This window comes from Kitasatospora sp. NBC_00039 (assembly GCF_045160625.1).
Taxonomy (GTDB): Bacteria; Actinomycetota; Actinomycetes; order Streptomycetales; family Streptomycetaceae; genus Kitasatospora.
This window is the reverse complement of the sequence record NZ_CP108289.1, coordinates 5,936,052-5,993,722: the sequence shown is the minus strand read 5'-3', so window position 1 is coordinate 5,993,722 and position 57,671 is coordinate 5,936,052. Positions and strand designations below refer to the sequence as shown.

Sequence of the window (57,671 nt, the reverse complement as noted above, 5' to 3'; positions counted from 1 at the left end):
CCCCGGTCGCGTACTGCTGCGGCTGCTCGTAGGGCTGGTAGGCCTGCTGGTACTGGTCCTGGCCCTGCCCCGGGTAGGGCGCGTACTGGTCCTGCCCGTACGGCTGCTGCACCGGCTGCCCGTACTGGTCGTACTGGTCGTACTGCTGCGCGTGCTGCTGTTCGTAACCGCCACCCTGTACCGGCTGCCCGTACGGCTGGTAGGCCTGCTGGTACTGGTCCTGGCCCTGCCCCGGGTAGGGCGCGTACTGGTCCTGCCCGTACGGCTGCTGCACCGGCTGCCCGTACTGGTCGTACTGGTCGTACTGCTGCCCGTGCTGCTGTTCGTAACCGCCACCCTGCACCGGCTGCCCGTACTGGTCGTACTGCTGCCCGTGCTGCGGGTACTGCCCGGTGGACCAGTCGTCCTGCGGTCCCCTGCGATCGCTCATCGGTCGGCCCCTCCGGGGATCAGGTCCCGTGCGGCGCGTAGAGCGCCCGCTTGTCGATGTAGCGGACCACGCCGTCCGGGACGAGGTACCAGACCGGCTCGCCCTTGGCGACCCGGTTGCGGCAGTCCGTGGAGGAGATGGCCAGCGCCGGGACCTCCACCAGGGAGACCCCGCCCACCGGAAGCCCGGCGTCCGAAAGAGTGTGCCCCGGCCGGGTGCAGCCGATGAAGTGGGCGAGCGAGAAAAGCTCCTCCGAGTCCCGCCAGGAGAGGATCTGGGCGAGCGCGTCGGCGCCGGTGATGAAGAACAGGTCGGCGTCCGGGTGCATGGCGCGCAGGTCGCGCAGGGTGTCGACGGTGAACGTCGGGCCCTCGCGGTCGATGTCGATCCGGCTGACCGAGAACTGCGGGTTCTCCGCGGTGGCGATGACCGTCATCAGGTAGCGGTCCTCGGCCGGGGTGACGTGCCGGTCGGTCTTCTGCCACGGCTGCCCGGTCGGAACGAAGATCACCTCGTCCAGGTGGAACGCGCTCGCCACCTCACTGGCGGCGACCAGGTGCCCGTGGTGGATCGGGTCGAAGGTGCCGCCCATCACGCCGAGGCGCTTCTTCACCGGTGCCGGTCCGCCGGGATTCCCGGCCTGCTCTCCCATGGCGTCACACCATACGCGACGCCCGTTACGGTGCGGGAACGCCCGGGTGCGAGCGCCCTGGAGATGCGTGAGGGAGCGGCCGGCACGCCTGCCGGACGCTCCCCGAGCGGCCCCGAATCGAGGGCCCGCGGCCCCGGACCGAGGCCGGGCGGTCCCGGAGCGCGGCTCAGCGGTCCCGGTTGAAGCGGGTGGTCACGTAGAGCAGCAGCAGCAGGATGAACAGCGCGGCGCCACCCGTCAGATACGGGTTGAGGCTCTCGTGGTTGCCCCCCTCGCCCTCGGAGGCGAGCAGGTTCAGGACGGGAAGTGCGGCGGCAGTGCTCATGGTCGGCGGACCTTCTCGGCTCGGATGACGGACCAGGGGGGTGTGCGGGCCGGTGAGGGCCCACCCGTCATCGTACGGGGGCCTGCAAGGCAACCGCTCGGCGGCCCACCGCGTCTGATCCGGTGTGAGCCGGGCCCCGGCGGCGAGGCGGGCGCCGGACGCCCGGAGAGCGCGCGGAGCGCGGGGAGGATGCCCGGTGGGGTGCTCAGTTGTTGCGGCCGGCCCGCAGCAGGATCCAGGCCAGCAGGCCGACACCGACGAACGAGGCCACCACGATGACCCGCAGGAAGAGTCCCGGGCCGTTCTCCGTGGAGATCGGGCCGGCCAGGCTGACAAGGGCGTCGGTGGACATCTGCGGGCTCCTCGGACTGCTCGGTACCGCGGCCAGGTCTGGTCTCGGCTCTCCAGGGCATTCAGGGTAAACCGGCCTCACACCCGCGCCGCCCACCGCCCCCTCGGGCCCCGGCCGCGCCGCTCCGGGCCACGTAGGGTGAGCGCGGGGACGAGTACGCAACCACGGACGTTGCACAGACAGTCGTTGCAGGCGAAGACCAGCGGGGGCCGGCCAGCGGCCGGGGCCGCCGTTCGACCAGGAGGTACTCACACCAATGACCGACATCACCGCGAAGACCCCCAGCCGGCGCCGCCAGCGCTTCCCGGAGATCTCCACCAGGGCCTGGGAGCACCCGGCGGACCGCTCCGCCCTGGTCGCGCTGCGCAAGCTGACCGGCTTCGACGACGTGCTGAAGAGGCTCGCCGGCCTGGTCTCCGAGCGCGCGATCCGGCTGATGTTCCTGGCCACCGCCGTGAAGACGTCCGAGCGGCAGTTCCCCGAGCTGTACGGGATGGTGCGCGACGCCGCCTACGTGCTGGACCTCGAGAAGGTCCCGGACCTCTACGTCAGCCAGGACCCGACGGTCAACGCGTACTGCATCGGGATCGACACCCCGATCATCGTGGTCACCAGCGGCCTGGTGGAGCTGCTGGACGAGGAGGAGCTGCGCTCCGTCATCGGCCACGAGGTCGGCCACGCGATGTCCGGCCACGCGGTCTACCGGACGATGCTGCTGATCCTCACCAACATCGCCGCGCGGATCGCCTGGGTGCCGCTCGGCAACCTGGCGATCATGGCGATCGTCACCGCACTCAAGGAGTGGTTCCGCAAGGCCGAGCTCTCCAGCGACCGCGCCGGGCTGCTCGCCGGGCAGGACCTCCAGGCGTCCATGCGGGCCCTGATGAAGCTGGCCGGCGGCCACAACCTGGCCGAGATGAACGTCGACGCCTTCCTGGAGCAGGCCGAGGAGTACGAGAAGGCCGGGGACCTGCGCGACGGCGTGCTCAAGCTGCTCCAGGTGCTGCCGCAGAGCCACCCGTTCGCCGTGGTGCGGGTCGCCAAGCTGAAGAAGTGGGCGGAGAGCGACGAGTACCGCTCGATCCTGGCCGGTGCCTACCCGCGCCGCACCGACGACGCCGACACCTCGGTCGGCGAGCAGTGGAAGGCCGCCGCCGACCACTACAGCAGCTCGGTGAAGGAGAGCAAGGACCCGCTGATGGGCCTGATCCGCGACGTCGCCGGCGGCGCGGCCACGGTCGGCGGCAAGCTCCGCGACACCTTCGCCGGCGCCGCGCGCGGCACCAACTCCGCGCCCCGCGACGGGCAGGACGGCCGCGACCAGGGCTGACGCCGCTCCGCCCGACGGCTCCCGGCTCCCCGCCGGGGGCCGTCGGCGCGTCCGGGCGCGGAACGGGACCGTTCAGCCGCCCGCCAGCACGCCGCAGACCTGCCAGGCCGGCCGGGCGTGGTTGCCCGGGTCGATCGCCGTCGGGCTGGGCGCCGGGGTGCCGTCCGGCCTGGCCAGCACCGGCTGGACGAAGGCCGCCAGCGAGCCGGTGCACGGCACCGGTCCGGCCTGCAGCACCGAGTCCACCAGCCGCAGCTGGGCGGAGGCCAGGTCGATCCGGTCGAACTGGAAGGTCAGCTGCCGCCGCACGGTCTCCAGCGTCACCGGGGCGCCGCTCGGCGCCCCGGCCGGCTTCAGGGCGTAGACGAAGGTGTGGTCGGTGGTGATCTGCAGCGTCCCGCTGTCCGCCTCGTCGATCCGCATCGCGCCCGCCACCTTCACGGTGTCGGCCGCCAGCGCGACCTGCGCCGGGTCGAAGCGGACCACCCAGCCGGTCAGCGCGTGGTGCCGGTCGTCGACCGGCCGGGCCACGCTGGTGTCGAACTGGGACTGCTCGCCGGGCGTGACGAAGACCCGCACGTCGGCGGTGGCCCCCTGGACCAGCGCCACCGGCGCCAGCGAGGAGGCGACCAGGTAGCGCTGCACGGTGTCGAGCGCCTTGGTCACCTCGACCCTGCTGAAGTGCTCGGTGGCCGCCCCCGTGGGCGTCCCGAGACCGAGCGCGCCGTCACCGTAGCCGGCCGGGAGCCCGGCGAACGGAGAGGCCGGGTCGGCGACCGGCCGGACCGTCGAAGCCGGGCTCAACGCCACCAGGCTGACGGTCAGTTGGCTGCCCTCGGGCCGCGAGGCCTGCCGGTTCGGCGCGCTGATGCCGAAGTAGACGGCGGCGGAGAAGGCCACCAGGATCAACAGCAGCAGCGCGAGCGCCTGCCGCGGCACGGTGCCCAGCGGCCCGAGCCGCACGCGCGGGCGGGTGGCCCGGCCGAAGGACCCGGCCAGCCGCTCCCGGGCGGACAGCTCCTGGATGCGGGCAGCCCGGACGAACGATTCGTCGAACACGACGGACCGGTACTCGTCCTCGTTTCCGGAACCACCGTCGGGCGCACCCTCCGGAGGCTCTCGCGGGTCACCCATGACACCAGGGTAAGACGCATCCGCACCCCGCCACGAGGGTCCCCGCGCACATTCCCGGGAACGGTCCGCGACCGCCCGCCCCGGGGCGCACCACCCCCAGAGATCAGCCCGCCGGAGCGGTGACCACGAGCGACGGCTCGGCCGGCGAGGACGCCGGGTCGGCCCCCACGCTGCTGCTGCCGGACTCGGGCCGCCGGGGCGTACCGCTGCCGGCCCCGCCCACGCCCTGGTAGACCGCCGCGACCGCCACCGCGACCAGGCTCACGCCCATGATCACGGCGAGCACCCAGGCCACCGGCCGGTGCCAGCGCTGCTGGGCGACGTAGCGCCCGCTCGGCGCCCGCACCGGGTCGTAGCCGCCCGCCCGGCCCCACCGGCGGGTCCGGCGCCCGGCCGCCCGGCCGGGGCCCGACCACGGGTCTGGGTAGAGGCGGTCGTCGTCGAGCCCGGTCGGGTACGGGCGCAGCTCCAGCGGGAGCCCGTCACCGACCGGGACGTCATAGCCCCAGCCCGCTGTCGCCGTGTCCGGCTCGAACCGGGCCTCGGCGGCGGCGAGCTGCCGCTCCTTGGCCGTCGGCTCGTGCACGGCGGCGGAGCGGACGAAGGCCTCATCGAAGACCACGGTGGCGAACTCGTCGTCCGCACCACCGTGGTCGGCGCCGTCGGGGTACGGCAAGCCCCCCACATCCTCAGCCACGGATTCAGCGTATTACCGGGCGGGCGTTTTGTCTGTGGCTCCTCGCAGTTGGTCCGTCGCACGTGTGACGGAGCCCGTCGCGAAGGGGCTCAGCCGGCGTCGGCCGCGCCGCCGACGGTCTGCGTCGCCTCGCCCCGGACATGGCCGTCACCAGTGACGATGTACTTGGTGCTGGTCAGCTCGGGCAGTCCCATGGGGCCGCGCGCGTGCAGCTTCTGGGTGGAGATGCCGATCTCGGCGCCGAAGCCGAACTCACCGCCGTCGGTGAACCGGGTCGAGGCGTTGACGGCCACCGTGGTGGCGTCGACCAGCTGGGTGAAGCGTCGGGCGGCGGCCTGCGAGGTGGTGACGATCGCCTCGGTGTGGCCCGAGGACCAGCGGCGGATGTGCGCGACGGCGGCGTCCAGCGAGGGCACCACGGCGGCGGCGAGGTCGTAGGAGAGGTACTCCGTCTCCCAGTCCTCCTCGGTGGCCGGCACCACGGTGGCGGGCGAGCCCTCGGCGGCCTTGAGCACCGCGTCGTCGCCGTGCACCGTCACCCCGGCCCCGGCCAGCGCGGCGAGCGCGAGCGGCAGGAAGGTGTCGGCGATGTCCTGGTGGACCAGCAGGGTCTCGGCGGAGTTGCAGACGCTGACCCGCTGGGCCTTGGAGTTCAGCAGGATGCCGACGGCCATCGCCGGGTCGGCCTGCGCGTCCACGTAGACGTGGCAGTTGCCGGTGCCGGTCTCGATCACGGGGACGGTCGAGCCCTCGACCACGGTGCGGATCAGCGAGGCGCCGCCGCGCGGGATCAGCACGTCCACCAGCCCGCGGGCGCGCATCAGCTCCTGCACGGAGTCCCGGCTCTCGCCGGGGACGAGCTGGATCGCGTCGGCGGGCAGGCCGGCCGAGGCCACGGCGTCGCGCAGCACGGCGATCAGCGCGGTGTTGGAGCGGTACGCGGAGGCCGAGCCGCGCAGCAGCACCGCGTTGCCGGACTTCAGGCAGAGGGCGGCGGCGTCCACGGTGACGTTCGGGCGGGCCTCGTAGATGATGCCGACGACGCCGAGCGGCACCCGGACCTGCCGGACGTCCAGACCGTTGGGCAGCGTGTAGCCGCGGACCACCTCGCCGACCGGGTCGGGCAGCCCGGCCACGTCGCGGACGTCGGACGCGATCGCGGCGATCCGCTCGTCGGTGAGGGTCAGCCGGTCGATCACCGACTCGGCGGTGCCGGCCTCGCGGGCCCGCGCGACGTCCTCGGCGTTGGCCGCGGTGATCTCGGCGCTGCGGGCCACCAGGGCGTCCGCGACCGCCAGCAGCGCGGCGTCCTTCGCCCGCCGCGGCAGCGGGGCGAGCGCGGCGGCGGCTTCCCGGGCTCGGCGCGCTACGGCGAGGACGGGGCTGTCGGCGGTGGCGAGGTCGCTGGTCATGCGCCAAGGGTAGCGACTCCGCAACCGCCGCCCTCCGGGCATTTCGCCCGGTGAGACGGAGGCCGGACGGGCCGGCGGGTCGGGGCCCGGAGGTCAGTACGGGTGGACGCCGCCCAGGTGCGGCGGCGGATCGCCGAAGCCCTCGGCGACCCGCTTGTGGTACGTCGCCCGGTCGACCACCTCCAGGCCGACGATCTCCCACGGCGGCAGCTTCGCCGTCGCCTTGTGCTCGCCCCACAGCCGCAGGGCTATCGCCGCCGCGTCGTGGAGGTCGCGGGCCTGCTCCCAGTAGCGGATCTCCGCGTGGTCGGCGGCGTAGCGGGCGGTCAGGAAGAACGAGTGGTCGTGCGCCAGCCGCTCCAGCCCGGCCCGCAGCTCGGAGAGCGGGGTGACCTGCCCGGAGACGCTCAGCACCACGTGCCAGAGCCGGGCCTGCTCGGGCACGGTGGGCGGCTCTGTCTCTCCCCGCCGGTCCGGCCGGGCGCCGCGTACCGCGCCGGGCCCGTGCGGTGGCGGACCGGCCGGCTCGGCGGCGTCGTCGCTCCCGCGTCCGCCGTCGATACCGGTCAGCCGCCGGCCCGCCGTTCCTCCGGTCAGCGCTGCCTCGCGCCTGCGTTCCACCGGCGGCCTCCTGTTCGGCGATGTCGTGTCGTCGTACCCGCCGGCCCCGGCCCGGCGCGTACGGCTGAGCCCCTCCTCGCCCGCGGCCTGGCGTGCACCCCGTGCGGAGCCGCCCGTGCCGCCCGCGGCCCGGTCAGCCGCGCAGGACGACCAGGTCGTCGCGGTGGACGACCTCCCGCTCGTACGCGGCGCCGAACTCCTGGGCCAGGTCGCGGGTGGACCGGCCGAGCAGGCGGGGCAACTCCCTCGCATCAAAGTTGACCAGTCCGCGCGCCACGATGTGGCCGTTTTCGGCAAGAAGGTCCACCGGATCGCCCGCGGCGAACTCGCCGTCGACCTTGGTGACCCCGGCCGGCAGCAGCGAGGCGCCCCCGGAGACGACCGCCTCGACCGCGCCGTCGTCCAGGTGCAGGGAGCCGCGCGGGCTGCTGGCGTGGGCCAGCCAGAGCAGCCGGTCGGAGGAGCGGCTGCCGGTGCGCAGGAACAGCGTGCCGGTGGGCCGGCCGGCCAGTGCGTCGGCGGCCTGGCTGGCGGCGGTGAGCACCACGGGGATGCCCGCGCCGGTGGCGATCCGGGCCGCCTCGACCTTGGTGACCATCCCGCCGGTGCCGACGCCGGCCTTGCCCGCGCTGCCGATCTCGATGCCGTCCAGGTCGTGCGGGCCGGTCACCTCGGAGATCCGGCTGGTGCCCGGGCGGCTCGGGTCGCCGTCGTAGAGGCCGTCCACGTCGGAGAGCAGCACCAGCAGGTCGGCCCGGACGAGGTGGGCGACCAGGGCGGCCAGCCGGTCGTTGTCCCCGAACTTGATTTCGGCGGTGGCGACGGTGTCGTTCTCGTTGACGATCGGCATGGCGCCCATCGCCAGCAGCTGGTCGAGCGTCCGGTAGGCGTTGCGGTAGTGGGCGCGGCGGCTGGCGTCCTCGGCGGTGAGCAGCACCTGGCCGACGCGGATGCCGTACCGGGCGAAGGAGGCGGTGTACCGGGCGACCAGCAGGCCCTGGCCGACGCTGGCGGCGGCCTGCTGGCGGGCGAGGTCCTTGGGCCGCCTGTCGAGGCCGAGCGGGGCGAGGCCGGCGGCGATGGCGCCGGAGGAGACCAGCACCACCTCGGGGGCGTCCGGGCGGCTGCGGATCTTGGCGAGGGCGTCGACCAGGGCGTCGACCCGGTCGGCGTCCAGGCCGCCGGCCGCCGTGGTGAGTGAGGAGGAGCCGACCTTGACGACGATCCGCCGGGCGGTCAGCACCTCCTCCCGCAGTGAGTCGTCGCTCATCTCGCTGTACGCCCTTCCGGTGTGGTGCGGGTACGACGGGCCGGAGCCCTGCCGTTATCCGCAATCTACGCGATCGGCGCACTCCGCCCGCCGGGCATTTCACCGGCTGGACCCGGCCCGGTCACGGCCTCGCCACAGAGCGTCCGGCAATCCGGCCGACTGGTATGGTCCCTGACCGAAAGCCAGATCGGGGGACGGCTTCTTGCCCGCTGTACCCATGTCTCCAATCATTCGTGGATCGGGCACCGCCGCATGGGCAGGCCGGGAACGGTTCGCGGGCGCGTGCCCAGGAGTTAGCGCACAGATGCGTTCGAACAGCATGAAGCTCACCGTCGCCGTCCTGGCGGCGGCCACCGCACTCTCGCTCGCCGCCTGCGGCCCGGACAACTCCGACGCCGCCGGCGGCGCTGCGGCCGCCACCACGCCGGCCGGTGCCGCGGCGGCCGGCGGGGCCACCGCCGGCGGGGCCGCCACCGGCGGGGCCGGCGGTACGGCCACCTCCCCTGCCGCTGCGGGCGGTGCGGCCGGTGCCGCCGGCGGGGCGACCACCGCTCCGTCCGCGGGTGCGACCGGCGCCGCGGGTGGTGCCGCCGCGGGTGGCGCGGCTGCCGGCGGCGCCGCCGGCCTGCCGAAGGCCGCCACCGCGGTCAAGGTCGGCCAGCCGGCCACCGTCGAGTACATCGACAAGACGTTCGACATGAACAACAAGCTGGAGATCACCGTCACCGGCTACGAGACGGGTTCCATCGAGGACCTCAAGGCCGCCGGCGTCAGCACCGCGGGCCTGGAGGGCCGCACCCTCGTGTACGTCAGCTACACCATCAAGAACCTCGGCGACAAGAAGCTCTCCTTCAGCGCGCCGAACTCCAAGTTCCTGGTGTTCGACCAGGAGGGCAAGCAGGGCTCCTTCGCGGGGAACTCCGCGAAGCCGCTCCCCAAGTGCGCCGCCCCCACGTTCCAGGGCGCGGGCAAGGGCATGGAGGTCAAGGGCTGTGACGTCGTGAGCCTCCCCGGCAAGGCGCCGGCCGCCCTGGTCGCCTACACGGACAACGCCGACCGGACCAAGTACCAGGCCTCCTGGTCGAAGTAACGTTTCGTCACACCGGGAACACGCCGCGGCCCCCGCCACCTCGGAAGGTGGCGGGGGCCGCGGCGTTCAGGCTCATTCGTCCTCGTCGTCGCCCTCGATGGCGGCCTGGCGGCCGCTGGAGAGCGCCTCGAAGTTGAGGAACTCGGTCTCGGCCGCGTCCCGGCCCTTCTGCTTCTCGCGGCGGCGGTCGACCGCCGGGCGCGGGTTCTCGAAGCGGTGGTCCTCACCACGGCGACCGAGCATCTCCGCACCGGCGGCCATGGTCGGCTCCCAGTCGAAGACGACGGCGTTCTCGTCCGGGCCGATGATGACGGTGTCGCCCTCGTGGGCGCCGACCTTCCAGAGCTTGTCCTCGACGCCGAGGCGGGCCAGCCGGTCGGCGAGGTAGCCGACGGCCTCGTCGTTGGAGAAGTCGGTCTGGCGGACCCAGCGCTCCGGCTTGGTGCCGCGGATGCGGAAGGCGCCGTCCTCCTCGGTGATGGTGAAGCCCTCGTCGTCCACGGCCTTGGGCCGCAGCACGATCCGGGTCGACTCCTCGACCGGCTTGGCGGCCCGCGCCTCGGCGACGATCTGTGCCATCGCGAAGCTCAGCTCGCGCAGGCCCTTGCGGGAGGCGGCGGAGACCTCGAAGACGCGGTAGCCGCGCTCCTCCAGCGAGGCGCGGGTGAGGTCGGCGATGTCCTGGCCGTCCGGCACGTCGATCTTGTTGAGCGCGACGAGGCGCGGGCGGTCGTCCAGGCCGCCGTACTCGGACAGCTCGGCCTCGATGGTCTCCAGGTCGGTCAGCGGGTCGCGGCCGGGCTCCAGGGTGGCGCAGTCCAGCACGTGCACCAGCGCCGAGCAGCGCTCGACGTGCCGCAGGAACTCCAGGCCGAGGCCGCGGCCCTGGCTGGCGCCCGGGATCAGGCCGGGGACGTCGGCGACGGTGTAGACGGTGTCGCCGGCGGTGACCACGCCCAGGTTCGGGATCAGGGTGGTGAACGGGTAGTCCGCGATCTTCGGCTTGGCCGCGGAGAGCACCGAGATCAGCGAGGACTTGCCCGCGCTCGGGTAGCCCACGAGGGCCACGTCGGCGACGGACTTGAGCTCCATGACGATGTCGCGGGCCTCGCCGGGCTCGCCGAGCAGCGCGAAGCCGGGCGCCTTGCGGCGGGCCGAGGCCAGCGCCGCGTTGCCCAGGCCGCCGCGGCCGCCGGCGGCGGCGACGAAGCTGGTGCCGTGGCCGACCAGGTCGGCGAGCACGTTGCCCTGCTTGTCCATCACCACGGTGCCGTCCGGCACCGGCAGCACGAGGTCCTGGCCGTCGGCGCCGGTGCGGTTGCCACCCGCGCCCGGCTTGCCGTTGGTCGCCTTGCGCTTGGGCGAGTGGTGGTACTCCAGCAGCGTCGTCACCTGGGCGTCCACGGTGAGGATGACGCTGCCGCCCTCCCCGCCGTTGCCGCCGTCCGGCCCCCCGAGCGGCTTGAACTTCTCCCGGTGCACGGAGGCGCAGCCGTGGCCCCCGTTACCCGCGGCGACGTACAGCTCGACGCGGTCCACGAAGGTGGTCATGGGTGTGCCTCCAGTGCGAAGAAAGTGTTGACCTGCTGTAAAGCAAGAAGGGTGGACCGGATCATTCCGGCCCACCCTTCATTGTGAGTCTTGTCGGACTCAGGCCTCGACGGCCACGATGTTGACGACCTTGCGGCCGCGACGGGTACCGAACTGCACGGCACCGGCGGTCAGCGCGAACAGGGTGTCGTCGCCGCCACGGCCGACGTTGGCGCCCGGGTGGAAGTGGGTGCCACGCTGGCGGACGATGATCTCGCCGGCGTTCACGGTCTGACCGCCGAAGCGCTTGACGCCGAGGCGCTGGGCGTTCGAGTCACGGCCGTTACGGGTAGAGCTTGCGCCCTTCTTGTGTGCCATCTCGCTATCCCCTTACTTGCTGACGGAGTCGATGCTCGTGATCCGCACAGCGGTGTGCTGCTGGCGGTGACCCTGGCGACGACGGTAGCCGGTCTTGTTCTTGTAGCGCAGGATGACGATCTTGTCGCCCTTGGTCTGGTCGACCACCTCGGCGTGAGCCTTCACGCCGGCCAGCACCCACGGGTCGGAGGTGACAGCGTCACCGTCGACGACCAGGATGGCGGAGAGCTCCACCGAGTCACCCGGCTTGGCCTCGATACGGTCGATCTCCAGCACGTCGCCGACGGCGACCTTGTGCTGGCGGCCGCCTGCGCGAACGATCGCGTACATGCGGTACCCACTTTCCTAACTCGGTCGGAGCTCCTGATGCCAGCCACCTGGGTACGGACACAGGGGCCTCTCCCCGGCATCTCTGACGAGGGCCCGGGAGGTGATGTGCTCGGGAGCAAGGCGTAGACACGCCGAGGGTCAAGAATACGGACCGGCCGCCGCAGGGGCAAACCGGACCGTACGGGACCGGGGGCGGGCGGTCGCCCGCCCCCGGTCCGCGGGCACTACTCGGCTGCCGAATCACCCTCGGCGGCCGCGGCCTTCTTGGCCGCCGCGCTGGTCCGCTTGGTGGCGGTCTTGCGGGCGGTGGTCTTCTTCGCGGCGGCCGCCGTGGTCTTCTTGGCGGCCGTCTTCTTCGCGGCGGTCTTGCGCGCGGCCCGCTTCTTCGGCGCCGGCGCCTCCTCGGCGGGCTCCTCGGCAGCGGCCTCGGCCGGAGCCTCGGTCTCGGCAGCGGCCTCGACGGGAGCCTCGGCCACCGGCTCGGCGACCGGCTCGGCCTCGGCGGGAGCCTGCGCGGGGGTCCCGGCCTCCGCCTCGGCCGGAGCCGGCGCGGGGGTCTCGGCCGGCGTCTCGGCGGCCGCGAAGGCCGCCTGCAGCGCCGCGTCGGCCCTGGCCTGGAGCACCACGATCTCGGCCTCGGCGGGCGCACCCGCCGGAGCCGTCGCCTTGCGCACCGCGCGGCGGCGGGTGCGGCCGGCGGGCGCCGCGGCGGCGGCCGGGATCTCGACCAGGCTCGGGCGGGCGGGCGCCTCGGCAGCGACCTCGGCGGCCTCGGCCTGCGGCTCGGCGACGACCTCGGCCTCCGGCACCTCGATCGCCAGCTGGCCCTCGATCTCCTCGCGCTCGAGCACCTCGGTGAGGTCCTCGGCGGCCTCCACGACCGCCTCGGCGGCGTGCGGCTCCTCCTGGCCCGCCCCGCCCTTGCCCCGGCGACGGCGCTTGCCACTGCCCGCGCCCGCCTCGCCGGCCGGAGCCGCCGGAGCGTGGACGTGGGTGCTCGGCTGCTCCATGTGGACGATCACGCCACGGCCGTTGCAGTGCACGCACGGCTCGGAGAAGGACTCCAGCAGGCCCTGGCCGACCCGCTTGCGGGTCATCTGCACCAGGCCCAGCGAAGTGACCTCGGCCACCTGGTGCTTGGTCCGGTCCCGGCCCAGGCACTCCAGCAGCCGGCGCAGCACCAGGTCGCGGTTGGACTCCAGCACCATGTCGATGAAGTCGATGACGATGATGCCGCCGAGGTCGCGCAGCCGCAGCTGGCGCACGATCTCCTCGGCCGCCTCGATGTTGTTCCGGGTGACGGTCTCTTCGAGGTTGCCGCCCTGGCCGACGAACTTGCCGGTGTTGACGTCGATGACGACCATCGCCTCGGTGCGGTCGATCACCAGCGAACCGCCGCTGGGCAGCCAGACCTTGCGGTCCAGCGCCTTCATCAGCTGCTCGTCGATCCGGTAGGTGGCGAACACGTCCACCTCGGAGGTCCACCGCTGGAGCCGCTCGGTGAGGTCCGGGGCCACGTTGGAGACGTAGTCGTGGATGGTGTTCCACGCCTCGGTGCCGGAGACGATGACCTTGGTGAAGTCCTCGTTGAAGATGTCGCGGACGACCCGGACGGTCATGTCCGGCTCGCCGTACAGCAGCGCGGGCGCGTTGCCGGTCGCGGCCTTCTTCTGGATGTCCTCCCACTGCTGCTGGAGGCGCTGGACGTCGCGGGTCAGCTCCTCCTCGGAGGCGCCCTCGGCGGCGGTGCGCACGATGACGCCCGCGTCGTCCGGGACGATCTTCTTGAGGATCTGCTTCAGACGGGCGCGCTCGTTCTCCGGCAGCTTGCGGGAGATGCCGGTCATCGAGCCCTCGGGCACGTACACCAGGTAGCGGCCGGGCAGCGAGATCTGGCTGGTCAGGCGGGCGCCCTTGTGGCCGATCGGGTCCTTGGAGACCTGCACCAGCACGGACTGGCCGGACTTCAGCACCGACTCGATCCGGCGCGGGCCGCCGTGGCCGCCCAGCGAGCCGAAGTTGACCTCACCGGCGTACAGCACCGCGTTGCGGCCCTTGCCGATGTCGACGAAGGCGGCCTCCATCGACGGCAGCACGTTCTGGACCTTGCCCAGGTAGACGTTGCCGACGTACGAGGTGGCCTGCTCCTTGTTGACGTAGTGCTCGACCAGCACGCCGTCCTCGAGGACGCCGATCTGGGTGCGCTGGCCGTTCTGGCGCACCACCATGACGCGCTCGACCGACTCGCGGCGGGCCAGGAACTCGGCCTCGGTGATGATCGGCACCCGGCGGCGGCCCAGCTCGCGGCCCTCACGGCGGCGCTGCTTCTTGGCCTCCAGGCGGGTGGAGCCCTTGATGGACTGCACCTCGTCCGGGTCGAAGGACGGCTCGGTGGAGCGGCGGCGCGGCTCGCGCACCTTCACGACCGTACGGACGCCGTCCTCGGTGGTCTCGGCGGCCTCGGTGGCGCCGGCCTCACCGCTGCGGCGGCGACGGCGGCGACGGCGGCGGGACGAGGCCAGGCCGGCGGACAGGTCGTCCTCGTCCTCCTCCTCGTCGTCGGCAGCGGCGGCGGCCGGCTCCTCCACGGGCTGCTCGGCCTCGGCGGCCTCGGCCTCGAACTCCTCGGCCTCACCGCGACGGCGGCGGCGGCCGCCCCGGCGGCGACGGCGGGACGGACGGCCGTCCTCCTCCCACTCGCCCTCGGCCTCGGGGCCGGTGGCGGCGGGCGCCTCGACGGCGGCGGGCGCCTCGACGGGGGCGGGGGCCTCGACGGCGGGCGCCTTGACCGGCTCCTCGACGACGGGGGCGGCCTGGACTGCCTGGGCCGCCGGAGCGGCGGCCTTGCGGCGGGACGGGGTCTGGACCCGCACCTGGGTGCGGGTACGACGACGACGGCCGACGCCGCTGTACTCGAACTCGTCCTCGTCCGCGGAGGCCTGCACGGCCGGGGCCGGCGCCTGGGCCGGAGCCGCCGCGGCGGCGGGCTGCGCGGCAGGCTGGGCGGGCTGCGCGGACGTGGCGGTGTAGGGGGCCGGCTCCTGGAAGACCGGGGCCTGGAAGATCGCGGTGGACGGGCGGACCGCGCGGCGGCGCACCCGCTGCGGCGGCTCGGCCTCGGCGGCGACGGGGGCCGGAGCGGGCTCCGGGGCGGCGGCCGGCTCGGGCGCGACGGCCTCGGCCTCCTCCTCGGCGCTCTCCTCCTCGGCGGCCGGCTCCTCGACCGGGGTCTCCTCGACGACCGGCGCGGCCTCGACCACACGGCGGCGGCGGGCGCGGCGGGCCGGCGCGGCCGGGGCCTCCTCGGCGGGCGCGGCCTCGACGGCGGCGGGCGCCTCCGCGGGCGCGGCGGCGGGCTCCTCGGCGGCGGCGGGCGCGCTGACCGGCGCCTCGGCACGCTTGCGGGCCCGGCGGGCCCGGACCGGCTTCTCGGCGGCCGGCTCGGCCTCGGCGGGCGCGGCCTCGGCGGCGGCGGGCGCCTCGGTGACGACGATCGGGGTGGCCTCCGGCGCCCCGGCGGGGGCCTCGGCGCGCTTGCGGGTCCGGCGGGCCCGGACCGGCTTCTCGGCGGCCGGCTCGGCCTCGGCGGGCGCGGCCTCGACGGCGGCGGGCGCCTCGGCGGCCGGCGTCTCGGCCGGGATCACCGTCTCGGCGGCCTCGGCGGCCGCCCCCTGCGGGGTGCCCGCCGGGCGGGACACCGCACGGCGACGGCGACGCGGCGGCGCGGCGGACGCGCCCTCGCCACCGGTGACGGCGGATTCGTTCTGTTCCGTTGCCGCAGACTGCTGCGGATCGGTGTTATCGAGCATGCGGGTAGATCTCCCGTCAGGCCCCCGGGCTCCGTATCCGGGCACGGCAGGGCACCGGTGGCCGGCCGGCATCGCGACGGATGCTCGGGCCGGACCCTTTCTCGGTGCCGCCGTGCGGACGCGAGGCCGCACAGGGGCTCGTAGTCTCGCTCGGCGCCCCGCCCTCGGCGGGGTGTCGAAAGTCTTCTGGTCTGACCAGTCTTCTGAGGTTTTCCCAAGCTGCGCCGTCCCCCAACCCCGGGTGGCTCCCGGACGGGGTCCTCGGGCCCACCGACCATCGGGGTCGGCGGGCCGCAAGAGGCCGGCCTGTGCTTCGACGACGCTCGCTCCCCTGGGGAGCCGCGGGGGCCTGGAGGAACAGCGGGCCCAGTGGGTACTGGCCCCGGCCTCCGCCCGCTAGGCGGACGCGGTTGCGCGCGGCTCGCCGGCCGCCACTGGGCCGGCCGGGGCCGCGGCGCGGTCGAGCGCCAGCGGGTCGGTCACCGTGCCGGTCTCCTCGTCGAGCGGCCCCTGCGCCAGCCTGGTCACCTCTGCGGGGACCGGCGGCGCCAGGTCGGCCGTCGCACGGAGACCGGACAATACGTCGTCGGGTCGTACGGCGGGTGTGGCGTGTCGTACTACCAGGCGCAGTATCGCACAGGGACGGCCGGTCCGAACATCGCGGGCCCCTTCGCCGTCCGTGTCCGCAACGCCGTCGACCTGCGGCGGGAGGATTTCCAGTGCCGCGACAGCACCGCGCGCGTCGAAGACCCGCACGCCGTTCTTGGTGAGGCGTTCGACCTCGACCCGCTCCTCGGCCAGGAAAAGACCGGCCGCGCGGACCGCCTCCTCCCGGGTGACACCGTCCAGCCGGACCTGCCACTCGGAGGCCTCCAGGCGCTCCACGAAGTTCGGCGTCCGGACCTCGACGGCGTCGATCACGTCCAGGCCGTTCGGCAGCGACTCGTCGAGCTGCGCACGCAGTTCCTCCGGGTCGCGGACCGCAGCGAGCCCGATCTCCAGGTACTCCGCCTCGCTCGCCACCCCGGTCGGAGCGGCGTTGGCGTAGGAGACCTTGGGGTGCGGGGTGAAGCCGGCCGAATAGGCCATCGGCACGGCCGACCGGCGCAGGGCGCGCTCGAAGGCGCGCTGGAAGTCGCGGTGGCTGGTGAAGCGGAGCCGGCCGCGCTTGGTGTAGCGGAGACGGATCCGCTGCACCGTCGGCGCGGGCGGCGGACCGTCGGGCGTACGGCGTGCCAGGGTCGCTCAGTCCTTAGTCAGTTGTCCCCGTCCGTCGTGGCGTTTTCGCGCCACTGTCCGGACTCTGTCACCTCAAAGGGTACGCGCCCCGCCGCCCCGCTCGCTCCGCCCCTGGTCAGCGAGCACGCGACGATCCCCGCCCGGAGGGGTCCGGGCGGGGGTCGCAGGAGGCGCGGGAACTACTTGACCACGGTCAGCGGCAGCAGCTTCTTGCCGGTCGGGCCGATCTGGATCTGGGTGTCCATCTGCAGCTAAATGGAGACACGTCCAAAACCGTTGATGGGGGTCACCGACATGGCGAAGCACACCCGCACGTCACGTGCCGCACAGCAGAAGGCGTACACGGTCGAAGCCGAGTGGACCACCGCAGATCTGGCGCTGCTGGAAGAGCTGAAGAGAGCCGAGGCCGCCCTTCCGGCGGACGCTCCCCGGGCTCTGCTCTCGGTCCGGCTGTCCGTACTGACGGAGGACACCACCTCCCCCGTCCGCCAGGAACTCGACCTTCGCCGTGAGGCACTGAACCGGGGCTGCCGCGTGGTCGGCGTCGCCAGCGACCTCAACGTCTCCGCCACGAAGGTGCCGCCGTGGAAGCGGAAGCAGCTGGGCAACTGGCTGAACAACCGGGCGCCGGAGTTCGACGTGCTCCTGTTCTGGAAGCTCGACCACTTCATCCGTCGGCTGTCAGACCTGAACACCATGATCGACTGGGCGCTGAAGTACGGGAAGAACCTGGTCTCGAAGCACGACTCGATCGACCTGACGACGGTCGTCGGCAAGATCATGGTCACATTCGTCGGCGACATCGCGGAGATCGAGGCCACCAACACGAGCACGCGCGTCGCGAGCCTCTGGGGCTACACCAAGACCCAGTCCGCCTGGCTCGTCGGCAAACCGGCCTTCGGCTACACGACGACGGAGGACGAGAACGGAAACGTCGTCCTCTCTATTGCGGCCGACGCGCACAAGGCTCTGCACTGGTGCCGACGCCTGGCCCGGCGCGGTGTCTCCGCGACCCGCATGGTCAAGCTTCTGAAGCGCGCAGGGCTCGCCAGCGACGGCCTCACCGCTACAACCCTCCTTCGCCAGCTCCGCAACCCGGCGCTGATGGGTTACCGGGTTGAAGAGGAGAAGAAGGGGGGCGCACGCCGGTCCAAAGTCGTCCGGGACAAGAACGGGAAGCCCATCCGGGTCGCCGAGGCGATCTTCACGGATGCCGAGTTCGACGAGCTGCAAGCGGACCTGGACAAGCGCAGCAAGGGGCAGCCACAGCGGCGACCGGGCGGCGCCACCATGTTCCTCGGCGTCTTCATCCGCTCCGACTGCAAGACGAACATGACCGTGCAGAGGAACCGCGTCAAGGATCGCGTGTACGAGTACCTGCGATGCCAGGGCTGCAAGGGCGGGGCCACGGATCACCCAACCCCGACGTGATCTACGCCAAGCTCGTCAGCGACGTGCTGTCCGTTCTCGGCAACGAGCCCGTACAGGTCCGGGAGTGCGCGCGAGGAGCAGAGGCCCGCGCACAGGTGGCCCAGCTCGAAGAGTCCGTCGCCTACTACATGAAGGAGCTGGAACCCGGCGGCCGATACACGAAGACCCGGTTCACCCGCGAGCAGGCGGAAGCAACACTGGACAAGCTGATCACCGAACTCGGGGAGATCGACCCAGAGACCACCGAAGACCGGTGGGTGAACGTGGCCAACGGCAAGACGTTCCAGCAGCAGTGGGAAGACGGAGGCGTCGAAGCCATGTCGGCAGACCTCCTGAGGGTTGGCGTCCGGTGCGAGGTCACCCGTACCGAGGTCAAGGGCCAGCGCGCACCTGCGGTGAAGCTGAGGCTCATGATCCCCAAGGACTACCGGGACCGCCTGATCGTCAAGGAAGACGATTTCGTCGGCAAGCTCTGAAGCCGACAGCCAGCCGGGCTAGCCCCCGACAGTGTGTCGAGAACACTCCTCTCACCCAGCAGCCGGGCGTCACGCCGGCAGAGGAATATGCGACGCTGGCCACCGCCGGACGCGACCTGGCATGGCGTGAGCGGGTCAGCCCCCGCGTCCCCCAACCCGACGAGCCGGAAGCCCTGCACCTGACTGAGACCGCCGTCCTGCTGGTCGTCCACCGCGTCACCTACGACCAGGGCGCAGGCCTCCCCCCTACCTGCTCGAAGAACTCCAGCTCGGCGCCGAGACCACCGGCCTGACCTACGACATCGAGGCCACCAAGCCCAAGCGCACCGCCCGAGCGGCCAAGGCAGCCCGCTAGGTGTATTGACCACGAGCGTTGTTGACACTGGTCAGGCTTGATCATGGCAAAGACCTCCGGTGTGGTGGAGGCGTCTAGGCTCCACCACACCGGAGGTCTTCGTGTCTCACCGCAATGCCCGGCTGACCGTGCACGGCGGACGGCTCCTGGTCGAACGCGTCCGTTCGGGATGTCACGCACGTGGCGGCCGAGATGGGGGCGTCCCGGGCACTGGTCGACCGTCCACGACCACTTCCGGCAGTGGAGAGATGCCAGCGCCATTGATCACGACCCGATACGCGCCCTGCTGAAGTCACGGGGCGCGGCACGTTCGTTGAGGGGGTGCCGAGGCTCGATGGTCACCCGTGGTGGAGTCCCTCGGCGACCCGAAGGAGCTCATCATCGGCGAGCGATGCCGGGCGGCCGCTGGAAACGGTGTAGGTGTATGTCCCGTCCGACCAGATGATCGAACGAGGACCGGATGATGGTGAGCTGCTGACGAAGGTGGCAGGGTGCCCGTTCACCGAGGTCTGAGGCTGTCCCTGGACTGGCGGCTCGTCGCCGCGGGTCTGCGTGATGAGCAAGCGAGAACCTGCCCGTGATCCCTCCCCGTTCTGGAAACCGGTGGTCCAACTGGGCACGTCCACAGGCGGCGGAGTCAGGCCGGGCAGGTACGGAATGGGATCTTCATCGGGGTGGTCGTACTCAGGGGGCAGATAGCTCGGCTTTGCCAGCTCTCGGCCATCAAAGTGCACAACGGACTTTCCTGTGACTCCATCCACAAGCGCCCGGGAGGCCAGCGGCGCATTGAGATGAGTGCTGATCCGTGATACGCCACCTTCGGGACACTGATAGGTCGGCCCCTTGAACCCCTTGCGGTGCAGAAGCACGTCGACGCGATCGCCATTTTCACGCGCTACGAGGTCGGGCTCCTGCTCACACTGCCATTCGACGGTGAGCGTGATCGTCCGGCCGTCCGCACTCACCAGCATCTGGCCGGTCGCTGCGGCGTCGTAGGTGCGCCATTTCTCGGGGAGCCACCACGTCTGTAGGGCCAGTTCAAGGCCGACGACAGCCAACACTGCTATGACGATCAAGCGTGCGCGCCTTGACAGGCGTGGCATCCAGTTCGCTCGCCGCAAGGCGCCTCCTCGTAGATCAAGGCAATGCTGTCGGGTTGGCGGTCGCCAGTCAAGCGAGTCATGCCAGCACACACCGACATGCCAGGATCAATAAATCCAAACTGGACATTTGTCGCGACGCCTATATATGGCCGCCCGGTGTCCAATGTGTGAAGTTTTATGGCCAGAACACCGTGTGCAGTCGGAAGTCTTATCCGCTAGAGTCCACCAGAGATCCTGCGTGAAATCGGGCAGGCATATTAATTGGGGGGAAAGTGAATCCCGGAAGTATCCGGATGCGGGGTCGCCTCGGCCTGGCCGCAGCGGTTGCGCTGTCAATGTCGATCGCCGTAGCTGCCTCTGCCAACGCGGCAGGCCCTGACAACGAGAAGAAGCCGGTAGTTGGCGCTCCTGTGACCAGCACTGAAGTGCTTGAGCTAATGAAGAAGCAGGAGGTTCTGGACAAGGTTGTCGATCGACTGACTGGCGGACTGTCCGCGGTCGATCGGGAGAAGATTCAGGGTTTCGCGGAGGTTGAGGTCGATCCCGCCAAGAATCACATCCGCGTCCATTGGAAGGGCGCCGTTCCGGAATCAGTGCAGGGAGTTCTTCGCGATCTTCCGGCAGGCGTGACGGCTGAGGTTCTTCCCGCGAAGTACTCCAAGGCCGAGTTGCACCAGGCGCGTGCAAAGCTCTTGCATGACGGAAAGCCTCAGCAGCTGACATCTGGCATCACTGCAGCCAAGACCCGCATCACGAGCATCTCACCGGCGGTCGACGGTAGTAGTTTGATTATCGGGTACGACGAGGAACAGAGCAGCGCGCCCGCCAGCGCATTCGCTCTTTCCGAACAGCCGCCAGTGAGTACCACGAAGCGTGACGCCAAGACCCGTGAGGTCAAGGTTGCCACTGATATTGCCACGGGCGTCGAGACGCAGGTGAGCTACTCGCCAGTCGCCACCGACGCGACGCGGGGAGAAGATTCCTCGCCATGGTGGGGTGGAAGCGGGCTTCAGACCCCGGGTGGGACGATCTGTTCGAGCGGATTCGGTGTCACTCGCTCTGACGGGACGCCGCTTCTTACCACTGCATACCATTGCGGTGATGGCACTTTCCACAACTGGTACAACTTTGCGTTCGTCGGATCGACGCAAATGCAGGACAGGCTTGACGTTGACGACATTGAAGGCATCTATACGGGAAATGCCGTCGGCAATGCCGTCTACGAGGGTCCGTGGAATCAGTCGAATGACAATGCCAGGTATGTCTCCGGATGGGGGCACAATAATGTCGGTGACCTAATTTGCCAGTCTGCTGCGAACTCTGGCACGCATTGCGGCATCAAGATCGACAAAACCGACTACTCTTTCCTGGGGAATAACGGAGTCTGGCGCAAGGTTGCCGATCACGCCTATCAGACCAACCCTAATGACATAGCCGCAGTGAACGGTGATAGTGGCGGCCCCGTCTACTCCTATGATTCCGCTGGGAAGATCGTGGCGCGCGGCACCATTACGGCGCTTGACAATACGATGGACTGTGCCGGCCGAACGACTTCGGACGGTGGCTCTCGTACGCCGTGGTGCTTCAATGCCATGATGTACATCCCTATCTACCAGATCCTGCATGACAAGGGTTGGACGATTAATACAGGCTGACCCTCCGAGTACGTCTGAGCTCGACCACCGCGGCCCGTCGACGCATACCGGCGGGCCGTCTGGCGTTAGCCAGGCCCAGCACTCAAGCTGTGCTTCTTCATTTTCGACGCTTGATGGTGGGGAGTGAAGTGGTGCGGAGACGGGTGTAACACGGCCTTTCCGGGATCGCCTCATCAGCTGGGTTGTTGCCAGTCTGGGGCAGGAGCTGGTCAGACGGGCGATCTATATACCACGCTCGGAATTCGACGACTTTCCCCCTGTTCTAGCGCGGGCATCTGGGGCCGCGAAAGGGGCACGCGCTGCGCAGCCGGACCCACAGGGCTGTTCCGGCACTACGTCGAACAACCCACAAGTACCAGCGACCGACGAGCTCAGTGCGGTCCCGCTAACCCACGGCCTCGCCAATCAGTCCCCACGTCCGGACAGGAGCGCGAGGGCTGTCGCAACTTTCCTTCACTTACTCAAGGGCGGCGCATCCGCGCCGCCGGGCGGCCCCAGCCGCCCCGGCCGGGCGTGCGGCCTTGCGGCCGTTCCGGGCCGGGCGGCGGGGCCACCCAGCGAGCAGTCACCGCCCAGGAGTGAAGGCACTCAGGCTCGCACGCTGCCAGCTGGTGGTCGGGGCGGCCGCCTGAGAGAGGCTTTACGCACCTTGCCGGGCCGGGGCCCGCGTCGGGCAAGGACGGGGGCCACTCGGCCAGATTGCGGGCAGGCGGGGAGCCTGCCCGATTCGCGGGGCAGCTTACGGCCCCCCGACCATGCCCGACCCCAACCCCGCAAGGACCGGATCGACATTCGCCGTTGCGGCAGCAAGTGGGCCCGTTTCGCGACTGGTTGCTTCAGACACTCGACCAGGCGCCCAAGCCCGGCAGGCGGGTTCAGTTGGAAGACGTGACGGCCGTCAAGAACATGTTCGGCGCCTTCCAACAGATGGACATCTTCCAGGGCGGCGGCTCAGGTCGTCTCGCCCTCGCCGCCTACATGAACGAGCACGTGTACCCCCTGCTGCCGCAGGCGCATGTCGAGGACGTTCGGCACGCCTTGTGCGAGGCGGCGGCAGAGCAGACGTACCTGCTCGGCTGGATGGCGTACGACAACGGCGAGCACGGGCCGGCCCAGCGCTACCTGATCCAGTCCCTCCGCCTCGCCGAGGAGTCCGGGAACGCGGCGCTCGGCGCCCATGTGCTCGCCGGTATGGCCGACCAGGCGACGCTGCTCGGGCACCCGGACGAGGGCCGTCGCCTGGCCCAGGCCGGCCGCGCAGGACTGTCGAAGACCCCCGAGTCCGACGCCTGCCTCACCGACCTGTGGGCACTTGAAGGCCGCGCGCTGGCCAAGCTCGGCGAGAAGCGAGCAGCCGCTCAGGCCGTCATCGCGTCCGAGCAGGCGTACGCCAACGTCCAACTCGACAACGAGGCCGGATGGGCCCGGTTCATCGACCCGGCATACCTCAACGGCGAGCACGCCCACACGTTCCAGGACATCGGGGACAGTCCGAGCGGTACGCCCGCCTGTCCATCGATCACGCGAGGGCCCAGAAGCGGGCCCGGCGCGGTGCCATGTCTCAGGCAGCCCTCGCCGTCGCGCACCTCCAGCGCCGAGACCTTGAGGCAGCTCACGCCGCCGGCCTGCGAACCCTCACGCTGACCGGTCAGGTCAAGTCGTCCCGCGCCGTCGAGGCCGTACAGAGCCTTCAGCAGCAGATGGTGCCGTTCGGCCGCCACAACCTGGTAGCCGACTTCAACGAGCGGGCACGGGAGTTACTCGCCGCGTAACACCCGCACACAGTGGAGCCCTCCCCGCAAAGAATCAGGGAGGGCTCCACTTTTGCGATCAAGATCTCAGACCCACTCGATCTCACTCACACGCCCAGGGCACTCCGAGAGTCGGGCAGAGGGGTCCTCTGCCTCGTCAACCGAGCTTCCTCGGGCTTACCCGCATGGAGTACCGACAGAACCGTCTGCCGGTCTTCCTCCGTCGCATCGGCGAGAATTTGCGCCAATGTGACGAGGGTCTCACCCATGCGTGTGCCCAGCGTTTCCGCTGGTCGGCGCGTTGACCACGGCCAACGGAAGCAGCTTCTTGCCCGTCGGGCCGATTTGAATGGTCGTGTCCATCTGCGGGCAGACGCCGCAGTCGAAGCACGGGGTCCAACGGCAGTCGTCGACCTCGACCTCCTCGAGGGCGTCCTGCCAGTCCTCCCAGAGCCAGTCCTTGTCGAGGCCGCTGTCCAGGTGGTCCCAGGGCAGCACCTCCTCGTAGGTGCGCTCACGGGTGGTGTACCAGTCGACGTCGACGCCGGTGCCGGCCAGGCCCTTCTCGGCCGAGGCCATCCAGCGGTCGTACGAGAAGTGCTCGCGCCAGCCGTCGAAGCGGCCGCCGTCGTCGTAGACCGCGCGGATGACGGCGCCGATGCGGCGGTCACCGCGGGAGAGCAGGCCCTCGACGATGCCGGGCTTGCCGTCGTGGTAGCGGTAGCCGATGTTCTTGCCGTACTTGCGGTCCCCGCGGATGGAGTCGCGCAGCTTGGCCAGGCGGGCGTCGGTGGCCTCGGCGGAGAGCTGCGGGGCCCACTGGAACGGCGTGTGCGGCTTGGGCACGAACCCGCCGATGGAGACGGTGCAGCGGATGTCGTTCTGGCCGGTGACCTCGCGGCCCTTCTGGATGACGTTCTTCGCCATCTCGCCGATCTGGAGCACGTCGTCGTCGGTCTCGGTGGGCAGGCCGCACATGAAGTACAGCTTCACCTGGCGCCAGCCGTTGCCGTACGCGGTGGCGACGGTGCGGATCAGGTCCTCCTCCGACACCATCTTGTTGATCACCTTGCGCATACGCTCGCTGCCGCCCTCGGGGGCGAAGGTGAGGCCCGAGCGGCGGCCGTTGCGGCTCAGCTCGTTGGCGAGGTCGATGTTGAAGGCGTCGACGCGGGTGGACGGCAGCGACAGACCGATCTTGTCGTCGGTGTAGCGGTCGGCCAGGCCCTTGGCGATGTCACCGATCTCGGTGTGGTCGGCGCTGGACAGCGACAGCAGGCCGACCTCCTCGAAGCCGGTCGCCTTGAGGCCGCGCTCGACCATCTCGCCGATGCCGGTGATGCTTCGCTCCCGCACGGGGCGCGTGATCATGCCGGCCTGACAGAAACGGCAGCCGCGGGTGCAGCCGCGGAAGATCTCGACGGACATCCGCTCGTGCACGGTCTCGGCGAGCGGGACCAGCGGCTGCTTGGGGTAGGGCCACTCGTCGAGGTCCATGACGGTGTGCTTGGAGACCCGCCACGGCACGCCGGGCGCGTTCGGCACGACGCGGGCGATCCGGCCGTCGGCCAGGTACTCCACGTCGTAGAACCGGGGCACGTACACGCCGCCGGTGCGGGCCAGGCGCAGCAGGATCTCGTCGCGCCCGCCCGGGCGGCCCTCGGCCTTCCAGCCGCGGATCAGCTCGGTGATGTCGAGCACGGCCTGCTCGCCGTCGCCGACCACCGCGCAGTCGATGAAGTCCGCGATCGGCTCGGGGTTGAACGCCGCGTGGCCGCCGGCCAGCACGATCGGGTCCTCGTCGGTGCGGTCCTTCGCCTCCAGCGGGATGCCCGCGAGGTCGAGCGCGGCCAGCATGTTGGTGTAGCCGAGCTCGGTGGAGAACGAGAGCCCGAACACGTCAAAGGCCTTGACCGGGCGGTGGGCGTCCACGGTGAACTGCGGGACGCCGTGCTCGCGCATCAGCGCCTCGAGGTCCGGCCAGACGCTGTAGGTCCGCTCGGCCAGCACGCCCTCGCGCTCGTTGAGCACCTCGTAGAGGATCATGACGCCCTGGTTGGGCAGGCCCACCTCGTAGGCGTCGGGGTACATCAGCGCCCAGCGGACGTCGCAGGCGTCCCAGTCCTTGACGGTCGAGTTCAGCTCGCCGCCGACGTACTGGATCGGCTTCTGGACGTGCGGGAGGAGGGCCTCCAGGCGTGGGAAGACCGATTCGACAGTCATGTACTAGGAACCCTTACGACGTTGAGAGGTGTCGCGCGCATCGAATCCCGGTCGGGGGGTGCTGGGCGACGTCTGGGAGGGGTGACCCTCAAGGGTAGCCGAATCCCGGAGCCGCCCGGCCGGCCTCGCAGCGCCGCCGGCGGGATCCCGGCCCTGCTCACCGGCTGTTGACAGCCCCGGACGGACCGTGCCGTACTTGCTGGGCTCCGCCGCCAGGCCCAGCACACCATCGGGACAAGGAAGTTGACCATGCACGACGGCACCGGCACCGGTCCTCGGGCGCTCCGGACCGGAGCGCCGCGCCAGGACACCCCGGGCTACCCCACGGCGGCCCGCGCCGAGGCCGCCGCCCGCCGGCTGGCCCGGCTCCACCCGGACCGCTGCCGGCTGCGCGAGGCGGGCCGCTCCCGGGCCGGCCGCCCGCTGCTCCTGCTCTCCGTCGACGACGGCGGGCGCGCCGTCCTGGTGGTCGGCGGCCCGCACCCGAACGAGCCGGTCGGCCGGGCCGCAGCGCTGCGGCTGGCCGAGCGGCTGCTGGAGCTGGCGCCGCGCCCCGGCGTGGCCTGGCACATCCTGCTCTGCCTCGACCCGGACGGCGCGGCCCTCAACGAGGGCTGGCTGGACGGCCCGCTCACCGCCGCCCGGCACTACGAGCACTTCTACCGGCCCGCCTTCGAGGAGCAGCCGGAGCAGCTGCCGCCCGCCGGCCGGGGCCGCACCCCGATGCCGGAGAGCCTGGCGCTGACCGGCCTGATCGACGAGCTGCGCCCCGTCCTGCAGTGCTCGCTGCACGGGGTGGACTTCGGCGGCGCCTTCGTCCAGCTGACCAGGCCCGTCCCGGGCCTGCCCGCGCGGTTCGCCGCCTCGGTGGCGCGCGGCGGCCTCCCGCTGGACGTCGACTCCTACGACGCGGTGGGCTGGCACAGCCCGGCCCCGGGGGCGTACGTGATGCCGGTGCCGGGCGGCGGCTCCCGGGTGCTGCCCGACCGGCCCGAGCTCTCCACCTGGTCGTACGCCGGGCGGTACGGCGGGGTGACGGCCGTGCTGGAAGTGCCGATGTGGGCCGTCGACGCCGTCGGCGACTCCGGCCGGCACCCGGCGCCCGGCCCGGCCGTCGCGGCGGCCGCCCGTACCCTGCGTGAGCGCGCCGAGCGGCTGGGCGCGTTGCTGCCGCTCGTCCCGCCGCACGCCCGCGCGGCGGGCGGGGCGCTGCTGCGCACCGCCGAGTTCAATCTGGGGGTCTGCCCGCCGCTCGCGGACGAGTGGCTCGCCGACTGGCACGGCCGACCGCTCTCGGTCTCCCGGGTCACCGCGGCCGGGATCGCCGCCGAGCGGATCCCGCTGCGGGTCGCGTCGGTGCTGCTGCGCCTGCTCGCGGACGCCGGCGGCCCGGCGGCCCGGGCCGCCCGGGAGGAGGCCCGGGCCGTCGTCACGGCGGGCCTGGAGGGCCTGCACCGGCTCGGCACCCGCTGGGTGCCGGTGGAGACCCAGGTGACCCACCAGGTCCGGGCGGTGCGGGCCGCCGCCGACTGCCTGCTGTCCTGACGCGCAAGGGCCGGCCCGGGTCATCCCGGACCGGCCCCGTCCACCGCTTCAGGCCGCTATCGGCCGCTGACTCTGCACCGCCTGCAACAACCCGATCGCCACCCAGGTCGAGAACATCGACGACCCGCCGTACGAGACGAACGGCAGAGGGATGCCGGCCACCGGCATGATGCCCAGGCACATCCCTATGTTCTCGAACCCCTGGAAGGCGAACCAGGCGACCACCCCGGCCGCCACGATCGTCCCGTACAGGTCGGTCGCCTGCCGGGCGATCCGGCAGCCCCGCCAGAGCACCACGCCGAGCAGCACGATGATCGCCATCGCCCCGAGGAAGCCCAGCTCCTCACCGGCCACCGTGAAGACGAAGTCGGTCTGCTGCTCCGGCACGAACTGCCCGGTGGTCTGCGTCCCGTGGAACAGCCCCTTGCCGGTCAGCCCGCCCGACCCGATCGCGATCCGAGCCTGCGCGGTGTTGTAGCCCACGCCGGACGGGTCGAGCGCCGGGTTGGCGAAGGCGGCGAAGCGGTCGATCTGGTACTTGCTCAGCACCCCGAGCTTCCAGATCGCCACACAGCCGCCGACCCCGGCGAGGATCAGCCCGAACACCCACCGGTTGGCCGCGCCGGAGGCCAGCAGGATGCCCAGCACGATGACGGCCATCACCATCACCGAGCCGGCGTCCGGCATCAGCATCACGACCGCCATCGGCAGCGTCGCCCAGACCAGCCCGCGGAAGACCGCCCGGTTCGAGGGGAACTCCCGCTCCCCCGCGTCCACCTGGTCCGCCAGCACCACGGCCATCGCCAGCACGATCGCCAGCTTGGCGAACTCGGCCGGCTGGACGGAGAAGCCGCCGCCCAGCTGGATCCAGGAGTGCTGGCCGTTGATGGTCGAGCCGAGCGGGCTCAGCGTGGCCGCCAGCAGCAGGATCACACCGGCGTACAGGAACGGCACCACCGTGCGGAACCGGCGACTCCCTATCCCTATCACCAGCGCGCACAGCACCATCCCGATCACCACGTTGGTGAGGTGCCGGAAGAGGAAGTACTGCGGATCGCCGTGGGTCAGCGAGTCCCGCCCGCGGGTGGCCGACCAGACCAGCAGCGAGCTGCCCAGCGACAGCACCAGCGCGGCCAGCAGCAGTATCCAGTCGATCCGCCAGAGGGGGGAGTCCTTGGCGAGGGCCTTCGAGACCCCGCTGCGCTGCGGGGCCAGCCGCAGCTGCCGGTACGACCCGTAGGAACTCATGCGCCCGCCTCGCTTCGCCCGGCCGGGGCGTCCGCCCACGCGCGCCCTTCAACGACCCGCTCGCTCATGCCCGGCTCCTTCTCGTGCTCCGGACCGGTTCGAGCGCCGTGTCCGCCGCGGTGAACAGGGTCGTCGGGCCGGACGGCTGTGCCGGGTCCAGGAAGACCCTCGGCGAGCTGCCGGTCACGCCCGCGTCGCCCGGACCGGCCGCGGAGTACGCAGCCGGCTTGATGATGGCGGTGCCGTCCGGGTTGAACTTCGGCAGCTCGGCCTGCGGCTTGGGCAGCAGCGCCTTGCCGCCGTCGACGTTGCCCTTGTCGTCCACGCCGTACAGCGACTGGTAGATCCGCCGGATCGCATCACCGGAACCGCCGGAACCGGTGCCGCCCTGGCTTATCGTCATCACGACCGCGTAGTCGCCGCTGTAGGTGGTCAGCCACGAGGTGGTCTGCTTGCCCTCGACCTCGGCGGTGCCGGTCTTGGCGTGCAGCTCGATCTTGCCCTGCGGCCACCCGGCGCCGGTGAACTTCCACGCGGCGGTACCGCTGGTGACGACGCCCGCGGTGGCCTGGTCGATGTAGCTCAGCAGCTTCTGGTCGCCGGGGAACTTGGCGTCCTCGTGCGGGGCGATCTCGCGGACGAGATCCCCGCTCGGGCTTATCACCGCCTTGGCGACGGTCGGCCGGTAGAAGGTGCCGCCGTTGGCGAGCGCCGAGTAGATCCGGGCCATCTGGATCGGGGTGACGAGTGTGTCGCCCTGACCGATCGCGAAGTTGACCGAGTCACCGGCGCGCATCTGGTAGCCGTCGACGCAGTTCTCCCGGGCGATCTGGTCGGAGAAGGTGTTGCCGCCCTTCTCCGCCTGCTTGCACCAGGCGTCCTTGTTGTTGTCGTAGAAGGACTGCTTCCACTGCCGGTCCGGCACCCGGCCGGTGACCTCGCTGGGCAGGTCGATGCCGGTCTTGGCGCCGAGGCCGAACTGGTGGGCGGTCTTGTAGAACCAGTCCGCCGTCTCCTTCTTCGGCTTGATGCCGCCGTCCTTCATCCACTGGTCGTACGCCAGACCGTAGAAGACGGTGTCGCAGGAGACCTCCAGGGCCTTCTCCAGCGTGATCGAGCCGAAGTTCTCGCTCTCGAAGTTCTTGAACTCACGGCCGCCGATGGTCAGGCTCTTCGGGCACGGGTACGTCCCGTCCAGCGAGTAGCCGGCCTGCACGGCGGCGGTGGTGGAGATGACCTTGAAGGTCGAGCCGGGGGCCGACTGACCCTGTATGGCCCGGTTCAGCAGCGGGAAGTTGGACTCCTTGCTGGTCAGCGCCTGGTAGTCCTTGCCGGAGATGCCGCCCTGCCAGAGGTTGGGGTCGTAGGTCGGGGCGCTGGCCATCGCGACGATCCGACCGGTGTGCACGTCCATCACGACGGCGGCGCCGGAGTCGGCCTCGTAGTTGCGGTTGGTCACCTTGTCGAAGGTCTTGCGGGCGTCGTTCATCGCCTGCGCCAGGTTGTCCTCGACGACCTTCTGCACCCGGGCGTCGATGCTGGTCACCAGGTTGTTGCCGGTCTGCGGCTCGACCGCGCCGGCGGTGCCGATCACCCGGCCGAGGTTGTCGACCTCCAGCTTGGTGATGCCGGCGGTGCCGCGCAGGTCGCGGTCGTACACCGACTCCAGCCCGGCCCGGCCGATCTGGTCGGCCGGCAGGTAGCGGTCCAGGCCGCTCTTGTCGGCGGTCTTGGAGACCTCCTCGTCGGTCACCGGCGAGAGGTAGCCGAGCACCTGGGCCATGTTGGCGCCCTCGACGCCGGTGTAGTGGCGTACGGCGGTGGGCTGCGCGGTCACCCCGGGGAAGTCCTCGCGGCGCTCCATTATCTGCAGCGCCTGCTGGGTGGTCGCCTCCTTGGTGACCGGGATCGGCTGGTACGGCGACCCGTTCCAGCAGGGCTGCTGGGTCTTGGCGTCGCAGAGCCGGACCTTCTCCTGGACGTCCTTGGCCGGCATGCCGAGCACCTCGGCGAGCCGGCCCAGCACCGCCTTGCCGCCGTCCTTCTGCTGGAGCAGCGAGGTGCGGCTGACCGAGACCACCAGGCGGGTCTCGTTGCCGGCCAGGATGCGGCCGGAGGCGTCCAGGATCTCGCCGCGCACGGCCGGCTCGACCACCTCGCGGATGTGGTTGCCGGTCGCCTTGGCGGTGTAGACGCTGGCGTTGCGGATCTGCAGGTACCAGAGCCGTCCGCCGAGGGTGGCGAGCAGCGACAGCACCAGGATCTGCAGCACCACCAGACGGATCGTCACCCGCCGGGTACGGCCGGTCTCGGGGATGTTGCTCACGTCTCGTGCGCTCCAGAGTGCGGGGGTCCGGACAAGTGGGTCGGGGTCTTGCGGGCGCCGGGTGTCGCGGGCGCGGGGTGTCGCGGGCGCCGGTGTTACGGGCGCTTGGCGAAGCCGAGCGAGCGCTTCTTCTTGTAGCTCGGCCCGGACGACGCCTCACGGGTGGTGCGGTAGCGCGAGAGCGTGCCGAGCCCCGGGCCGCCCTCGTCGTCCCCGGCGGCGGCGGCCACCGGGTCCTTCCCGAAGCGGCGCCCGATCAGCATCACCGCGGGCACCACGAACGGCGCCAACAGCAGGTCGTACAGGAGGGCGGTGACCACCAGGCTGCCGAGGCCGACGTGGCGGGCGGCGGTGTCGCCGACCAGGGCGCCGACCATCGCGTACAGCAGCGTCGAGGCGACCGCCGCGACGGCCACCACCAGCAGCGCGCTGGAGACCGAGCGCTGCCGGCCGTGGTCCGGGCGGAGCAGCCCGGCGGCGTAGCCCATCAGGCAGAGCACCAGGGCGTATCGGCCGATGGCGTGGTCGGACGGCGGCGCGAGGTCGGCCAGCAGGCCGGCCGCGAAGCCGACCAGGCAGCCGCCGGTCGGCCCGTAGACCATGGCCAGGCCGACCACCACGAGCAGCAGTATGTCCGGGGTGGCGCCCGGGAGCTGGAGCCGGCCGAAGACGCTGACCTGGAGGATCAGGCCGAGCAGGACGAGGACCGCGGTGACGGGGACGCGGGCGAGGCGCATGGCTCAGTTCCCCCCGGAGGGCTTGGCGGGCGGTGCGGCGGCGGCCGGTACCGCCGGGGCGGCGGGCGCCGCGGGTGCCTGGCCCTGTGCGGCGGGCGCGGGCGGCAGGACGGCGTCGCGCGGGTCGGTGCGCGGCGGCACCACCACCACGCCGACCAGGTCGAGCCGGGTGAACTGGACGAAGGGCTCGACCAGGATGGTCTTGGTGAGCTGGCCGGGGTTGGCCTCGACCTGGACGACCTTGCCGACCGGGACGCCGGGCACGAACGGGCGGCCGCTCTGGGAGCCGAAGGTGACCAGCCGGTCGCCCTCCTTCACCTGGGCCCTGCCGTTGAGCAGGGAGACCTTCATGACGCTGGTGCCGCCGCCGGAGGCGAAGCCGATCTCGCCGGTGCCCTCCAGCCGGGCGCCGGCGCTGAAGCCGGGGTCGGAGGCGAGCAGCACGGTGGAGGTGGTCGGGGCGACGGTGGTGATCCGGCCGACCAGGCCCTGCCCGTTGATCACGGTCATGTCCCGGGTCAGGCCGTCGTCGCTGCCGGCGTCGACGGTGATGGTCCAGGAGAAGCCCTGGGCCGGGCCGATCGCGATGACCTGGGCGGCCTTGACGGTGTATCCGCCGGCGCCGGCGGTGCGCAGCAGGTCGTCGAGCTGCTTGGTGCGGGCGCCGGCCGCGTCGGAGGAGGCCAGTTTCTGGCGCAGCTCGGTGTTCTCGCGGGCGAGCTGGTCGGTGCGGCCGCTGTGGGTGGCGGCGTCGCGGAAGGCGCGGACGGTGTCGGCGACCGGGTCGACGACGGTGGCGGCGCCGCGCTCGGCCGGGCCGAGGACGCCGGCCGCGGCGCGCCGGGCGCCGCCGAGCGGGGAGCTCTCACCGCCCTTGATGTCCACGGTGATCAGTGCGAAGGCGACGGCCACCAGCAGGATGAGCAGCAGCCGGCTCTCTCGTGTGTCCCTCACGGTGCTGGTACTGCCCCTTCGTACCTGGCCGCCCACCCGGGCTGTGGGGCCCGGGCGGGGGCCGTTTCAGTTTGGCTGTCCGGTGTGACGGTCTGTCGGTTGTGCTAACGGCGCGGCTGGGCGTCGAGTACCTGCTGGAGCGCCTCGAACTCCTCGACGCACTTGCCGGAGCCGAGGGCGACCGAGTCGAGCGGGTTCTCGGCGATGTGGATCGGCATGCCGGTCTCGCGGCGCAGCCGCTCGTCCAGGCCGCGCAGCAGGGCGCCGCCGCCGGTGAGCACGATGCCGCGGTCCATGACGTCGCCGGCCAGCTCGGGCGGGCACTGGTCGAGGGTGGTCTTGACGGCGTCGATGATCGAGTTGACCGGCTCGTCGATGGCCTCGCGGACCTCTGCGGCGGAGATCACGACGGTCTTGGGCAGGCCGCTGACCAGGTCGCGGCCGCGGATCTCGGCGTGCTCGTCCTTCTCGCCCTCCAGGGCGAAGGCGGAGCCGATGCTCATCTTGATCTGCTCGGCACTGCGCTCGCCCAGGAGCAGCGAGTACTCCTTCTTGATGTGCTGGACGATGGCGTTGTCCAGCTCGTCGCCGGCGACCCGGATGGACTGCGCGGTGACGATGCCGCCGAGCGAGATGACGGCGACCTCGGTGGTGCCGCCGCCGATGTCGACGACCATGTTGCCGGTGGCCTCGTGGACGGGCAGGCCGGCGCCGATCGCGGCGGCCATCGGCTCCTCGATGATGTGCACCTGGCGCGCGCCGGCCTGCGAGGACGCCTCGATGACGGCACGGCGCTCGACTCCGGTGATGCCGGAGGGCACGCAGACCACGACCCGGGGGCGGGCCAGGTAGCGGCGGCGGTGGATCTTGAGGATGAAGTAGCGGAGCATCCGCTCGGTGATCTCGAAGTCGGCGATCACGCCGTCCTTGAGCGGGCGGATGGCGACGATGTTGCCCGGGGTGCGGCCGATCATCTTCTTGGCCTCGGCGCCGACCGCCAGGATGCCGCCGGTGTTGGTGTTGACCGCGACGACGGACGGCTCGTTGAGGACGATCCCCTTGCCCCTGACATACACCAGCGTGTTGGCGGTTCCGAGGTCGATCGCCAGGTCGCGGCCGATGAACGACAGGTTGGTTGCCATGGGGTGTAGGTGCCTTCCCGGGCTCGGAGTCATTAGCGGGGGTGGACGAGAAGCGTGCGCCCACGGCTTGGGCGGAAACCAGCTGACCAGCCGTACCGGGCCCTAGAGTCGCGTCCATCGTAGTCACGCCGGCCAGTACGGACATCGACGTGGGGCATACCGTCCATTGTCCGGAGCGTGATCGCTTCTCCGAGCATTGGGACGCCGTGTCGGCGACCCCAGTTCCCTATTTCACGATAAGAATGCCCCGGCCGGGCCAATGGTCCAGGCCGGGGCACCCGAAGGTCCCTCGGGCGTGTCGCCCGGGGCGGTGCTTACGCGTGGGCCGGGAAGAAGATCTTGATCTCGCGCTCGGCGGACTCCGGGGAGTCGGAGGCGTGGATCAGGTTCTCGCGGGTGATCGTCGCGTAGTCGCCGCGGATGGTGCCGGCGCCGGCCTCCAGCGGGTTGGTGGCCCCGGCCAGCATCCGGATGCCGGGGATGACCTCCTCGCCCTCGACGATCAGGGCGATCGACGGACCGGAGGTCATGAACTCCAGCAGCGGCTCGTAGAACGGACGGCCGACGTGCTCCGCGTAGTGCTGCTCCAGCGTCGCCCGGTCGAAGGTGCGCAGCTCGACGGCGGTGAGCTGCCAGCCGGCCTTGCGCTCGATGCGGCTGATGATCTCGCCGGCCAGGCCGCGCTTGACGGCGTCGGGCTTGAGCAGGACGAGAGTGCGCTGGGACACGGTGCGTCTCCTGGGGAATCGGTTCGGCATGCACTCGGATCGATGCGCGGAGTGCGACTACCGCAGAGGTTACCTTGCGTGAGCAGGCACGCCGCCGCCTGGTCCGGGGTCCTGCCCGGCCGACAGGACCCCGCGTCCCGTCCGGTCGATCCTGCGTCGCGCGCCCGGCAGGACCGACCGGCTGGACCTACGCCGCAGGTGCCGCCTGGGCGGCGGCGCGGGCGGCCTTGAACTCGTCGATCCTGCGGCCGTAGTGCACCGAGCACCACCAGAGGCCGGCGAAGACCACGCCCAGGCCGAACATGGTCGGCAGGACGAAGCCGCTGGCGATCAGGCCGAGCTGCAGCGCCCAGCCGATCGCCACCGCGCCGGGGCGGGTGATCATGCCGCAGAGCAGGACGCAGAGCGCCATGGCGATACCGCTGACCGTCCAGACGGTGGCGGTGGGGACGTCGGAGAGCTGCATGGCGACCAGGGCGGCGAACATGATCAGCAACGCCTCGCCGATCAGGGTCGAGGAGCAGAGCGTCCTCATCGTGACTTCCTCCCGAGGAGCAGGCGGGCCTCGCCCACCGTGATGACCGAGCCGGTGACCAGTACCCCGGCGCCACCGAGGTCGCCCTCCTCCTCGGCGAGGGTGACGGCGGCGGCGATGGCGTCGTCGAGCCGGGGCTCGACCTGGACGCGGTCCTCGCCGAAGACCTCGACGGCCAGGGCGGCCAGCGCGTCCACGTCCATCGCGCGGTGGGTGGAGTTCTGGGTGATCACGACCTCGGCCAGGATCGGCTCGAAGGCCTCCAGCAGGCCGGCCACGTCCTTGTCGCCGCTGGTGCCGATCACGCCGACGAGCCGGGTGAAGCCGAAGGCCTCGCCGATCGCGGCGACGGTGGCCTGGGCGCCGTTCGGGTTGTGCGCGGCATCCAGGAGGATCGTCGGGCTGCGGCGCACGACCTCCAGCCGGCCCGGCGAGGCGACGCCGGAGAAGGCCTGGCGGACCTTGTCGACGTCGAGCTGCCCGCCGCGCGCGCCGCCGACGCCGAAGAAGGCCTCGACGGCGGCCAGCGCCAGCGCGGCGTTCTGCGCCTGGTGGGCGCCGTGCAGCGGGACGAAGACGTCCTCGTACTCCTCGCCGCCGAGCCCACGCAGTGTCATCAGCTGGCCGCCGATGGCGACCTCACGGCGGATCACGCCGAACTCCATGCCCTCGCGGGCCACCGTGGCGTCCACCTCGACGGCGCGCCGCAGGATGGTCTGGGCGGCGTCCAGCTGCTGCTGGGCGACGACGGCGACGGAGCCGGTCTTGATGATCCCGGACTTCTCGACCGCGATCTCGCCGGTGGTCCCGCCCAGCTTGTCGGTGTGGTCCAGGCCGATCGGGGTGATCACCGCGACGGCGGCGTCGATCACGTTGGTGGCGTCCCAGGAGCCGCCCATGCCGACCTCGATCACGCCCACGTCCACCGGGGCGTCGGCGAAGGCGGCGTACGCCATGCCGGTCAGCACCTCGAAGAAGGACATCGGGACCGGCTGCTGCGTGTCGACCATCTGCACGTACGGCTCGATGTCGCGGTACACCTCGACGAACAGCTCGGGGCTGATCGGGACGCCGTCCAGGCTGATCCGCTCGGTGACGGACTCCACGTGCGGGCTGGTGTAGCGGCCGGTGCGCAGCTCGAAGGTGTTGAGCAGCTGCTCGATCATCCGGGCGGTGGAGGTCTTGCCGTTGGTGCCGGTGACGTGGATGGAGGGGAAGGACCGCTGGGGCTGGCCCAGGATGTCCATCAGCGCCTCGATCCGGTCGAGCGAGGGCTCCAGCTTGTTCTCCGGCCAGCGCTTGGAGAGCTCGGTCTCGACGTCGCGCAGGGCGTCGCCGGTGCCGGCGTCGGCGGGGCGGAGGGTGTACGGGTTCGGGTCGGCCTTGTCGCTCACGTCCACAGTCTACGGAGCCGCGGCCGACGCTCCCCACAGGGCGCCCCGAAGCCGCGGCCGAGCGAGAACGGCCACTTTGCCCTTACTTTCCGATTTAGTCCGTTTGCTATTGATTTAGCGAGTTTGATCGCAAAGAATCATCGATTCGCAAGCCCAGGAGCCGCATTACCTTTGATCACCAGGAGGACCGCCTCATGCCCGACGCCCTGCACCAGTACGTCCTGGCCTGCCAGGACGGCTTGGTCCGGGCCGCCGAGCTGCTCTCCCTGGCGCTCCTCGCCTACATGGTCTTCGTGTTCGGACGCTTCCTGCCCCTACTGGGCCGGCTCCCCGCACGCCCGGACCGGCAAGGGCGCCGCACTCAACGCCGCCTACCGGGCCATCTCCGACAGGCTGCCCGACACTGCCGACCGCTCCCGGGTGGTGATCGGCGTGTTCGACGCCGACGGGCAGCTCGACCCCGGCACCCTGGAGACGGTCTGCACCGACATGGCCATGGGCCGCCCGGACACCGGCGCCGTGCAGATCGGCGTCCGGATGCGCAATGCCGACGACGAGCGGCCGCTGCCCGGGCGCGGCCGCCTCGCCGACGCGCCGGCCCGCGCCCTGGTGCGGATGCAGGACATCGAGTCCCGGGCCAACAACGCCGGGATGCAGCCGCTGCGCCGGCGCACCGGAAGCGTCGGCCTCGGCGGCAACGGCCAGTTCGTCCGGCTCTCCGCACTGGACTCGCCCACCGCCGAGGAGGGTCGCGAGGGCCGCCCCGGCCGGAGCGGGCGCTGCTGGAGGACTGCGAGTCCGGTCTCGAACTGCGCCTGGCCGGTTGACGGTTGACGCACGTCACCGAGGTGCAGGTGTCCCAGGAGGGGCTGCGAGCTGGGCGAGTCGGCCCGCGCCTGGCTGGCCGACTCCCCCGAACGGCTCGCCCGGCTGGCGGCCGCCCCGAGCCCGCACGGGGACGGGCTCGCCTCGGCCCGGATCGCCCGGCCGACGGCGCGGCTCGCCGGGGAGCCGGCGGAGCTGCTCGCCGCCTGAGTGGCCGGCCCGGATGGCCGGTCCTCTTGACAGCCGGATTGGTCTACTCCACCTTGTGAGGCAAGTCTCCTCTCCCGACAGGGACTTGAGTTGTCGGTAGCTCCCGCACGCGCACCCATCGACACCCGGACGGCTCCCCGCGCACGCGGGACACCCGGGCCGCCCGGCCTCCCCCCACAGGAGATGGAGTCATGCCACCTGCCCGACACGCGCGCCCGCGCGCCGTCCACAGCCTGCTCGCCGGGGCCGGCGCGATCGCGCTGGGCCTGAGCGGCCTCGCCCTCGCCGGCGGCGCCGGCGCCCAGGCCGCCGACATCGACCTGATCACCAACGGCGGCTTCGAGTCCGGCAACCACCTCACCGGCTGGACCTGCTCCGCCGGCGCACCCGAGGCCGCCACCGTCCACTCCGGCTCGTTCGCGCTGCGCTCCACCCCGGGCGCCGGCGACACCGGCGAGTGCGTCCAGACCGTCTCCGTGAAACCGTCCTCGACGTACACGCTGAGCGGCTGGGTCCAGGGCTCCTACGTCTACCTTGGCGCCCGAGGCACCGGCGGGACCGACCCCAGCACCTGGACCACCTCGACCGGGTACTCCAGGCTGAGCACCACCTTCACCACCGGGGCGGGCACCACCAGCGTCACCGTCTACCTGCACGGCTGGTACGGGCAGCCGGCCTTCCTGGCCGACGACGTGTCACTGATCGGCCCGGGCGACCCGAAGCCCTCCCCCAGCTCCACCTCCCCGACCCCCACCCCGACGGCGACCACCACCGCGACCACCACCGCGACCACCACCGCGACCGCCTCGCCGACCGGAACGGCGTCCCCCACCGCCACCCCGACCGGCCGGCCGCCGGGCCTGCCCAAGCACATCCTCACCGGCTACTGGCAGAACTTCGACAACGGCGCCACCGTCCAGCGGATCAGCGACGTCCCGGCCGCCTACGACGTCATCGCGGTCTCCTTCGCGGACGCCACCAGCGCGCCCGGGGGCCTGAGCTTCACACTGGACAGCACGCTCTCCTCCCGGCTGGGCGGCTACACCGACGCCCAGTTCAAGGCCGACATCGCGGCCAAGAAGGCGGCCGGCAAGAAGGTGGTGCTCTCCATCGGGGGCCAGAACGGCACCGTCTCCGTCAACAGCTCCGCCTCCGCCACCACCTTCGCCGACACGGCCTGGGCGCTGATGCAGAGCTACGGCTTCGACGGGCTCGACATCGACCTGGAGAACGGGGTCAGCGCCACCTACCTGGGCCAGGCGCTGCACACGCTGGCGGCAAGGGCGGGCAGCGGGTTCGTCCTCACCATGGCGCCGCAGACCATCGACATGCAGTCGCCCGGGACGGAGTACTTCAAGCTGGCGCTGAACGTGAAGGACATCCTCACCATCGTCAACATGCAGTACTACAACTCCGGCACGATGCTCGGCTGCGACGGCCAGGTCTACGGGCAGGGCACCGAGAACTTCCTGACCGCGCTGGCTTGCATCCAGCTCAAGGGCGGGCTGCGGCCCGACCAGGTCGGGCTCGGCGTGCCGGCCTCCACCAGCGCGGCGGGCGGCGGCTACGTCAGCCCCGGCGTGGTCGACAACGCGCTCGACTGCCTGGCCTCCGGCACCAACTGCGGGAGCTTCAGGCCCGACACCACCTGGCCCGGGATCGGCGGGGCGATGACCTGGTCGACCAACTGGGACGCCAAGGCGGGCGGCGGGATCGCCGGCACCATCGGCTCGCACCTGCACGCGATGCCGTAACCGGCGCCCGGGGGCCGGGTACCGGGGTGTCAGACCCCCGCCCGGGCCTCGGGGATCTCCGGACAGGGGCCGCAGTGCCGGCGGCGCAGCTCGGCGGCGATCTCGGCGAGCTCGCCCTCGGGCAGGAACGGCAGCATCATGGCGACGCCCTGGAGCAGACCGCCGAGCAGGAAGGTGGTGTCGGCGGTGGCCGCCACCAGCCCGCGGACCTCGGTGACCCGGCCGCCGGCGACGGCCTCGATCAGCCGGGCCGCGTCGGCGGTCTCCTCGTCCACGTCCACCGCTCCGGTGTCGGCCGGCGCACGGCGGGCCATGGCGCGCAGCACCCGGTCGCCGACCTCGGGCGCGTACGCCTTGCGGACCGCCTCGGCGGCGATCCAGGTGAGCAGGGTGGTGACCTCGCGGTGCGCGTGTTCCTCGAAAATCCGGTCCAGCTCTTCGTCGAACGCCAACTGGTTTCCGTGCCGGAACGCGAGCAGCAGCGTCGCCGCCCGGGCTTTGGCCTCCTCGACCGCCTCAGCAGGCAGTTCGTCGGCCAACTCCTTGGTCACCACCACGCCATGCCCTCCCGTTCGGTGCCGTCGGCTCAGCGGAACTCCTGCACACCGTACACATCCCACCTGCTAACTTCCGCGAACCCGCGCGGGCAAGACCGGAATGAATTCGGGCGGAATAGGACTTCACCCGGTCCAGGATGAATATTCGCCGGAACAGAGCAATGGCCGTGCGCTATTCGGGGCAGGAACCGTGGAAAGGGCCGTCGCCACGGGGCACCGCCGCGGGCCGCCCCGGAAACGCCGAGGGGCCGCACCCCGCGTCGGCGGGATGCGGCCCCTCGGGAGCTGCGGTCCGTCAGGCCTGCGGCAGCACCGCGAGCTGAGCGGTGATCCGGGCGATGTCGGCCTCGGCGGCCTCCTGGCGGACCCGGATCTTGGCGACCACGTCGTCCGGCGCCTTGGCGAGGAACGCCTCGTTGCCGAGCTTGGCGGTGGTCTGGGCCTTCTCCTTCTCGGCGGCCGCGAGGTCCTTGGCCAGGCGCTTGCGCTCGGCCGCGACGTCGATGGTGCCGGAGAGGTCCAGCGCCACCGTGGCGCCGGCGACCGGGAGCGAGGCGGTGGCCGTGAAGCCGTCCTCGGGCAGGGTCAGGCGCAGCAGCGAGCGGATCGCGTCCTCGTGGACGGCCAGCACGGTGCCGTCCAGGCCGAGCCGGGCGGGGACCTTCTGCGCGGGCTGCAGGCCCTGGTCCGAGCGGAACCGGCGGACCTCGGTGACCACCTGCTGGAGCGTGGCGACCTCGGCCTCGGCCTCGGCGTCCCGGAAGCCGCTGTCCTTGGGCCACTCGGTGACCACCAGGGACTCGGCGCCGGTGAGCGTCGTCCACAGCGTGTCGGTGACGAACGGGACGACCGGGTGGAGCAGTCGCAGCGTGACGTCCAGGACCTCGCCCAGGATCCGGCGGGAGGCGTCGGCCTGCGCGCCGCCCTTGGCCAGGGCGGTCTTGGAGAGCTCGACGTACCAGTCGAACACCTCGTCCCAGGCGAAGTGGTAGAGCGCGTCCGAGACCTTGGCGAACTCGTAGTCGTCGTACAGCGCGTCCACCTCGGCGACGGTGGCGTTCAGCCGCGACAGGATCCAGCGGTCGACCGCGGTCAGCTCCTCCGGCGCGGGCAGCGGGCCCTCGACGGTGGCGCCGTTCATCAGCGCGAAGCGGGTCGCGTTCCAGATCTTGTTGCAGAAGTTGCGTGAGCCCTTGACCCAGTCCTCGCCGATCGGCACGTCGGCGCCGGGGTTGGCGCCACGGGCCAGGGTGAAGCGGACGGCGTCGGCGCCGTAGGCGTCCATCCAGTCCAGCGGGTCCACGGCGGTGCCGGAGGACTTCGACATCTTCTTGCCGAACTCGTCGCGGACCAGGCCGGTCAGGGCAACGGTCTTGAACGGCGCCTGACCGTCCATCGCGTACAGGCCGAACATCATCATCCGGGCGACCCAGAAGAAGATGATGTCGTGGCCGGTGAGGAGGACGTCGGTCGGGTAGAACTTCGCCAGGTCCGGGGTCTTCTCCGGCCAGCCGAGGGTGGAGAAGGGCCAGAGGCCGGAGGAGAACCAGGTGTCCAGGACGTCCGGGTCCTGGTGCCAGCCCTCACCGGTCGGCGGCTGCTCGTCGGGGCCGACGCAGACGACCTCGCCGTCCGGGCCGTACCAGACCGGGATCCGGTGGCCCCACCAGAGCTGGCGCGAGATGCACCAGTCGTACATGTTGTCGACCCAGTCGAAGTAGCGGCGCTCCAGCTCCTTCGGGTGGACCTCCACCTTGCCGTCGCGGACGGCGTCGCCGGCGGCCTGGGCCAGCGGGGCGACCTTGACCCACCACTGCAGCGACAGGCGCGGCTCGACCACGGTGTGGCAGCGCGAGCAGTGGCCGACGGCGTGCATGTACGGGCGCTTCTCGGCGACGATCCGGCCCTGCTCGCGCAGCGCGCCGACCACGGCCGAGCGGGCCTCCAGCCGGTCCAGGCCGAGGAACGGGCCGTGCACGGTGATCGCGCCGTGCTCGTCCATCACGCTCAGGTTCGGCAGGTTGTGGCGCTGGCCGATGGCGAAGTCGTTCGGGTCGTGCGCCGGCGTCACCTTGACGGCGCCGGTGCCGAACTCCGGGTCGACGTGCTCGTCGGCGACGACCGGGATCTCCCGGTCCGTCAGCGGCAGCTTGATGGTCCGGCCGACCAGGTGCCTGTAGCGCTCGTCCTCCGGGTGGACGGCGACGGCGGTGTCACCGAGCATCGTCTCGGCGCGGGTGGTGGCGACGACGATCGAGTCGTCGCCCTCCCCGTAGCGGATCGAGACCAGCTCGCCGGGGACCTCCTCGTGCTCCACCTCGATGTCGGAGAGCGCGGTGAGGCAGCGCGGGCACCAGTTGATGATGCGCTCGGCCCGGTAGATCAGGCCGTCGTCGAAGAGGCGCTTGAAGATGGTCTGGACGGCCTGCGAGAGGCCCTCGTCCATGGTGAAGCGCTCGCGGGACCAGTCGACGCCGTCGCCGAGACGGCGCATCTGGCCGAGGATCCTGCCGCCGTAGTTCTCCTTCCACTCCCAGACCTTCTCGACGAAGGCCTCGCGGCCCAGGTCGTGGCGGGAGAGGCCGGACTCGGCGAGCTGCTGCTCCACCTTGTTCTGGGTGGCGATGCCGGCGTGGTCCATGCCGGGCAGCCAGAGCGTCTCGTAGCCCTGCATGCGCTTGCGGCGGGTCAGCGCGTCCATCAGCGTGTGCTGGAAGGCGTGGCCCAGGTGCAGGGCACCGGTGACGTTCGGCGGCGGGATGACGATGGTGTACGGCGGCTTCTCGCTCTTGGCGTCGGCCGTGAAGTAACCGCGCTCCACCCAGCGCTCGTACAGCTCGCCCTCTACCTCCGCCGGGGCGTAGGTCGTCGGGAGGGTGGCTGCGTCGTCCCCGGCATGGCTGCTCACGGGGCGCTGGTTCTTGTCGGTCACGACGCACAGTTTACGTAACCGGGGACCTGGGTTACGAACCGCTTTCGGTCCGCGCGCTGCGCGCGTCCGGTCCGGACGGCCGTCGGCCCGGTGCGGTAGCGTGCCCGCACACTCGTCCGGTCCTTCGTACGGACACGGACGACTCCAGATCGCGACAGGCCGCAGGTGCGGCGGGGGAGCACAGAGGCAGATGTACGGCCAGGGTCAGCAGTATCCGCAGGGTCAGCCGCAGCCGCCCTACGGGGCACAGCCGCCGTACGGGGCGCCGCAGCCGCAGCCGCCGTACGGGGCGCAGCCGCCCTACGGCGCGCCGCAGCCGCAGTACGGCTACCCGCAGCAGGGCGCCCCCGCTCCGCAGTACGGCGCGCCCCAGCCGCAGTACGGCGCCCCGCAGCCGCCCTACGGGGTGCCGCCGCAGCAGGCCCCGTACGGCCAGCCGGGCTACCCGGTGGCGCCTGCGCCGAAGAAGGGCAAGGGCGGGCTGGTCGTCGGCCTGGTGATCGGCGCCCTGGTGCTGGGCGGTGGCGGCTTCGGCCTCTACAAGCTGCTCGGCGGGGACTCCGGCGGCAAGTACAAGATCACCGCCGCGCAGTCGCTGCCGGACGGCTACACCCAGAAGTCGGCCAAGGAGCAGGCGGCCGACCCGAGCAAGGCCGAGACGTCCAAGCTCGGCTCCGACCTGAACGTGCTGGTCGCCAGCTACGCCAAGGGCTCCGACGCGCTGGACACGATCAGCGTGATCGGCGTCTACGGCAACCTCAGCGACCCCGACAAGATCATCGAGGACTCCAAGAAGCCCAGCGAGGGCGGCAGCTGGGCCACCCCGCTGACGGACTTCCCGGCCCAGGACAGCCACAACTCCTCCGGGAAGCTCTCCTGCGGCGTCTTCAGCGTGCTCGGCGGCAAGTCCCAGTCCACCGTCTGCGTCTGGGCCGACAAGTCGACCACGGCCCGGGTCACCTTCTTCAAGTCCAGCCTCAGCGGCGCCGCTTCGACGCCGCTCACCCCGGCCCAGGCCGCCGACAAGACGCGGGCGATCCGTTCCGCGATGGTCGTCGCCAAGTAGCCGGCGCCACCGTCACACCCGCGCGCGGTCGTCACACCTGCGCCACCGTCACGCCCGCGCGGCCGCCGCGACTGCCACCCTGTCCCGGGTGGGAGTGCGCCGCGGCCGCAGGCCGGCTCCCGTCCGTCCCGCCCGTCCCGCCCCAGAAAGGGCCATCGTGACCGAGCAGAACCCCTACGGCACCCCGCCGCCGCCCGCCGGCCAGCCGTACGACGGCGCGCCCGTGCCGCCCCAGCAGCCCGGCTACGGGGCGACGCCCCCGCCACCCGCCGCCGCGCCCTACGGCGCCGTGCCGCCGCAGGGCCCGCCGCCCGGCGGCCAGCCCGGCCTCCCGGGGTACGGCGCCTACGCCCCGGTGCCGCCGCGCAAGTCCCGTAAGACGCTCTGGATCCTGCTCAGTGTCTTCGCCGTGCTGCTGGCGCTGATCGGCGGCGCCGTCGCGTACTTCGTCTTCGACGTGACGTCCAACGCGGGCACCCAGAAGATCGTCCTGCCGGCCAAGTTCAAGGACCTCTCCAAGGACGACGACAACGAGATCGCCCGGAAGATGGAGGAGGAGATCACCTCCGAGTTCGGCAAGGGCGACGGCGCCTGGCACCCGACCGGCGTGAGCGCCGTCTACCTGGACCCGTCGGACGACCCCAAGCTCATCGTGGTCGGCGGCTACGGCAAGGTGCTGCTGCCCAAGCAGGAGCTGGACGCCATGTTCAAGGGCTTCTCGGCCGGCGGCCCGACCGTCAGCAACCGGCACGCGGTCGACGCCGGCCCCAAGGGCGGCACCATGGAGTGCGCCAAGGCCACCCAGGAGGGCACCGACCTGGGCATCTGCGCCTGGGCCGACAACAGCAGCCTGATCCTGATGATGCAGGCGCCCGAGGAGGGCAAGCAGCCGGACCTCGACAAGCTGGCCGCCGACGCCCGCGACCTGCGCGCCGCCTCCGAGGTGCCGAAGTAAGTCCGGCGGCACCCCGCGGAACAGCGAAGGGCCCCCGGAGACCGTGGTCTCCGGGGGCCCTGTCACATGCGCACCGACGCCGGAGGCGCCGGCCGGGTCAGGCGCTCTTCTCGCGCCGCTCCCGCTTGATCATGTCCCGCGGGACGAGCGTGGGGATGGCGTGCTTGGAGACGACGTCCCCGGTGACCACCACGCGGGCGACGTCCTGGCGCGAGGGCACCTCGTACATCACGGACATCAGCACCTCCTCCATGATGGCCCGCAGGCCACGCGCGCCGGTGCCGCGCAGGATCGCCTGGTCGGCGATGGCCTCCAGCGCGTCGCGGGAGAACTCCAGCTCCACGCCGTCCAGTTCGAAGAGCTTGCGGTACTGCTTGACCAGCGCGTTCTTCGGCTCGGTGAGGATCTGCAGCAGCGCCTCGCGGTCCAGGTTGTGCACGCTGGTGATCACCGGGAGACGGCCGATGAACTCCGGGATCATGCCGAACTTGACCAGGTCCTCCGGCATCACCTGACGGAAGTGGTCGCTGGCGTCCAGCTCCCGCTTGGAGCGGATGTTGGCGCCGAAGCCGATGCCCTTGGCACCCGCGCGGCCCTCGATGATCCGCTCCAGGCCCGCGAACGCGCCGCCCACGATGAACAGCACGTTGGTGGTGTCGATCTGGATGAACTCCTGGTGCGGGTGCTTGCGGCCCCCCTGCGGCGGCACCGAGGCGGTGGTGCCCTCCAGGATCTTCAGCAGCGCCTGCTGCACGCCCTCGCCGGAGACGTCGCGCGTGATCGACGGGTTCTCGCTCTTGCGGGCGACCTTGTCGATCTCGTCGATGTAGATGATCCCGGTCTCGGCCTTCTTGACGTCGTAGTCGGCCGCCTGGATCAGCTTGAGCAGGATGTTCTCGACGTCCTCGCCGACGTACCCGGCCTCGGTGAGCGCGGTGGCGTCGGCGATCGCGAACGGCACGTTCAGCATCCGGGCCAGCGTCTGCGCCAGCAGCGTCTTGCCGGAGCCGGTCGGCCCGAGCAGCAGGATGTTGGACTTCGCCAGCTCGATGGCGTCCTCACGGCCGTTGCCGCCGCTGCGGCCCGCCTCGCCGGCCTGCACGCGCTTGTAGTGGTTGTAGACGGCCACCGACAGCGCCTTCTTGGCGAGGTCCTGGCCGACCACGTACTGGTCCAGGAACTCGTAGATCTCGCGCGGCTTCGGGAGCTCCTCGAAGCGCACCTCGGAGGTCTCGGCGAGCTCCTCCTCGATGATCTCGTTGCACAGGTCGATGCACTCGTCGCAGATGTACACGCCTGGGCCGGCGATCAGCTTCTTCACCTGCTTCTGCGACTTGCCGCAGAACGAGCACTTGAGCAGGTCGCCACCGTCTCCGATGCGTGCCACGAGGTGCTTCCCCTTCGCCAGGGGCCCCGCGGGGGTTCCGGGGCCTGGTGCTGTGGACCGTCAACGCCGACGGCGATCGGTCTCGCTATCCGACGGTACTCTGCCGGGCCCCTGATTCCGTCCTCTTCGCCAGGTCTGCCCTACGCCCTGGGCGAATTGATACCGAACAGATGCCGTCGCCGGTTCCGCCGATGTGCCGGGGGCGGGGCGCGCAACGGCGTGCGCGCCCCGCCCCCGGCAGGGTGCCGACCTCAGGAGGTCAGCGAGGCCTTGCGGGTGGAGATGACCAGGTCGACGAGACCGTACTCGACGGCCTCCTCGGCCGTCAGGATCTTGTCGCGCTCGATGTCGTCGCGGACCTGCTCGACGGACTTGTTCGAGTGCTTGGAGAGCATCTCCTCCAGCTGCTCGCGCATCCGGAAGATCTCCCTGGCCTGGATCTCCAGGTCGGACACCTGACCGCGGCCGGTCTCGGTGTACGGCTGGTGGATCAGGATACGGGCGTTCGGCAGCGCCATCCGCTTGCCGGGGGTGCCGGCGGCGAGCAGCACGGCCGCGGCGGAGGCCGCCTGGCCCATGCAGACCGTGGTGATGTCCGGCTTCACGTACTGCATGGTGTCGTAGATGGCCGTCAGGGCCGTGAACGAGCCGCCGGGCGAGTTGATGTACATCTGGATCTCGCGGTCCGGGTCCATGGACTCCAGGCAGAGCAGCTGGGCCATGATGTCGTTCGCGGAGACGTCGTCCACCTGCGAGCCGAGGAAGATGATGCGCTCCTCGAACAGCTTGGCGTACGGGTCGTACTCGCGGATGCCCTGCGAGGTGCGCTCGACGAAGCGCGGGACGATGTAGCGGCCCTCGGCACGCATGTCCTCGACGCGTGCCTTGGCGCTGGACAGGCTGGGGATGTTCATGGGGGTTCTAGTCCTCCGGAGCGATGGGGCTGTGGTCTCGTGGGATCCGGGGCCGAGGCTCAGGCGCCCGTGCCGCCGCCGCCCGGAACGTCCGCGGCGCTGTGCATGATCGCGTCGATCAGGCCGTACTCCAGGGCCTCCTCGGGCGTGAACCAGCGGTCGCGGTCGGAGTCCGCGGTGATCTGCTCGAAGGACTGGCCGCTGTGGAAGGCGATCAGCTCGGACATCCGCTTCTTGGTGCGGAGCAGCTGCTCGGCCTGGATGCGGATGTCGGTGGCCGAGCCGCCGAGACCGGCGGACGGCTGGTGCATGAGGATGTTGGCGTTCGGCAGCGAGAAGCGCTTGCCCTTGGCGCCGGCGGTCAGCAGGAACTGGCCCATCGACGCGGCCATGCCCATCGCGATGGTGACGACGTCGTTCTTGATGTACTGCATGGTGTCGTAGATCGCCATGCCGGCCGAGATCGAGCCGCCCGGGGAGTTGATGTAAAGGAAGATGTCCTTGTCCGGGTCCGCGGCCAGCAGGAGCAGCTGGGCGGTGATCTTGTTGGCGATGTCGTCGTCGACCTGCTGGCCGAGGAAGATGATCCGCTCGTTGAGCAGCCGGTTGTAGACCTGGTCGCCCAGGCCGCCGAGCACGTCACCAGAGGCGGCGTGCGGCGCCATCGGGCCAGGCATCTGCATCTGCGGGAACGTCACTTAGCCACCTGCTCAGTCGATTTGGACGGTCGCTCCGCGGCCGTCACGGTGTCGCACAGCTTCCGGGTATCACGTCGTGATTGTTGCTGTCCATGGACCCTAACGCGCAGGCCGGGCCGCAGAATCCCTCACGCAGAACTGTTCGCTGTGAGCGCAGGGTTCGCGGCGGGCCCCGCCCGCGACCGCGGGGAACACGGCGGGCCCGGACGCCGTGTACGGCGTCCGGGCCCGCTGCTGCGTCAGGGCGACCGGGGCGGTCAGGCCTCGGTCTTCTCCTCGGCCTCGGCCTCGGCGGCCGGGGCCTCGGCGGCGACGGTCTCGCCCGACTCGTCGGTCTCGTCGTCGTCGAAGTTGATCTCGTTGCCCTCGGTGTCGACGACCTTGGCGGCCTCGACCACCGTGGCCAGCGCCTTGCCGCGGGCGACCTCGCCGACCAGCAGCGGCACCTGGCCACCCTGGACGACCTGCTGCGCGAACTGGTCCGGGGTCAGGCCCGAGCCGGCGGCGCGGCGGATGAGGTGCTCGGTGAGCTCCTCCTGGTTAACACCCAGCTCCTCGTCGGCGACGATCTGGTCCAGGACGAACTGGGTCTTGATGCCCTTCTTCGCCTGCTCCTCGGTCTCCGCCAGGAACTCCTCCTCGGTCTTGCCCTGGGTCTCCAGGTAGGTCGCGAGGTCGAGGCCCATCGGCTCCAGCTGGTGGTGCTCGAGGTTGTGCTTGCGGGTCTCGATCTCGTCCTTGAGGAGCTTCTCCGGGAACTCGATCTCGACCAGCGCCAGCAGCGCGTCGAGCACCTTCTCCTGGGCCTGGGTGGCCTGGTCGTACTCCTTCATGCGCTCGAGGCGCTTGCGGGAGTCGCCGCGCAGCTCCTCCAGGGTGTCGAACTCGCTGGCCAGCTGGGCGAACTCGTCGTCCAGCTCGGGCAGCTCCTTCTCCTGGACGGCGGTGACGGTGACGGTGACCTCGGAGGTCTTGCCCGCCTGGGTGCCACCCTTGAGCTCGGTGTCGAAGGTCGCGGTGCCACCGGCCTCGAGGCCGACGACGGCGTCGTCGATGCCGTCGATCAGACGGCCCGAGCCGATCTCGTAGCTGACGCCGGCGGCGGTGCCGTCCTCCGGCACCTCGCCGTCGACCTTGGCCTCGAGGTCGACGACCACGATGTCGCCGGCGGCCGCGGCGCGCTCGACGTCCTTGACCGAGGAGAAGCGCTCGCGCAGCTGCTCCAGGGACTTGTCGACGTCCTCGTCGGTGACGACGATCGGGTCGACGGTGACCTCGATGGTCGAGAAGTCCGGGAGGGTGATCTCCGGGCGGATGTCCACCTCGGCGGTGAACTTCAGGTCACCACCGTCGGCGATCTTCTCGACACCCTCGATGTTGGTGATGTCGGGCTGTCCGAGAACCTCGATCTTGCCCTCGTCGACTGCCTGCGTGTAGAAGCGCGGGAGGGCGTCGTTGACGGCCTCCTCCAGCACGGCGCCACGACCGAAACGCTGGTCGATGACCCGGTTCGGGATCTTGCCCTTGCGGAAGCCCGGGACCGAGACCTGCTGGTTGATCTTCTTGTACGCCGCGTCGAGGCTGGGCTTGAGCTCCTCGAAGGGCACCTCGACGGTGAGTCGAACCCGGGTCGGGTTCAGAGTCTCGACGGCGCTCTTCACGGTTTGGTCTCCTATGGGCTTGCGGTCAGGTTGCCTCCGCCCTCCCCATGCCGCCGGCCGGGGCCGGTACGGGCGGGTCGGGCGAGACGGGCGATGGGCGGTTGGAGCTGCATCTCCCGTGGGGGGTGGACGGTGAGCGTGACTCCTCGCCCTCGTGCGGTTGACCTGGGTGGACGCCACAGGGACTACCGCCAGCGCCCCATCCTACCGGTACCACGAAAGGCGGATGCCAGGACGCCGCCGCCTGCGGTCGCTCAGGCCGCCCCGACAGGCTCCGGGGCGGCCTCCGCGGACGGCTCCCCGGTACCCCCCGCCGGTACCGGGCGCATGGTGGCGGCGGCGTCGGAATCCCGTACCAGCAAGGCGATCACGGCCGCCACGAGGGCCAGGACGGCCGCGGTGAGGAAGGCGGCGCGGTACGCGGTGAGGTTCGCCACGGGCGTACCCGAAGCGTTCACGGTGAGAGGTCCGACGGCGGTCAGCACGGTGCCGAGCACCGCGACGCCGAGCGCGGAGCCGAGCTGGCGCTGCGCGTTGTAGAGGGTGGAGGCGGCGCCGGTGGCGCGCGGGGTGATGGTGGCGAAGGCGGCGGTCTGCGAGGGCATGAAGACGTGCGACATCGCGTAGCCGGTGACGAACATGAGGGCGCGCACCGCCCAGAGGTTGCTGTCGGGCCCGATGGCGGCCATCAGGGCGAGGCAGCCGGCCACCACGGTGGCCCCGGCGACCAGGATCCGGCGCGGGCCGATCCGCGGGTAGAGGCGGGCCGCCACCTGGGAGGCGAGCATCACGCCGAGCGCCTCGGGGAACACCATGAGGCCGCTGTGCAGGGCGTCCATGCCGAGCGCGTCCTGCATCAGCAGCGGGAAGAGGTAGAGCATGCCGAGGAAGGCGGCGCCGGAGAAGAGCGAGAGCAGGTTGGTGGTGCGGAAGATGCGGTCCCGGAAGAGCCGCAGGTCGAGCATCGGCTCGGGGCGGCGCAGCTCGACCACGACCAGGACTGCCAGCGCGAGCAGGCCGCCGAGCGCCGAGGCCAGGATCCGCGCGCTCCCCCATCCCTCGGACGCGCCCTCGGAGAGCGCGTACATCGCGGCACCGAAGCCGGCCGCGGAGAGCAGGAACCCGGCCGCGTCGAACCGGCCGGCCCGCTCGGCGCGGTAGTCGGGCAGGAAGAGCAGGCCGAAGACCAGGGCGGCGATGCCGACCGGCACGTTGACGATGAAGACCCAGTGCCAGGACCAGCCGTCCACCAGCCAGCCGCCGAGCACCGGACCGGCGGCGGGCGCGACCGCGGTGGGCAGCATCAGGACGCGGGTGGCCCGCATCCGCTCCTCCTGCGGGAACGCGCGGAAGAGCATGGTCATCCCGACCGGGGTGAGCAGGCCGCCCGCCGCGCCCTGGAGGATGCGGTAGAGGGTGAGCGAGGTCATCGAGCCGGCCGCGCCGCAGAGCAGCGAGGCGACGGTGAAGAGGGTGAGGGCGGCGAGGAAGACCCGGCGGGTGCCGTAGCGGTCCCCCAGCCAGCCGGAGAGCGGGACGAAGACGGCCAGGCTGACCAGGTAGCCGACGTTGATCACGCCGACCCCGGCGGGATCGGTGCCGAAATCGCGGCCGATCGCGGGCAGCGCCACGTTGACGATCGTGGTGTCCATGATCGACATGAACAGCGAGGCGACGAAGACGACTCCGACCGCGATCTTGGGGTTCATCCTCATCGGGGCTCCAGCTTTGGGTGAAAAATCAACCACCCACCATGCCGGACCCGCTCCGAAGAAGCCAACGGAGCCCGGAGACGCCAACAGGGCCCCGCCGAGGACGAGACCCTGCCGCACTGTCGGGGTGACCGGATTCGAACCGACGGCCTTCCGCTCCCAAAGCGGACGCGCTACCAAACTGCGCCACACCCCGTGGTGCCGAGAGGAAGCGTACACGCCGGGCCCTGCCGGTTCGCCGACATATCCGAGGCCCTCACGACGAATCCGGTGTGCACGCAGCCGACCGGACCAGGTACGCTGTTCCCGACCTTCCGTCCGGCAACGGCCGGGGGATCACGCGGGCGTAGCTCAATGGTAGAGCCCTAGTCTTCCAAACTAGTCACGCGAGTTCGATTCTCGTCGCCCGCTCCAACCGTCCGGCCCCGGAGAGACGTCACCGTCCCCCCGGGGCCGTTCGCTTTCCGGGAGACACCTCTCGACGGACCGTCAGCCGGTCAGAGGCCGAGCCGTCCGGCCCGGGCGGCGGCCCGGTCGAGCAGCCGGTGGACGTCGGCCTGGCGAGTGGTCGGGCGGTCGTTGTACTCGTCCGGGGAGTTCGCCGGGCGGCCGGTGGCGTGCAGCACCTCCATCAGCTGGACCCGGGCGGTACGGACCGTCAGCGGGGTGCCGTAGCCGTGCGCGAGGACGGCGGTCTGGGCGCCGAGCAGGCAGACCCGGCCGGCCTGGTCCCACATCGCGCCCTGCAGCCAGCCGTGGGCGCCGATGTAGCGGGAGGCGAGCCGCAGGTGGTCGGCGGCGGTGACGGGCACCGGGCGGGCCGGGCGGCGCAGCGCCCGGTCCAGCAGGGTGGCCCGGGGCAGCGGGTGGCCGGCGTGCCAGGGCTGCAGGGTGGAGCCGTGCAGCGGGACGTACGGGACCGGCGTGCGCGCCGGGGCGGGCAGCGAGGCGAGGTAGGCCTCGATCTCGGCGACCAGGCCGGAGCCGTCCGGGGCGAGGAGCAGTGGCGGAGGGGGCGTCAGGTCGGTGCGGGGCATGCGGTTCTCCAGGCGGTGGCCTACGGTTGCCGCTACCCAAACTGGGGCATTCGGGACATTCTCGCGACCGGAGAGGACGGGGGCCTGGCTCCGGGGCGGTTTCCCGGCAGGGCTCCGGGCCGATAGCCTCGGCGGCGTTCGAGCGCAGTTTCGAGAACACTGCGAGCCGAGGCGGCTGCGAGCCCTAGGTGGAGGAGTACCCGTGCGTCCCCAGGACCGACTGGCCGTCATACAGCGCTGTGTGGTCCAGGAGATGGCGCGCTTCGGGCAGGTGTTCACGGTCGACGGCGAGGTGGTGCGCGGCCCGGGCACGACGGCGGTGGCCGTCCGCGAGCACCCCGGCCAGGACGGCGCCGGCCACGTCGACCTGGGCTACGTCCTCCGGCTCGGCCGCGCGGACGCGCCGGTGGTGTGGGACTGCGCGGCCGGCCTCGGCAAGACCGAGGAGGAGAAGCTCGCCAACGCGGTGCGGATGTGGGCGACCACCACGGCCTCGGCGCTGGTCGAACAGGAGCAGGGCCGGGGTGTGCACGGCGACCACGCCGACCACCCGGAACTGCCGGGCTGGCACGCCGTCCAGGGGCCGGCGGCGGTGTTCGGCTTCGGCAACGAGAGGCTGGCCGGCTGGCTCGCGGAGCACCGGGTGCTGCCCGCGCTCGCGCCCGCGCTGCTGCCGGACCTGGCCGGGGGTGGGCCGAACGGGGTGAAGCTGTTCCTCGGCGGCAAGGCGGGGGACGACGTCGCCGAGGTCCGGGTCAACGGCGAGGTGTCGGAGGCCGCCTCGGCGGCGCTGCGCGCGCTGGACTGGCCGCGTGGCGAACGCCTCTGCTGGGCCCGGCTGTTCGTACTGCTGACGGCCCGCGGGACGACGCTGCGGCCGGCCACGCCGACGGGCGCCGCGGGGCCCGCGGCGGTCCGGGCGCCGGCCGTGGCGGCGGCGCGGCCCCGGGGGCTGTTCGGGCGCTGGCGGCAGGCCAGACGGGCCGACCGGTGACAGCCGGCTTCCGCCGCACCCGCCCCGGGCCCCGGACGAGGCCCCCGGGGGTCAACTGGCGATGTTGGAAATGCTCTTGGCGATCTGGGTCAGGAAGTCCTGGATCGGCTTGGCGGCCGTGCTCTGGTTGAGCATGAAGCCGAACAGGGCGGCCAGGATGAAGTGCCCGGTCTTCAGCTGCTTGTTGCGGATGAAGATGAAGCAGATGATGCCGAACAGGACCAGCGCGGAGACGGAGAGTGCCACCCGGACTCACTTCCTCGTTTCATAGCGGGGTGCCAGCGCCTGACAGCCCCTGCGAAGCCGGACCCCGGTCTGTCCGACGGTCCCGAGGCGGAACAGCAGTTCGTCCGGCCTGTCCCGGCCGGAGGGAGAGCCCGCTGCGGCCGCACAGTGCCCGTCGTGCCGCACGTGACGCCCCCCATCCCCCGAATCCTGACCAGTCCCGCCCGGACTCAGTGTGGTCGACCGTGCCGGTTGCGTAAAGGTCTGGCTGCCAGCCGAACGCCGATATCCTGCGATGCGAGACGAGTTTCCGCCGACCGAGACCATAGCCGAGACGTTCTGACGAATCGTCGGCGGGGCCGCGCTGAGCGGCGGGGAAACGCCCGGCGGGCCGGAGCGGAAGCGGCAGGTCCGGTCCGGTGACGGCAGGTCCGAAATGGCCGAAGATCAGCTCCCCGGCTTGACAGCACCTGCCCGCGGCATGTGCCGGGCGGAAGCGGCCCGGCAGGACGGCCGGCGGGTGGTCAGTCGCGCCAGAGCAGCAGCACCGCACGGTCGTCGTTGATGTCCCGGGCGACGGTCTCGATCAGCCGGGAGGCCGCGCCGACGCCGGCGCCGGGGCCCGCGCCGGGGACCAGCCGGTCGGCCTCGCCCATCAGCCGGTCCATGCCTTCGGAGAGGTCCCGGCCGGGGGCCTCGACCATGCCGTCGGTGCAGAGCAGCAGGACGTCGCCGCGGTTCAGCCGGCCGCGCACGCCCTCGAACTTGGCGCCGTCGTAGATGCCGAGCGCCGCGCCCTCCGAGGCCTCCTTCATCTCCCAGCGCCCGGCGCCGGCCAGCCGCTGCATGCCGGGCAGGTGGCCGGCCGAGAGCAGCTCGTACTCGCCGGTGTCCAGGTCGAGCACCAGGTGGACGGCGGTCGCGAAGCCCTCCTCCCAGGACTGCCGGAGCAGGTAGCCGTTGGCGGCGGGCAGGAAGTCGTGCGCGGGCAGCGACCCGAGCAGGCCACCGAAGGCTCCGGAGAGCAGCAGGGCCCGGGAGCCGGCGTCCATGCCCTTGCCGGAGACGTCCGCGAGGACCACCTCCAGCACCCGCTGGCCGGGGCCGGTCCGGGCGGCGACGACGAAGTCACCGGAGAAGGACTGCCCGCCGGCCGGGCGCAGCGCCATGTCGGCGTGCCAGCCGTCCGGCAGCCGGGGGACGCGGCTCTGCACCCGCAGCCGCTCGCGCAGGTCGAAGAGCATGGTCGAGCCGCCCCACCAGGGGACGCCGACCCGACTGCGGAACTGGGCCAGCAGCAGGCCGCCGACCCCGGCCGCGCCGACCACCAGGGCGGCGCCGGGGGTGACGCCGTAGGTGTAGGCGTCCGGGTCAGCGCTGGCGACCCGCTGGCCGGTGTGGATCACGGACTCGGCGGAGAGGCCGAGCGCGGCCAGCGCGTACAGCACCACCAGGCTGCCCGGGCGCAGCAGCAGCGCGGCGGCCAGGATCGGCAGGACCAGCGAGGTGGGCGGGGCCCAGGCGGGGATCCAGATGTTGAGCAGGATCAGCAGCGGGACGAGCAGGGCGAGCGCGCAGAGCACCGGCCAGTCGGCGGCGCCGCCGCGGAAGTAGTCGACCCCGGCCGTGCGCAGCCTTCGGCGGACCCGGCGGAGCCTCTTGCGCAACCGGGCCGTCACGGGGTCGGACGCCGTGGCGGCGCCAGGCCTCGTCGCAGTCGTCTGGGGCGGTGTGCCCGGCGCTCTGCCAGCCATGGGGACCGACCATATCCACGGTTGCGGCCCGGCGTCGACGGCTCGGGTACGGGCGGCGCCGCCGTGGCGCGGGCGCGTCAGCGGGTTTCGGCCGATTGCGGCGGGCACCGCCCGCTGCGTCAGGAAGCCTGTGCCGGTTGGGCGTACGAACCACGCGGGCGGCGCATGCGCCCCGCACGCAGGGCGGTTCGTACGCCGGTCGGACGGGGCGGGCGCTGTGGCCGATCACACAGGGGCGCACGCCCGCACAGACGCGCCGGCCGGCCGCGCTGCGGGAGCGCGGCCGGCCGGCGGGAGGGTTCGACGGAGGTGGCTCAGCCCTGCTGCGGGTGGTGGGCCGGGATCGGCGGGAGCTCGCCGGTGGTCTCGTACTCGCTCAGCATGGCGATCCGGCGGGTGTGCCGCTCGTCGCCGCTGTACGGGGTGCTGAGGAAGATCTCCACGAACTTGGTGGCCTCGTCCTCGGTGTGCATCCGGCCGCCGATGGAGATCACGTTGGCGTTGTTGTGCTCGCGGCCGAGCGAGGCGGTCTGCTCGCTCCAGGCCAGCGCGGCACGCACACCCTTGACCTTGTTGGCGGCGATCGCCTCGCCGTTGCCCGAACCGCCGATCACGACGCCCAGCGCCTCCGGGTCGGCGGCGGTGCGCTCGGCGGCCCGCAGGCAGAACGGCGGGTAGTCGTCGAGGGCGTCGTAGATGTGCGGACCGCAGTCGACCGGCTCGTGGCCGGCCCCCTTCAGCCACTCCACGAGGTGGTTCTTCAGTTCGTATCCGGCATGGTCGGAGCCCAGGTAGACGCGCATGCCACGAGTGTGGCATGCGCGCTCACCCGGGCCGTGCAGGGGGCGGCGCCCGCCTTCAGCGGCGGCCGAGGAGCTTCCAGGCGAGCGGCAGGGCGCCGGCCGCGAGGGCCGCCTTCAGGGCGTCGCCGACCAGGTACGGGTAGAGGCCCAGCTCGGCCGCGCGGGCCAGCGGGACGTCCAGGGAGAAGGCGAGGTAGGGCACGCCGACGGCATAGATGGCGAGGCTGCCGAGAACCATGGTGACGGCGGTGTTCACCGGGGTCCGGTCGGCGCCGCGGCGGGCCAGCGCGCCGGTCAGGGCGGCCGCCACGACGAAGCCGAGCACGTAGCCGAGCGACGGCATCGACCAGCCGGAGGTGCCCTCGGCAAACCAGGGCAGGCCCGCCATGCCGGCCAGCAGGTAGAGGCCGAGCGAGGCGACGCCGCGGCGGGCGCCGAGCGCGGTGCCGACCAGCAGGGCGGCGAAGGTCTGGCCGGTGACCGGGACGGGCGAGCCGGGGACGTTCACCGAGAGCTGGGCGGCCAGGCCGGTGAGCGCGGCGCCGCCTGCCACCAGGGCGAGGTCGCGGGCCTGGGCGCCGAGCCGGGTGGATGCGGCGGGCAGCAGGTCGGCGAGGACACCGCGGCCCAGTGTCGGGGTGCTGGCGGTCGGGGTGCTGGCAGTGGCCATCGGGGATTCCTCTGATGATCAGGTGAGTGAACACCTGTGAACCTACGCGGTGATCGCCGCCGGCACCGCCGGGGAACCGGACAAAGCCCGGAAGTCGCTCCTTGTCGGGTCCGACCCACCGAGAGCGACGGAACGTGAGGGTTCCGGCCATTCTCCGTCACGATCCGGTCCGCATCCTGGGCCCGAGCCGGACATTCTTGGCACGGGCAACCGCGTCCCCGGATATTGGGCAACTCGCACCGCCATCCGAACAGTCTGGATCCCCACCCCATGGCCCGTACCTCCGCGCCCCCGGCGCCCGGGACGACCTCCCCCGCCGACACCCCGGCCGACGACGGCCGGCAGCTCTCGCACGGCCTCAAGCAGCGCCACCTCTCGATGATCGCGCTCGGCGGGGTCATCGGCGCCGGTCTCTTCGTCGGCTCCGGGGCTGGCATCGCGGCGGCCGGACCCGCCATCATCCTGGCGTTCACCCTGTCCGGCCTGCTGGTCATGCTGATCATGCGGATGCTCGGCGAGATGTCGGCCGCCCGCCCGGCCTCCGGCTCGTTCTCGGTCCACGCCGAGAAGGAGATCGGCCCCTGGGCCGGGATCACCGCCGGCTGGATGTACTGGGTGATGCTCTGCTGCGGCGTCGCCGCCGAGGCCACCGCCGCCGGGAAGATCGTCAACGGCTGGGTCCCCGGCGTCTCCGCCTGGGTCTGGGTCGGCCTCTTCATGGTCTTCTTCTGCGCCAGCAACCTGACCGCGGTGAAGAACTTCGGCGAGTTCGAGTTCTGGTTCGCCGCGATCAAGGTCGCCGCGATCATCGCCTTCCTGGTGCTCGGCTCGCTCGGCGTGGCCGGGGTGCTCGGCGACGGCTCCCCCGGCACCACCAACCTCACCGGCCAGGGCGGTTTCCTGCCCACCGGTGTCAACGGACTGATCGTCGGCCTGCTCGCCTCGGTCTTCGCCTACGGCGGCCTGGAGACCGTGACCATCGCCGCCGCCGAGTCCGACGACCCCAAGCGCAACGTCGCCAACGCGGTGCGCACCGCGGTCTGGCGGATCGCGATCTTCTACATCGGCTCGATGGCCCTGGTCGTCACCCTGGTCTCCTGGAAGGACCCGTCGGTCGTCGAGAACGGCCCGTACGTGACGGTCCTCCAGCACCTGGGCGTACCCGGTGCCGGCACCATCATGGAGACCGTGGTGCTGATCGCCCTGCTCTCCGCGATGAACGCCAACATCTACGGCTCCTCCCGGATGGCGTACTCGCTGGTCTCCCGCGGCCAGGGCCCCAAGGCGCTGGCCAAGGTCAGCGGCGGGGTGCCGC

The 57,671-nt window shown here is 71.5% G+C and carries 46 protein-coding genes, 2 tRNA genes and 3 pseudogenes (2 of these 51 cut by a window edge); 14 read left to right on the top strand and 37 right to left on the bottom strand.

What is annotated here, in order from left to right:
* From OG286_RS26615 to OG286_RS26600, 4 genes are all read right to left on the bottom strand, one after another.
* A protein-coding gene (locus tag OG286_RS26615) for a LytR C-terminal domain-containing protein (protein ID WP_405365820.1) crosses the window boundary here: on the bottom strand, window positions 1–430 show its beginning. 1,451 nt of this gene lie to the left of the window's left edge; only the first 430 of its 1,881 coding nucleotides appear in the window; its start codon is at window positions 428–430; its stop codon lies off the left edge, out of view.
* A gap of 19 nt (window positions 431–449) precedes the next feature.
* The gene (gene nadD, locus OG286_RS26610; protein ID WP_396323193.1) at window positions 450–1,082 is read right to left on the bottom strand and encodes a nicotinate-nucleotide adenylyltransferase; all 633 of its coding nucleotides are present in this window, start codon (window positions 1,080–1,082) and stop codon (window positions 450–452) included.
* Between the two features lie 166 nt (window positions 1,083–1,248).
* Window positions 1,249–1,407, bottom strand: a complete 159-nt coding sequence (locus OG286_RS26605; RefSeq protein ID WP_396323192.1) for a hypothetical protein — start codon at window positions 1,405–1,407, stop codon at window positions 1,249–1,251.
* A gap of 205 nt (window positions 1,408–1,612) precedes the next feature.
* Window positions 1,613–1,759, bottom strand: a complete 147-nt coding sequence (locus OG286_RS26600; RefSeq protein ID WP_396323191.1) for a hypothetical protein — start codon at window positions 1,757–1,759, stop codon at window positions 1,613–1,615.
* Window positions 1,760–2,015: 256 nt separating this feature from the next.
* On the opposite strand from OG286_RS26600, the gene OG286_RS26595 reads away from it, so the two are divergent.
* A complete protein-coding gene (locus tag OG286_RS26595) occupies window positions 2,016–3,089 on the top strand; it encodes a M48 family metallopeptidase (RefSeq protein WP_396323190.1) in 1,074 nt (357 codons plus the stop codon).
* Window positions 3,090–3,161: 72 nt separating this feature from the next.
* Here the strand turns inward: OG286_RS26595 and OG286_RS26590 are convergent, their stop codons facing one another.
* The 5 genes from OG286_RS26590 to proB form a co-directional block, all read right to left on the bottom strand.
* On the bottom strand, window positions 3,162–4,223 hold the full coding sequence (locus OG286_RS26590; protein ID WP_405365819.1) for a hypothetical protein: 1,062 nt from the start codon (window positions 4,221–4,223) through the stop codon (window positions 3,162–3,164).
* A 103-nt stretch (window positions 4,224–4,326) separates the two neighbouring features.
* Window positions 4,327–4,920, bottom strand: coding sequence for a hypothetical protein (locus OG286_RS26585; RefSeq protein ID WP_396323188.1), 594 nt, complete (start codon window positions 4,918–4,920; stop codon window positions 4,327–4,329).
* 89 nt (window positions 4,921–5,009) lie between these two features.
* Window positions 5,010–6,332, bottom strand: coding sequence for a glutamate-5-semialdehyde dehydrogenase (locus tag OG286_RS26580; protein ID WP_396323187.1), 1,323 nt, complete (start codon window positions 6,330–6,332; stop codon window positions 5,010–5,012).
* Window positions 6,333–6,425: 93 nt separating this feature from the next.
* Entirely contained in the window at window positions 6,426–6,953 is a 528-nt protein-coding gene (locus tag OG286_RS26575) for a hypothetical protein (RefSeq protein WP_396323186.1), read from the bottom strand.
* Between the two features lie 133 nt (window positions 6,954–7,086).
* Window positions 7,087–8,223, bottom strand: a complete 1,137-nt coding sequence (gene proB, locus OG286_RS26570; protein WP_396323185.1) for a glutamate 5-kinase — start codon at window positions 8,221–8,223, stop codon at window positions 7,087–7,089.
* Between the two features lie 304 nt (window positions 8,224–8,527).
* Between proB and OG286_RS26565 the strand changes: the two genes are divergently transcribed.
* Window positions 8,528–9,313 (top strand): hypothetical protein, encoded by a 786-nt coding sequence (locus OG286_RS26565; RefSeq protein WP_396323184.1) that lies wholly within the window; start codon window positions 8,528–8,530, stop codon window positions 9,311–9,313.
* 72 nt (window positions 9,314–9,385) lie between these two features.
* Here the strand turns inward: OG286_RS26565 and obgE are convergent, their stop codons facing one another.
* From obgE to OG286_RS26540, 5 genes are all read right to left on the bottom strand, one after another.
* Complete coding sequence (gene obgE, locus OG286_RS26560; protein WP_396323183.1) at window positions 9,386–10,864, bottom strand: GTPase ObgE; 1,479 nt, start codon at window positions 10,862–10,864, stop codon at window positions 9,386–9,388.
* 99 nt (window positions 10,865–10,963) lie between these two features.
* Window positions 10,964–11,221: a 50S ribosomal protein L27 gene (gene rpmA / locus OG286_RS26555; protein WP_148645173.1), complete on the bottom strand. Its 258-nt coding sequence runs from the start codon at window positions 11,219–11,221 to the stop codon at window positions 10,964–10,966.
* 12 nt (window positions 11,222–11,233) lie between these two features.
* A complete protein-coding gene (rplU, locus tag OG286_RS26550) occupies window positions 11,234–11,551 on the bottom strand; it encodes a 50S ribosomal protein L21 (RefSeq protein WP_396323182.1) in 318 nt (105 codons plus the stop codon).
* Between the two features lie 224 nt (window positions 11,552–11,775).
* Entirely contained in the window at window positions 11,776–15,360 is a 3,585-nt protein-coding gene (locus OG286_RS26545; RefSeq protein WP_405365818.1) for a ribonuclease E/G, read from the bottom strand.
* Window positions 15,361–15,756: 396 nt separating this feature from the next.
* Window positions 15,757–16,557: a TIGR03936 family radical SAM-associated protein gene (locus OG286_RS26540; RefSeq protein WP_405365817.1), complete on the bottom strand. Its 801-nt coding sequence runs from the start codon at window positions 16,555–16,557 to the stop codon at window positions 15,757–15,759.
* A gap of 336 nt (window positions 16,558–16,893) precedes the next feature.
* Here OG286_RS26540 and OG286_RS26535 point away from each other — a divergent pair.
* Together OG286_RS26535 and OG286_RS26530 are read left to right on the top strand one after the other, a co-directional pair.
* A pseudogene (locus OG286_RS26535) lies at window positions 16,894–18,506 on the top strand (recombinase family protein).
* A 456-nt stretch (window positions 18,507–18,962) separates the two neighbouring features.
* Window positions 18,963–19,071, top strand: a pseudogene (locus OG286_RS26530) (IS481 family transposase); the annotation flags it as partial.
* A 128-nt stretch (window positions 19,072–19,199) separates the two neighbouring features.
* On the opposite strand, the gene OG286_RS26525 reads toward OG286_RS26530, so the two are convergent.
* Window positions 19,200–19,937, bottom strand: a complete 738-nt coding sequence (locus OG286_RS26525; protein ID WP_405359827.1) for a hypothetical protein — start codon at window positions 19,935–19,937, stop codon at window positions 19,200–19,202.
* A 362-nt stretch (window positions 19,938–20,299) separates the two neighbouring features.
* On the opposite strand from OG286_RS26525, the gene OG286_RS26520 reads away from it, so the two are divergent.
* Entirely contained in the window at window positions 20,300–21,619 is a 1,320-nt protein-coding gene (locus tag OG286_RS26520; RefSeq protein ID WP_396323178.1) for a hypothetical protein, read from the top strand.
* 810 nt (window positions 21,620–22,429) lie between these two features.
* Window positions 22,430–23,391 (top strand): annotated as a pseudogene (locus OG286_RS26515) (transcriptional regulator); the annotation flags it as partial.
* 240 nt (window positions 23,392–23,631) lie between these two features.
* Here OG286_RS26515 and OG286_RS26510 read toward each other — a convergent pair.
* Complete coding sequence (locus tag OG286_RS26510; RefSeq protein WP_396323177.1) at window positions 23,632–25,593, bottom strand: TIGR03960 family B12-binding radical SAM protein; 1,962 nt, start codon at window positions 25,591–25,593, stop codon at window positions 23,632–23,634.
* 249 nt (window positions 25,594–25,842) lie between these two features.
* On the opposite strand from OG286_RS26510, the gene OG286_RS26505 reads away from it, so the two are divergent.
* The gene (locus tag OG286_RS26505; protein WP_405365816.1) at window positions 25,843–27,138 is read left to right on the top strand and encodes a M14 family zinc carboxypeptidase; all 1,296 of its coding nucleotides are present in this window, start codon (window positions 25,843–25,845) and stop codon (window positions 27,136–27,138) included.
* A 48-nt stretch (window positions 27,139–27,186) separates the two neighbouring features.
* On the opposite strand, the gene rodA is transcribed toward OG286_RS26505, so the two are convergent.
* From rodA to OG286_RS26465, 8 genes are all read right to left on the bottom strand, one after another.
* On the bottom strand, window positions 27,187–28,386 hold the full coding sequence (rodA, locus tag OG286_RS26500; protein ID WP_396323175.1) for a rod shape-determining protein RodA: 1,200 nt from the start codon (window positions 28,384–28,386) through the stop codon (window positions 27,187–27,189).
* A 64-nt stretch (window positions 28,387–28,450) separates the two neighbouring features.
* Window positions 28,451–30,712: a penicillin-binding protein 2 gene (gene mrdA / locus OG286_RS26495; protein ID WP_396323174.1), complete on the bottom strand. Its 2,262-nt coding sequence runs from the start codon at window positions 30,710–30,712 to the stop codon at window positions 28,451–28,453.
* Window positions 30,713–30,807: 95 nt separating this feature from the next.
* Window positions 30,808–31,449, bottom strand: coding sequence for a rod shape-determining protein MreD (gene mreD / locus OG286_RS26490; protein WP_396323173.1), 642 nt, complete (start codon window positions 31,447–31,449; stop codon window positions 30,808–30,810).
* A 3-nt stretch (window positions 31,450–31,452) separates the two neighbouring features.
* Window positions 31,453–32,403, bottom strand: coding sequence for a rod shape-determining protein MreC (mreC, locus tag OG286_RS26485; RefSeq protein ID WP_396323172.1), 951 nt, complete (start codon window positions 32,401–32,403; stop codon window positions 31,453–31,455).
* Between the two features lie 104 nt (window positions 32,404–32,507).
* Window positions 32,508–33,533: a rod shape-determining protein gene (locus OG286_RS26480; protein ID WP_305067939.1), complete on the bottom strand. Its 1,026-nt coding sequence runs from the start codon at window positions 33,531–33,533 to the stop codon at window positions 32,508–32,510.
* A gap of 326 nt (window positions 33,534–33,859) precedes the next feature.
* Complete coding sequence (gene ndk / locus OG286_RS26475) at window positions 33,860–34,273, bottom strand: nucleoside-diphosphate kinase (RefSeq protein ID WP_396323171.1); 414 nt, start codon at window positions 34,271–34,273, stop codon at window positions 33,860–33,862.
* A 187-nt stretch (window positions 34,274–34,460) separates the two neighbouring features.
* A complete protein-coding gene (locus OG286_RS26470) occupies window positions 34,461–34,808 on the bottom strand; it encodes a DUF4233 domain-containing protein (RefSeq protein ID WP_396323170.1) in 348 nt (115 codons plus the stop codon).
* Window positions 34,805–36,202 (bottom strand): bifunctional folylpolyglutamate synthase/dihydrofolate synthase, encoded by a 1,398-nt coding sequence (locus OG286_RS26465; protein WP_396323169.1) that lies wholly within the window; start codon window positions 36,200–36,202, stop codon window positions 34,805–34,807. The genes OG286_RS26470 and OG286_RS26465 overlap by 4 nt, the downstream gene beginning before the upstream one ends.
* A 432-nt stretch (window positions 36,203–36,634) precedes the next feature.
* On the opposite strand from OG286_RS26465, the gene OG286_RS26460 reads away from it, so the two are divergent.
* Together OG286_RS26460 and OG286_RS26455 are read left to right on the top strand one after the other, a co-directional pair.
* Entirely contained in the window at window positions 36,635–37,036 is a 402-nt protein-coding gene (locus tag OG286_RS26460) for a hypothetical protein (protein ID WP_405365815.1), read from the top strand.
* Window positions 37,037–37,428: 392 nt separating this feature from the next.
* Window positions 37,429–38,991: a chitinase gene (locus tag OG286_RS26455; RefSeq protein WP_405365814.1), complete on the top strand. Its 1,563-nt coding sequence runs from the start codon at window positions 37,429–37,431 to the stop codon at window positions 38,989–38,991.
* A gap of 29 nt (window positions 38,992–39,020) precedes the next feature.
* On the opposite strand, the gene OG286_RS26450 is transcribed toward OG286_RS26455, so the two are convergent.
* Both OG286_RS26450 and OG286_RS26445 read right to left on the bottom strand, forming a co-directional pair.
* Window positions 39,021–39,548 carry a hypothetical protein gene (locus OG286_RS26450; RefSeq protein ID WP_396323166.1) on the bottom strand — a complete coding sequence of 176 codons (528 nt, stop codon included), beginning with the start codon at window positions 39,546–39,548 and terminating at the stop codon, window positions 39,021–39,023.
* A 295-nt stretch (window positions 39,549–39,843) separates the two neighbouring features.
* Window positions 39,844–42,480, bottom strand: a complete 2,637-nt coding sequence (locus OG286_RS26445; RefSeq protein ID WP_396323165.1) for a valine--tRNA ligase — start codon at window positions 42,478–42,480, stop codon at window positions 39,844–39,846.
* 190 nt (window positions 42,481–42,670) lie between these two features.
* Between OG286_RS26445 and OG286_RS26440 the strand changes: the two genes are divergently transcribed.
* Together OG286_RS26440 and OG286_RS26435 are read left to right on the top strand one after the other, a co-directional pair.
* Window positions 42,671–43,546, top strand: coding sequence for a hypothetical protein (locus OG286_RS26440; RefSeq protein WP_396323164.1), 876 nt, complete (start codon window positions 42,671–42,673; stop codon window positions 43,544–43,546).
* 157 nt (window positions 43,547–43,703) lie between these two features.
* Window positions 43,704–44,501, top strand: a complete 798-nt coding sequence (locus OG286_RS26435; protein ID WP_396323163.1) for a hypothetical protein — start codon at window positions 43,704–43,706, stop codon at window positions 44,499–44,501.
* Between the two features lie 97 nt (window positions 44,502–44,598).
* Here the strand turns inward: OG286_RS26435 and clpX are convergent, their stop codons facing one another.
* The 6 genes from clpX to OG286_RS26405 form a co-directional block, all read right to left on the bottom strand.
* Window positions 44,599–45,888: an ATP-dependent Clp protease ATP-binding subunit ClpX gene (gene clpX / locus OG286_RS26430; RefSeq protein WP_030309676.1), complete on the bottom strand. Its 1,290-nt coding sequence runs from the start codon at window positions 45,886–45,888 to the stop codon at window positions 44,599–44,601.
* Between the two features lie 251 nt (window positions 45,889–46,139).
* Window positions 46,140–46,802: an ATP-dependent Clp protease proteolytic subunit gene (locus OG286_RS26425; RefSeq protein WP_327676905.1), complete on the bottom strand. Its 663-nt coding sequence runs from the start codon at window positions 46,800–46,802 to the stop codon at window positions 46,140–46,142.
* 59 nt (window positions 46,803–46,861) lie between these two features.
* Window positions 46,862–47,479, bottom strand: coding sequence for an ATP-dependent Clp protease proteolytic subunit (locus OG286_RS26420; RefSeq protein ID WP_305067940.1), 618 nt, complete (start codon window positions 47,477–47,479; stop codon window positions 46,862–46,864).
* Between the two features lie 278 nt (window positions 47,480–47,757).
* Complete coding sequence (tig, locus tag OG286_RS26415) at window positions 47,758–49,161, bottom strand: trigger factor (protein WP_405365813.1); 1,404 nt, start codon at window positions 49,159–49,161, stop codon at window positions 47,758–47,760.
* A 254-nt stretch (window positions 49,162–49,415) separates the two neighbouring features.
* Complete coding sequence (locus OG286_RS26410) at window positions 49,416–50,876, bottom strand: MDR family MFS transporter (protein ID WP_396323161.1); 1,461 nt, start codon at window positions 50,874–50,876, stop codon at window positions 49,416–49,418.
* A gap of 119 nt (window positions 50,877–50,995) precedes the next feature.
* Window positions 50,996–51,069, bottom strand: a tRNA-Pro gene (locus OG286_RS26405).
* Window positions 51,070–51,213: 144 nt separating this feature from the next.
* On the opposite strand from OG286_RS26405, the gene OG286_RS26400 reads away from it, so the two are divergent.
* Window positions 51,214–51,287, top strand: a tRNA-Gly gene (locus tag OG286_RS26400).
* A gap of 83 nt (window positions 51,288–51,370) precedes the next feature.
* Here the strand turns inward: OG286_RS26400 and OG286_RS26395 are convergent.
* A complete protein-coding gene (locus tag OG286_RS26395) occupies window positions 51,371–51,910 on the bottom strand; it encodes a hypothetical protein (protein WP_405365812.1) in 540 nt (179 codons plus the stop codon).
* Between the two features lie 202 nt (window positions 51,911–52,112).
* Between OG286_RS26395 and OG286_RS26390 the strand changes: the two genes are divergently transcribed.
* Window positions 52,113–52,904, top strand: coding sequence for a DUF6348 family protein (locus OG286_RS26390; RefSeq protein ID WP_396323159.1), 792 nt, complete (start codon window positions 52,113–52,115; stop codon window positions 52,902–52,904).
* Window positions 52,905–52,955: 51 nt separating this feature from the next.
* Here the strand turns inward: OG286_RS26390 and OG286_RS26385 are convergent, their stop codons facing one another.
* From OG286_RS26385 to OG286_RS26370, 4 genes are all read right to left on the bottom strand, one after another.
* Window positions 52,956–53,150, bottom strand: coding sequence for a hypothetical protein (locus OG286_RS26385; protein ID WP_360197031.1), 195 nt, complete (start codon window positions 53,148–53,150; stop codon window positions 52,956–52,958).
* Between the two features lie 503 nt (window positions 53,151–53,653).
* A complete protein-coding gene (locus OG286_RS26380; protein WP_396323158.1) occupies window positions 53,654–54,796 on the bottom strand; it encodes a PP2C family protein-serine/threonine phosphatase in 1,143 nt (380 codons plus the stop codon).
* 401 nt (window positions 54,797–55,197) lie between these two features.
* On the bottom strand, window positions 55,198–55,686 hold the full coding sequence (locus OG286_RS26375) for a ribose-5-phosphate isomerase (protein WP_396323157.1): 489 nt from the start codon (window positions 55,684–55,686) through the stop codon (window positions 55,198–55,200).
* Between the two features lie 55 nt (window positions 55,687–55,741).
* Entirely contained in the window at window positions 55,742–56,356 is a 615-nt protein-coding gene (locus OG286_RS26370; protein ID WP_396323156.1) for a biotin transporter BioY, read from the bottom strand.
* Between the two features lie 270 nt (window positions 56,357–56,626).
* On the opposite strand from OG286_RS26370, the gene OG286_RS26365 reads away from it, so the two are divergent.
* A protein-coding gene (locus OG286_RS26365) for an amino acid permease (RefSeq protein WP_396323155.1) crosses the window boundary here: on the top strand, window positions 56,627–57,671 show its 5' portion. Its footprint extends 374 nt past the window's final position; the window shows 1,045 of its 1,419 coding nt (coding positions 1–1,045); it begins with the start codon at window positions 56,627–56,629; its stop codon lies off the right edge, out of view.

Coding starts and splice junctions, on each gene's coding strand:
- OG286_RS26595 (WP_396323190.1), top strand. CDS start 2,016: ATGACCGACATCACCGCGAAGACCCCCAGCCGGCGCCGCCAGCGCTTC.
- OG286_RS26420 (WP_305067940.1), bottom strand. CDS start 47,479: ATGCCTGGCCCGATGGCGCCGCACGCCGCCTCTGGTGACGTGCTCGGC.
- mreD (WP_396323173.1), bottom strand. CDS start 31,449: ATGCGCCTCGCCCGCGTCCCCGTCACCGCGGTCCTCGTCCTGCTCGGC.
- OG286_RS26455 (WP_405365814.1), top strand. CDS start 37,429: ATGCCACCTGCCCGACACGCGCGCCCGCGCGCCGTCCACAGCCTGCTC.
- rpmA (WP_148645173.1), bottom strand. CDS start 11,221: ATGGCACACAAGAAGGGCGCAAGCTCTACCCGTAACGGCCGTGACTCG.
- OG286_RS26425 (WP_327676905.1), bottom strand. CDS start 46,802: ATGAACATCCCCAGCCTGTCCAGCGCCAAGGCACGCGTCGAGGACATG.
- OG286_RS26505 (WP_405365816.1), top strand. CDS start 25,843: ATGCACGACGGCACCGGCACCGGTCCTCGGGCGCTCCGGACCGGAGCG.
- OG286_RS26510 (WP_396323177.1), bottom strand. CDS start 25,593: ATGACTGTCGAATCGGTCTTCCCACGCCTGGAGGCCCTCCTCCCGCAC.
- OG286_RS26600 (WP_396323191.1), bottom strand. CDS start 1,759: ATGTCCACCGACGCCCTTGTCAGCCTGGCCGGCCCGATCTCCACGGAG.
- nadD (WP_396323193.1), bottom strand. CDS start 1,082: ATGGGAGAGCAGGCCGGGAATCCCGGCGGACCGGCACCGGTGAAGAAG.
- OG286_RS26395 (WP_405365812.1), bottom strand. CDS start 51,910: ATGCCCCGCACCGACCTGACGCCCCCTCCGCCACTGCTCCTCGCCCCG.
- OG286_RS26605 (WP_396323192.1), bottom strand. CDS start 1,407: ATGAGCACTGCCGCCGCACTTCCCGTCCTGAACCTGCTCGCCTCCGAG.
- OG286_RS26520 (WP_396323178.1), top strand. CDS start 20,300: ATGTCGATCGCCGTAGCTGCCTCTGCCAACGCGGCAGGCCCTGACAAC.
- OG286_RS26440 (WP_396323164.1), top strand. CDS start 42,671: ATGTACGGCCAGGGTCAGCAGTATCCGCAGGGTCAGCCGCAGCCGCCC.
- OG286_RS26565 (WP_396323184.1), top strand. CDS start 8,528: ATGCGTTCGAACAGCATGAAGCTCACCGTCGCCGTCCTGGCGGCGGCC.
- OG286_RS26375 (WP_396323157.1), bottom strand. CDS start 55,686: ATGCGCGTCTACCTGGGCTCCGACCATGCCGGATACGAACTGAAGAAC.
- rplU (WP_396323182.1), bottom strand. CDS start 11,551: ATGTACGCGATCGTTCGCGCAGGCGGCCGCCAGCACAAGGTCGCCGTC.
- OG286_RS26370 (WP_396323156.1), bottom strand. CDS start 56,356: ATGGCCACTGCCAGCACCCCGACCGCCAGCACCCCGACACTGGGCCGC.
- OG286_RS26470 (WP_396323170.1), bottom strand. CDS start 34,808: ATGAGGACGCTCTGCTCCTCGACCCTGATCGGCGAGGCGTTGCTGATC.
- OG286_RS26590 (WP_405365819.1), bottom strand. CDS start 4,223: ATGGGTGACCCGCGAGAGCCTCCGGAGGGTGCGCCCGACGGTGGTTCC.
- obgE (WP_396323183.1), bottom strand. CDS start 10,864: ATGACCACCTTCGTGGACCGCGTCGAGCTGTACGTCGCCGCGGGTAAC.
- OG286_RS26545 (WP_405365818.1), bottom strand. CDS start 15,360: ATGCTCGATAACACCGATCCGCAGCAGTCTGCGGCAACGGAACAGAAC.
- proB (WP_396323185.1), bottom strand. CDS start 8,223: ATGAGCGACGACTCACTGCGGGAGGAGGTGCTGACCGCCCGGCGGATC.
- rodA (WP_396323175.1), bottom strand. CDS start 28,386: ATGAGTTCCTACGGGTCGTACCGGCAGCTGCGGCTGGCCCCGCAGCGC.
- OG286_RS26580 (WP_396323187.1), bottom strand. CDS start 6,332: ATGACCAGCGACCTCGCCACCGCCGACAGCCCCGTCCTCGCCGTAGCG.
- OG286_RS26410 (WP_396323161.1), bottom strand. CDS start 50,876: ATGAGGATGAACCCCAAGATCGCGGTCGGAGTCGTCTTCGTCGCCTCG.